Here is a 57,671-nt window from a genome sequence, read left to right as displayed (position 1 = left end):
TTTCTGTTTATTGATACTAACAATATAAAGCTATTTTTTATTCCGATTTTTTTATTTCGGTTCGGGGACCAATGCCGTTATTATTGAAGGCTTCAATCTGAAAATAATAAGTATCATCTCTATCCATTCCTGTGAAAAAATAATCGTTTTTGCCATAAACCATTATGTTTCCGTATAATTTATCCGGTGTTTTTCCGAAGTAAATTACATATCCATCGGCGGCATCGTTTTGTTCCCATTTCATCCAAGAACTGCGTCTTTCTCCAAATTTATTTTTTTCAGCGCGAAGCACAACAAAATTCTCAACCACTTTTGGTTTTTCGCCAGCACCTTTTCCAAAAACTCGAAAACCACTTAAAGCAAATTTTCCTGTTGGCATTTTTATGTTGACTAATTTCAAAAAACGAGCTTTAATAGGGGTTTTCAATTCAATATAATCGTGCGGAACATCTTTTGTGTTGCTGCTTTTATCAACGGCAACCGTCCATTTTTTTCCGTCATTCGAAGCCAAAATTTTATATTGATGAAACTTTCCTATTGTTTTGCCCATAAACTCCACATCCTGATCGGCATAGTTAATTTGGATAGCGTTTACAGTCGAAACTTCGCCCAAATCGGTTTGAAACCATTCGCCGGAATTAGCTGTTTTGGCACTCCAATAGGTTTTTAAATCTTCATCAACAGCCAAATTAGGTTGAAACCCTCCCAAAGTGGAAGAAACCTGTACCGGCTTATTGTAATTTAGCATCATCCAGCCCGTAAATAATCCTCTGACATGGTCGGCATTTTTGGTGGGCAATTGCGTTGGATAATCGCCATAAGCTGTGTTGCAATACATCACGTCGTCTTGGTCAAAACCTGCAGGCCAGATTCCTATTCGGCGTTCAAAACTATTTTTAACTCCTAAAACTATGGTTGAAACGTGCCAATAATTTTTAAAATTATCTAAATAAGTTGCACCGTGACCCGCTCCTCTGGCAAATCCACCCGGCTTATACGAAAACGGATTGTGGGCTTGATAAGCAAAACCCAACAAAGGATCAGTGCTTACAAAAACGCCGTCAGCATATCCGCTAAATTCAGTAGCCGGGGCTCCGTATTGCAAATAATATTTTCCGTTGTGCTTCGTCATCCAAGCGCCTTCCATAAACGGTTGCAGAAAAGTATTGTCGTTGTATTCTCCAAATCGTTCCCAACCGTGGTCATCAGGATGCAGCGAAATCATAGGTTTTACAAAACCTTCCGATTGCAAGGTTTTGGTGTTGATTTCGGTTCCCAAAATCGGAAATTCATTGCTTGAATTCCAGTATAAAAACAATTTGTCTTTTTCTTCATCGTATAAAAATCCAGGATCCCAAGCTCCTACTTTCAATGAATCCGTGGCGATCTCCCATTCGTCTTGGGTTGGATTTTTGCTTTTCCAAATTGGGAAAGTCGGTTCATGAGTTGAACCTATTACATACATTTCGTCTTTCATCACAAAAACGGCTGGCGCACACAATTCGTCATAAACTTTATGCTGTGGGAGTAAAAATTTTCGCGGTACAAAATTCCAATCATTCATATCATCACTCCACCAATAACCCCATTGATTGGTCGAAAAAAGAAAAAATTTGCCCTTAAAATTTACAATCACAGGATCAGCGGTGGCACGATGTTTCCCTTGCGTTACAAAATTCGGAATGGGACAATATCCGTAATCAATATTGATGGGATTACAATAGGTTTTTTGCTGGGCGTTGGCATTTATGAAAAAACACAACAATAAAGTGAAGAAAGTGTTTTTGAATGTTTTCATTTTACAATTTTATTTTAAATTTAAATAAGACCTTTGATTTGAGATATAAATTAATAGCTACATAAAATTTAAAACATCGTTCCTTTTTTAGATAGCTGATAAGGTAATTCTATGGTAAAAACACAAAATGAACCGAGCCAACGGCTCTCTCTTCAATGGTTAACTTTATAAACCGGACTAAAGTCCGGCCTTACAAAATATACCGAGCCCAAGGCTCTATTACGTTATGTAAAAATTCCTTGGGAACGAGCCATATTGTAATAAACTGGCCTTTAGTCCGGCCTTACAAAATAAACCGAGCCCAAGGCTTTATTACGTTATGTAAAAGTTCCTTGAGCCATATTGTAATAAACTGGCCTTTAGTCCGGCCTTACAAAATAAACCGAGCCCAAGGCTTTATTACGTTATGTAAAAGTTCCTTGGGAACGAGCCATATTGTTGCAACGGATTTTAATCCGTTGAATAATGTGGGATATATTTAATATCAACCAAAAAAAACGAACGATTTTTTTACGAATCTAGTCGGATTTAACGACCCATCTAACAGGTTTAAAAAACCTCATAGATATCACAAACGCTTTAATTAATTGGTTCGAAGCTTATCGCTGTTCCTCCTCCGGGTGCTAAATTCAATTTGATTTTTGATTTAGAAGTAACTTCTATTGTGCTTATTTTGTAAGCTATTGGATTGTTTTTCCAATCGGCATCTTTTGCATCTTCATAAATAATGGCTTTGTATTTTTTTCCCTTGGTCAGGAAATCTAATTTAATTTCTGATTTTCTGGCATTTTCATCTGTGATGGCGCCTAGAAACCATTTTTCAGAATTTTTAGCTTTTCGAACCACGGTCAAAAAATCTCCGGGTTCAGCTTCAAGATATTTAGAATCTTGCCAATCTAGCGCAACATCTTTGATAAACTGAAAAGCATCTGGATATTTCTCGTAGTTTTCCAGTAAATCGGCAGCCATTTGCAAAGGTGAATACATCGTGACATAAAGAGCCAATTGTTTTGCCAAAGTAGTTTGAACTTGTTCGGTTTTCGATTTGTCGTAATAACTCATTTTTATTTCGAAAATTCCAGGTGTATAATCCATTGGACCACCAAGCAGTCTTGTGAAAGGCAAAATCGTTTCGTGCATTGGAGGATTCCCAGTACTCCAAGCATTGAATTCATTGCCACGAGCTGCTTCGGCAGCGATATAATTTGGATACGTACGGCTGTAACCTGTGGGACGGGAACTTTCGTGAGAATTGATCATTAATCTATAATCGGCAAATCGTCTGGCCACAAAGTTAAAATGATTGACCATAGTTTGTCCGTCGTGAAATTCGCCACGCGGAATAATTTTGCCTACATAACCCGATTTTGCTGCTGGATAATTGTATTTTTTCATCAACTCAAGTGCGCGATCCAAATGTCTTTCATAATTGGCAACCGAACCCGAAGTTTCGTGGTGCATAATCATTTTTACATTTTTAGATTTGGCATAAGCCGTAATCACATCTAAATCAAAGTCGGGATAAGGTGTCGTGAAATCGAAAACTTCTTCTTTCCAATTGCCAAACCAATCTTCCCAACCTACATTCCATCCTTCGACCAGAACGCCATCGAAACCATTTTTGGCAGCAAAATCAATGTGTCTTTTGGTGTTTTCAGTAGTTGCTCCGTGTTTTCCAGAAGGAATTAAATCTTGGGTCAAGGAGTTTTGGGCATTTTGCGAACCGGCATAATCCCAAGTTGATTTTCCAACATGCATTTCCCACCAGATTCCAACATATTTCATAGGTTTAATGAAAGAAGTATCGTCGATTTTACAAGGTTCGTTCAAGTTCAAAATCATCTTGGAACCCACAATATCTCTGGCATCATCGCTAACCATAATGGTTCTCCAAGGAGAAACGCAAGGTGCTTGCAAATAGGCTTTGTCGCCAATGGCGTTTGGAACCAAATGTGAGGTTAATTTATTATTTTTCACAGCAGCATCAAGGTGCATCACAGGATAATTCACAACTGCGGCTTCAAAAATATTAAGATACAGGCCCGAAGGCGATTTCATCATCAGTGGAGATTGAACTGTATATTTTCCTGCAATAGATTTTACACCAATTCCGTTATTTAAATTTAATTTTGAGTTGTCAATTTCAGAAAACAAGGTTTCGTTATACACATATTCTTGACTGTCAAAATCGCCTGGAATCCAGAAAACTTTGTGATTATCGGTTAAATTGAACTGGGAAACCTCATCAGAAATGATGAAATAATTTAAGTCTTTTTGCTTTGGAAAATCATATCTAAAAGCAACTCCTTCGTCGAAAACTCTAAAAATTAGATTCATTTTTATGTGCGTTTCCTTTTGAGAGAGAGCTATTATAAGTTCATTGTAATGATTTACAATATTTTCTTGTTCTCCTAAAACGGGTTTCCAAGATTCATTGAAACTAGAATTTTTGACGCTATCTATTACAAAATTAGCATCCAAAGCGGGTTTATCCTTTAGTTTAATCCCTAAAGTACTTTCGGAAATTACGAGTTTAGAGTTGTAATTAATAGCATAAGAAGGTTGCCCAGAAGGGGTCAATTTGAAATCAACAGAAATCTTTTTGGAAGGCGATTGAATGTTTTGAGAATAAGCAGTATTTAATAAAAAAGCCATAAAAAGGAAAAGTAAATGTTTCATTTTATTTATTTTATAATTTAAGAATATTTGAAACTATTTTTTTACAATTTTAATTCTAAAAGTCTCATTGTTTATTTTTAATTCCAATATATACAAACCTGATTGTAATTGCTTTGGCAAATCAATAGTTTCGGTAAAGTTAATTATTTTGGTTGCCAATATTTGTTTCCCTAACACATCAAATATATGAATTTCTGCAATCGTTTTTTCTTTGAAAGAGATTATTATTTTGTCATCGAAAGGGTTAGGATATACCAAAATATTATCCGATTTATTCGAAAAATCATCTACCGATAGGGCTTGAAGATCCAAAGGCCAGTTATATTTTGAAAACCAATTATCACCCAAGTTTTCTGGCAAAGAGGCCAATCCAAATAACATTGTGCAGTAATCTATAGCTTGTATATAAGATGCTCTTGCTACGGTGTCATTTCGTTTGTAGCGCCACAAAACTTTTTTTGCACTGTTGCTCGGAAGACTATAAATTGAAGCACCATTGCCATTATTGTATAGACTTAATAAGTTTGATTTTGTATTAGAATATATTGGGCTAAATCCGGAGATGATATGTGGGGATACAATTTTGTTGGGATTATCGTTTATTTTGTCAGCAGAATAACCACCACCAGGAATCTCTCCTGCACCAAGTCCCCATTCAAAACTATTTGGCGTACCATTGTTTGTTGCATATAATTTATCAGCATTCAACCAATTATTAAAATAGGACATATAATTAGAATCATTTTTAAACATATTCACAAAATAATAACAAAACTGTGGAATAAAACAAGATAAATATCCTCCATCAGAAAGGGTTACATAACCAGCATAATTTGGTCGTGCTATGGGTGCAGTAGTTGGATTAGCAAAATAGGTATTCCAAAATAATTGAGATTTAGCAGAACCCGAGTTTGAAGAATTAGTGTTTTTGGCTAACCAAGCCACTAGCATATATTCGTTAAAAGGATTCGTGAACGCACTCCCATTATTTCCTGATTGATCTAATATCATGGCAATCTGTGTAGGATATATTGCTTTTGTATAGTCCATAGCACCAAGCAAAATATTTACATTCGAAACAATTGTTGCGTTGTTAGAGAAATAGTTCTTGCACATTTGTAATCCCATGGCAAAAATGGCATTGTCTATAGTACTATATTCATAAGGCCAACTGCCTTCTTGGCTCCCATTGTCCCATCTAAAATAACGAGGAAACATTCCTGCTCCATTTATTTTACCATTATTTTTAAAATCAATAAAGGTTTGCGTGGTAGCGATTACTTGATTTGCCGTGGCTTCCCAATTTATTGCATCCCCAGTTTTTACATACATAGCATCGGCAATACACAGAGACATAAGCCCAATACCATTTGCCGCAATGGCAGCTGGTTTTGCTCCCGCTCCATTTAGCGCTAATGCGTCTAGATAAACTCCATTCGACTTTCTTATATTCTTATAAAGCATATAACTGTTCTGAAAAAGTTCATCGATGAAGGTAATGGGATTTGGATTATTATTGAGAATAATATCATCAAAATAGATATTAATGTCAGCACTTAATCCAACAGGATCAATAAAATCAGGCATTAAACTAATTTTAGTGTAATTTCCAGTTAGACTACTGAAATCAAATACTAAATCTTCCCATTGATTCACTTTTGTTTGCGGATTACTACTTGTCATTTCGAGAATCCCTCCCATTCTATCTTCTACTTTGAATTTAACCGTTGTAATTCTTGTTTTATACACTTTAACGTGTATGTATTTATTTGTTGTAAAGTCAATCGTTTTGGTTGCCCAGAAACCTACTTCAGGTATTCCATCTTTATCCCGCAATAAATAACAAACCTTGTTGCTAGTATTAATTCCAGTCTTGTAAGGATTACTAATTACTGTTAAAGTACTGAGATCAGTTGAACCACCATTTAAAATAGTCATATTTATTGGAGTTCCTTCATAATTCTCTATAACTTGAGAATAGGCAGTTTGCATATAAACCATCGCCAAATAAAGGATAGAAATAGTGATACTTTTTTTTAAATGTTTCATTGTACAAAGTTTTTCTAACTTAATTATAAATAATAAAAGACACGTTTTTTGAAAACGTGTCTTTATAATAATAAAAAAGTATTTAATTAATCTTTTAACACTTTAGAAGTACTAATTACTCCATCAACATCTGTTGTTACAAAATAAACACCTTTTTTAAGTTGACTTGTTTGCAAAGTAGCTGAGTTATTTTTTGGACTAGCTTTCATAACTTCTTGACCTAAAACATTGTAAACAGACACTTTTTGAATAGTTCCGTTTGCATCAATTGTCAAAGTATTTTTTACCGGATTAGGATACATCTTTACTTTTGCAGACAAATAATTTTCTTTTAAACCCAAAGTTTCTGGAGTAGCGATATTATTAACTACAATGTCATCAAAATAAATCATTCTATCTGCTCCAGCAATTAGCGGGTCTTCAAAATCAGGCAAGAAAGCTACGATAGGATAAAGTCCTGATCTATCTGAAAAATCGAAAACCATATCTTGCCAAACTCCCGGAGTTGTATAACTATTTATACTATAAATTTCTATAGTTCCTGTTGGGCCACCTTCAATTTTAAATTTAACTGGTGAAGTATTTGATTTCATAAGTTTAACATGCACATATTTATTAGTTGTAAAGTCTGGATCTGGATCCGTAACAAAACTATAAAATCCAGCCCAAGGCATTGCATCAGTACCTGAAGTTCTGCGAGTAAATTGAATACATTTAGTACTTGTGTTTATTCCTGATCCATTTGGATTAGTTACAACTATCATATCAGCATTTGATTGTCCAGGTCCATTTGCAAATACATTCATTGTTCCTAATTTATTGGATGTTCCATCTTCAGCATTTAACAAAACTTGACTTGCAAATTCAATATCATCAATTAAATACGTTCCAGTAGCAAGTGATCCTGCATCTGGAAAAATAACAATTTGTGGAAAACTACCCAAACCTGCTCCAAAATTAGCAGTTATAGTTTGCCATCCTGAATCTGTTGTGGAAAACCAGTGTTCTACCTGACCAGCACCTTGAAATTTCAACAGGTGACTGCGTGTTCCTGTTACACCTATAGGGTTAATTCTAAAAGTAATCGTATTATGGGCATTGTCAGAAAGATTAATTGATGGATTTAGATTCAACAAAGCATTACTCCATTCACCACCAACTAAATCTTCTACTTTCATTACTTTATTTAGAGCATCTAGTGGATCTGCCACTAAAGAAGTTGTTACATTACCATCACCAGCAAATAATTCGTTAGTAGCAGTAAATCTAAGAGGTAAGGTAAGTATAGATAGTGGATTATTTGTAGCCCCCATAATATCATCAACTAAATACGTTCCGGTTTCAGTCGCTGATCCTTTATCTGTAAAAATAAGTACCTTAGAATATGCAACTAGACCTGGACCAAAATTGGCTGTTATGGTTTGCCATCCTGAATCTGTGGTGGTAAAATTGAACTCTGCAGCACCAGGACCCTCAAATTTCAATATGTGATTGCGTATTCCTGTTATCCCCATGGGGTTAATTCTAAAGGTAATCGTGTTATTAGCATTGTCTTCAAGATTAACCGATGTGGTTAGAACAAGTGAAGCTGTATCCCATTCTTTAGTAGCATCTCCAACAATTTGCATTACTTGGTTTGCACCATCTAAAGGATCAGGAACCAATGAAGTAACTGAGGCATCTGAACCAGTCATTAACTGATCTGCATTTGTAAATGTCAGAGGCAAATACGTTTGCGAAAATCCTAATGAAGATATCATTAGCGAAATCAAAATTGTAATTTTTTTCATAATAAATAATTTTTTGTTAATACTGTTTTTTGTTTTTGGAGATTGGATTGACAATCACACAAAAAATAAATCTCCATCTATATTTTCTGTGTTTATTTGGATTCATAATTGTCAATTCGAATTATTTGACAAAATATGTTTACTAACTATTTAAATTTTATAAAATGAATCTGCTGTTTTCCACTAAATGGAAATCAATACATAAGCTGCAGAATTTAATGAACCAATTCAAAATTTGCTTTTCTGTCCGTATTAGAATTTTCACCTACAAAAACTTCAAAATTGCCTGCTTCTGCTTCGTTTTTCATTTCGATAGTATAAAATTTTAAATCTTCGGATGAAATTTCGAATGAAACTGTTTTTGTTTCCCCTTTTTTTAAATTTATTTTTTCGAATCCTTTTAGTTCCTTAACTGGTCTTGTTACAGAACCCACTAAGTCTCTAATATAAAGTTGAACTATTTCTTGACCATCGTAATTCCCAGTATTTTTGACATCAACACTAACCTTTAATTTCTCGTTAAACTTGATTTTATCACTTGAAATTTTCATATTCGAATATTCGAAAGTGGTATAACTCAATCCAAATCCAAAAGGATACAAGGGACTATTACCTACATCGGTATATTGAGATTTGTATTTTTGTTCTGGATCGGTTGGTCCCAAATACGGTCTTCCTGTGTTTTTATGATTGTAATACAATGGCAATTGCCCCACTTTTCTAGGAAATGAAATAGGTAATTTTCCGTTTGGATTATTAGCTCCAAAAAGAGTTTGCGCAATCGCATCACCACCACGAGTTCCAGGCCACCAAGTTTCAAGAATGGCGTCCATATTTTCGTTTTCCCAAGTAAGAGTCAAGGGCCTTCCATTCAATACTACTAAAACTATTGGTTTGCCTAATTTTTTCAATTCGGCTAAAAACTCTTTTTGCAATCCCGGTAAATCGATAGTAGTTTGAGAAGCTGCCTCACCTGTCATATTTTCTCTTTCGCCCATAACGGCTACAATAACATCGGCATTTTTGGCGTTTTCCAACGCTTTTTGCATTAAATCTCTTTTAGTACTTTGGATTTCGACCCCTTGATCAAAGGTGACATTGGAAACATTTTTCAAATAATTTGTCACTCCTTCTTTGACACTCGTTGCAAAACCAGAACGGTCTCCAAGTGCTGCCCAAGAGCCAATAATATTAAATTCGTCGCTTACCAAAGGACCTACGAAAGCAATCTTTTGGTTGGTTTTCAATGGCAGAATATTATTATTGTTTTTTAATAAAACCAATGATTTTTTGGCTATTTCTAAACTGGCTTCTAAAAACTCTGGTTTATAAATGGTTTCTTTTTCACGTTTTTCATCAGAATAGCGATACGGATCTTCGAATAAACCTAAGTCGTATTTTACATCCAAAATTCTTTTGCAAGCATCATCGATTTGAGCTAAAGTTAGTTTGCCTTCGTCATAAGAGGACTTCATATAGTTCATAAAAGCACCGCCTACCATATCCATATCGACTCCAGCTTGTAAAGCTAGTTCTCCTGCGTTTTTATTGTCCGTAGCAAATCCGTGGGCTACCAATTCATTAATACCTGTATAATCGGACACCACAAGTCCATCAAATTTCCATTCGCCTTTTAGCACATCCCGAATCAAGAATTTACTCCCTGTTGATGGAACTCCTGCAATTTCGTTGAAAGCCACCATAAAAGTCTTTACACCAGCATCAACCGTCGCTTTGAAAGCAGGTAAATAGGTATCCCGCAATACTCTTTCGGACATATCGACCGTGTTATAATCTCTTCCGGCTTCGGCAGCGCCATAAGCGGCAAAATGTTTGGCACAAGCCAAAATTGTATTCGTCTTTGATAAATCATCACCTTGAAATCCTTTGACATTGGCAACAGCCATTTGAATTCCAAGAAAATTATCTTCTCCAGAACCCTCAGAAACTCTACTCCATCTTGCATCACGAGCAATATCCACCATGGGTGCAAATGTCCAATGTACTCCTCCAGAAGCTGCCTCGGTAGCGGCAATTCGAGCGGCTAATTCTACTGCTTGGGGATCAAATGAGGAAGCCATACCTAGATTAATAGGAAATATAGTTTTGTAACCGTGAATTACATCGTGCCCAAAAAGCAAAGGAATTTTTAACCTAGAATTTTCTAAATTGATTCGTTGTATTTCTCTAGTTTCTTTGGCACCAGTTGCATTAAGTATAGAGCCAACTTTTCCTTGCTGGATTAGTGTGATAAAATTAACACCGGATTTTGGCCCAGTAACTGTACCATCAGAAGTAAATTGTACCGTTTGATAAATTTTTTCTTCGATGGTCATTTTAGACATTAATTCATCTACAAATTCGGCTTTAGGCTTAATTTTGACGGTCTTGTTTACTGACTTTTTTTGGCTGTAGCCAAAAAGTGAAAAGCCTATAAGGAGTATTATCAGTCTTATTTTCATTTTATTATTAATTATTAAAAATTATGTTGAGTCGAAGAAAAACCTAGTTTTTTTAAACCAACCTTAACTTCTGGAGCATTCATAAATAAATTCCAGATTAATCCTGTTCTATGATTCTCTACCATTGGAGCAATTGTCCCTTGATCTATTGCCAAATATCTTGGAGTAACCCAATTATGTTGAGGAGAAAATGCATCATAAGGCCCTGCAACTCCAACTAAAGTGTTCTTTTTTTCATCGTACAAATAATGCAAAAATTTCATGCTTTCGGTTGGCGTATATGGAAATGAGGACAAAGCAGCCGTTGGAGAAATTACTCCAGTATCATTGGTGGGTTGATGCGCTGTATAGCCTGTTGTGCCATCAGAATTTCTGGTGTAGCTAGCTGTAAGTCCCCAAACTTTATCAGAGTAACCCGCCCATTTATTAGGATTAGTTATGCAATATTGATTTATAATTTTAGAATGATTTTGTGTCAATGTCCAATAATTAGCATAAGTATCTGTTAATCCACGGGGATCCAAGCCCAAATAGGAATAGTGAGACCAAAACAATGGACCTACATTTCCTGCTGCTCCATTATAGTTCAACACTACCGGAAAACCATATTGAGAACCTCCACTAACAATCCCTCCGTTTCGTGCCCATCCTTGCTGATAAACTGCGGCAGATATTGGATGTGTTGGAGAAGCAGCGCCCAAGATATAGGTAATTAAACATTCATTATATCCTTCTAATTTAAAATTCATTTGCCAGCCATAGCTTGGAGACCAATGCCAATACAAAGTATTTTCGCCTTTGGTGTACCAATCCCATTCTACGCCTTTCCAGAGTTCATCCGCCTTAGCAGCTAATGCTTGCTCGGTAGCATTTCCAGTTTTAAAATATTCTCTAACAGTTAGTAAACCTTGACAAAGGAATGCTGTTTCTACAAGATCACCTCCATTATCTTTAGTTCCAAATGGGATTACACGACCTGTTTCACCATTGATCCAATGAGGCCAAGCACCATGAAATCGATCTGCTTTTTCAAGAAAATTTAATGCAATTGTAAGTCTGGAAACCACTTCAGCTCTTGGAAGGAAACCTCTTTCTGCACCGACAATTATTGACATTAGCCCAAAACCAGAACCCCCAGTAGTTACAATATGTGCATCGTTTCCTGGGTCATCCGTGTGGTACCGTTCTCTGGCTAATCTTGAATTTGATTCTGCATATTCCCAAAAATATTTTATAGCATCCTTTTGTACTTGATCCATTGCTTGAACATCTGTAAGTGGTGTTGGCGTTGGCGTTGGTGGCGGGGTTGGTGTTGGAGTAGGATTTGGAGAATCACTACTACTGCTACAACTTATGATTGAAAACAAAAATAAAATAGCATAAAATTTAAATGTCTTCATCTCGATTTTTTAAGAATATATGCCAAAGCAATTGCATTGGCATATACTGTATTTACTTATTTTTTCTTTGTGTATAAATTATTAATTTCTGCAACAGTAAGTGCGGAAGTATACATTCTGAATTGGTCTAAATCACCCGTCCAAGAATTCATCCAACCTTCGGCAGGGTTTCCTGAACCTCCAATTCTAAAGCCTAAAACATTGGCCTCTTTTAGTTTCATATTCCCATGGTTTGTCCATTTTTTTGTAGCAAAAGCGACACCATCTTTATAAAGAGTCATACCCGATGTTAAACCATCATAGACAAAGGCTAAGTGATGCCATTGTCCATCATATATTCCAGGAACTTTCTCCGTTCCTAACCATTCGAACCACTTATCTCCTGGTTGCTCGTCAACAAAAAATTTAATGGTTGGGTTAGCAACAGATCCCTCGAATAAACAAAACATATTGGCTTTCGCCCAGTTATCAGCTAATAAGCTAAAAGCAAATTCAGTTTGTGTTGGAGCGCCGTGTTTTGACCAAAAAGCAATGGTAAAACTGGAGGAATTAGCCACAAAATCATTTGGTTTTGAATACGAAACAAACAATTTAGGTTTTCCTCCTTTGAGGGCTTTTCCAGAAATACCTTCGGTAAATTCTAATGGATTATCGGTTGGAAATTTAGCTCGAACACTATCTACCGCATTCATTAATGAATTTGTAGTTGCACCATCAAAAGCTACATAGAACTTTAAGGGACCTCCTGGAGCATTGGCATCTTTTGGATAATCACCCAATTCAGGTCTATCCATATTTTGACATCCAATAAATACCAATGAAATAAGTGCTATTCCAAAAGCTTTTTTTATAAATGATTTATTGATTTTCATTTTATTAAGTATTAAATTGAATTGCTATTAATAATTTGGGTTTTGAACTAGAATTCCTCCAGATTGGTCAATGGCTGTTTGAGGAATTGGATAATACCTATGTTTTGCTTGGTATCCTTTTCCACTTAAAACTGTAGCAGCATCTCCCCATCGCACTAAATCATAAAATCGTTCGCCTTCCATGGCAAATTCGATTCTTCTTTCTTGTTTAATGGCTGTTCTTAAAGTAGCTTGTCCACCTGAAACTATTGGTAAAATACTATTATTTGCTCCTCTAGCTCTTTTACGAACTTCTTCTAGATATGTTGCTGCCAGACCTGAATTTCCGTCTTCGTTAGCCGCTTCTGCAGCTATTAACAAAACATCGGCATATCGCATGATTTTTATATTTTCCCAGTGATTTTTATTTTCCCCCAATGCAGTTCTCTCAGAAGGAAGTGTGTAGGCTTTCTTGTTCCAATACAATTGGTCTAAAGGAGGACTTGCAGGAAGAGTGTTTCCAAAACCGTCACTTTGCCCTGAAGTTAGAATTGTTACGGCTTTTCTTGGATCATTAGCTTCATAAGCACCAATTAAATTGGTTGTAGGCACATTGAATCCCCAACCTAAATCCCAAGTACCTGCTCCACGTACTCCTTGTGACTCAAAATAATTATTTGAATAATACGTTCTTCCTACTACCAAAAATTGCACTTCAAAAACAGTTTCTCTTGAATTGTTACCCGCTTTAGTAAATAATGTTTCATAAGAGGACATCAAATTATATTGTCCAGACTTGATTACTTCTTCACTTTTCGCCAGTGCTTTTTTCCAATCTCCTTGGTAGAGATACAATTTTGCCAAAAGGCTGTTCGCGAATCCTTTTGTAGCTCTACCAGGATATGCTGGCCAGCTTAAGGGTAAATGCAGCGCGGCAAATTCTAAATCATTAATGATTTGTGCATCTACTTCGGCAACTGTGTTTTTTGCTTTAATACCATCGGTTGGTGTCACTATTTTATTCAATATAATGGGAACTTCTCCATAATCACGTCGCAAATCAAAATAAGCAAACGCTCTAATGGCTTTGGCCTCGGCTTCATTTACAATACTTCCCTGATCTGTTGCTCCGGAGTTTTTTACAGCAACTACTAAATCGTTGCAGGCATAAATCAAGCTATAATGACCGTCCCAGTTACCTGAAAATTCAGTTGGTGAATATTGAAAATTGTCCATTACATTACCCAATGTGGCGGCGTCTGTAGGGCTACTGCCTTTTGCGGCATCATCGGATCGAATACTTTGAAACCAATAGCGATTCCAGTCCGTAACGCCAAATTGTGTACGGATTTTTCCATATAATCCAAAAGTACTTTCTTCAAAACCACCAGCTGCTAAATCTCCCTCAGTTGCAACTCCTAAAGGCTTCATATCAAGAAAATCAGCATCACTACAGGAATTTATAGTAGGCAAAGCCAATGTGGCTATAAGTGCTATTTTAATGATAAATCTATAATTTTTCATATTTCTCATTTCTATTTATTATTAAAAAGTAACATTTAAACCTAGTGTCGCAATTGCTGGAAGAGGATAACCTCCAAAATCTCTACCAAACGAGATAGGAGATCCACCAGCCTCAGGTGTAAATCCAGAATTGTTATTCCATGTTACAGGATTTTGAGCATTAATAAACAATTTCAATCCTTGGATATAAAATTTATTCAACAATTTAGAATCAAAATTATAGGCCAATTGTACGTTTCTCAATCGAACATAACTTCCATCTTCAATCATGTAGGATGAATTTTGTTTGTTATATCCTGATCCATCGTTAAGTCTTGGCTCCCAATTGGAAGTACCTGCGCCATTCCATCTATCCAATCTTTCAGTTCTGTAATTAAATTGTGCAAAAGTAGAACCACTGCCCCAATCTCTCCATACTTCATTACCATAAACACCTTGTAAATCAGCAGATAGCGTAAAGTTTTTATAAGTAGCACTCACGGACATTCCGTACATAATATCAGGGGTTGGGTTTCCAATAATCGTTCTATCGTCAGGAGTGATTTTTCCATCACCATTAACATCTTTGTATTTCAAATCACCAGGTCCATAATCCCCTAAAGAACTTGGAGTCGAGCTCAATACATCGGAATAGGATTGATAAATCCCTTCAACAATGTAACCGTAAAATGATCCAATTGGAGAACCTGCTGTTAAAATAGAAGGGCCGTCAGCCACTTGAAAACCTTCTTCATATACCGATTTCACTTCATTCTTTAAAGTGGTTAAATTACCGCTAATGGAATATTCAAAATCATCATTTACACTATCATTCCACGAAGCAGAAAATTCAAATCCAGTATTTGAAATCTCTCCAGCATTAGTGTAAAAACTTTCAGCTCCTAAATTGACAAACGTCAACAAGTCATTTGTCGTTTTATTAAAATAGGTGGCTTCGAGTTTTAGTCTATTATCTAAAGTTCCTACTTCTATGCCTCCTTCGTATGAAGTTACCGTTTCCCATTTTAAATTTGGGTTACTTCGGTAAGCCAAAATATAAGCTGGAACTAATGTTTCACCAAAAACTGCAGATGCACCAGTGGTATAATTAGGATACGAAGGGTATTGAATAGACGTATATTGATTTCCTAATTCGCCATAAGATCCTTTTAATTTAAGTGTATTAAAAATTTTTTGATCTTGCATAAAATCTTCTTTTGATACATCCCAAGCCCCACCAAGTGACCAAAAATTTTGAAATCTGTTGTCACCTATAAATGCCGAAGAACCATCTCTACGAAAAGAAGCGTTCAATATGTATTTGCTATCATAGTTATACAATGCCCTAGCTAAATAGGAAACAGTACCATTTTCATATTGGCCTGAACTTGATCGGCTAGAGGATGGATCCCCATATGGATATACATTTAAATACCACCATCTTCTATCATTTGGAATTGGTTCTCCTCCTATATATTGCGAAACAGAACCATTAATGGATTCATATCCAAAATAATATCGGGTGTAACCCGCTAAAGCTGTCAAGCTATGATTTCCAAAAGTCTTGTTATAGGTAAATAAATAATCTTGTTGTGTTTTTTCATACGTATTACTGTACTGATTTATTGATGTTTGAGAACTTCCACCGGCAAGAGTAAGTTGGTCTGTTTCGGCAGTATAAACGTTAAATACTGGATTGTAAGCTGTGCCCTTATTGTATCCCAAATCAGCATAATAGGCTGCCCTGAATTTTAAATCTTTAAACAATTTGAATTCAGCAAATACATTACCTACAAATCTCGTTTCACGATTCAATTGTGTTCCTTGCGTTCCTTCCACATACAATAATGGATTGCCTATTTGTGCGCCTCCAATTTGTGTTGGCAATTGATTGTAAACCCCTTTTTCTGAATTATACGGTTCAACTATTGGCGTTGCGTTTAATGCTGAACTAAAAGAATGTAATTGTGCTGGTCTGGCATCGACACCACTAAATCCGACACCAACTTTTATGGCATCTGATATTTGTAGTTCATTATTTAAATTGAAAGTGAATTTTTTATAATTCTCATAATCAATCAAACCTTCATCTTGAACTAATCCAACTCCCAAATAAAATTTGTTTTTATCAGTACCATTAGTAACACTTAAGTTATGATTGATAATAGTAGCATTATCATTAGAAATGGAATTAATCCAGTCCGTATCACCCGTAAATTTGTCATAATAAGCATAAGGTGCAGCTCCTTCATTCAATCGCTGTTCATTATATAGGGTTTTAAATTGGGATGCATTAGCAAGCGATGGTTTACTTACAATAGATTTAACCCCTAATATGGTGTTATAATTAATAGTTGTTTTTCCTTCCTTAGCTTTTTTAGTTGAAATAATAATAACTCCATTGGCACCGCGAACCCCAAAAATTGCTAATGAAGAGGGGTCTTTTAGTATTTCCATTGACTCAATGTCATTGGCATTGATAAAATTGATATTGTCTGTAAAAATACCATCTACGACGTACAATGGTTTTGTATTGTATCTACTTACTGTACCTCTAATTCTAACATCTGGTTCTGCACCAGGTTGCCCAGAATTTACAATAGACAAACCAGAAACTCTCCCCTGCAATGACGCCACTGGATTAGTATTTGGTTTATCGGCAATCATTTTTCCTTCGACCTTAACTATAGATCCTGTTAAATCTCGCTTTTTGGCTGTTCCATATCCAATTACAACAACTTCTTTTAACTCGGTGTCCTTGGATTCATTCATGGTTATAGCCATGGTTTCAGATGTGACTTTAACAGAAATGGCATCGAAACCTACCATACTTACTTTTAACACCTCTCCTACTTTCGCATTAATATTAAAATTTCCATCAAAATCAGTATCAGTGTTAGTTTTGGAATCAACTGCTATAACAATAGCTCCAGGAATTCCAACATCATTCTTATCTGATACTTTTCCTTTAATTACTTGACCAGACATATAGGCTGGGAGCAGAATGAGTGCTAAAAAAATAAAAACAAAATTTCTCATAAATTAATTTGTAAAAGTTAGTTAAGCTAAATTAAGCTATTACAACGTTATAGTAAGCTAAATGGAGTTACTACACAAATACATCAATTTCTTGAGATCAGAAAATAATTCAATGTTTATTAGCGGTTAAGAATGATTAAACTACAGCGCAATACATCACATGATGTAGTGATGATGTGTTGTAATTATGCAAATAATTCAATGTATAATAATAATATCCTTAAAAAATAAACCTATTTTATATGGATAATAAAAATTTTGATAGGTTTTCGTCTTGAGTAAGTCTCAATTTTTTTCTTAATCGATAGCGATGTAATTCGACACCTCTGAAAGAAATATTCATCATTGGCGCAATTTCTTTTGAAGAAAGGTTCATTTTTAAATAAACACAAAGTTTGATATCCTTAGAAGTAAGGATAGGGTATTTTTTGGAAAGGTTAATTATAAATTGGTCGTGAATTTGATTCAGGTTTGATTCAAATGTTTGCCATTCAAGTTTGTTGATTGCATTTGATTTAATCACTTTTTTGATTTCACTTTTAAGTTTATTAACATCTATTTCGGAATCTAAAATACCTTGAATGTTTTCTATCATTTCGCTTTGTTTAGCTATTGAAAGTGATTTGCCTGTCACTTCGGATGATTTTGTTTGCAATTCCAATTCCAGAATATGCTTTTCATATTCTTGCATATTCAACTCGTTTTCCGCTTTCAATTCCATCTCTAGAATTTTCTTTTGATACTTCAATTCTTCCTCTTGCAAAACTAATTTTTGAGTGTAACGCATTTTATTCCACTTATAATAAAAGTACAAAATCGTACCTAAAACTGCTAGGTACAATAAAATCATCCAAAAAGAAAAATACCAAGGTTGCCCAACGATAAACTCATAACGGGAAACTTTATTATATTGCGATCCATCAAAGTGATAAATTGCAATGTTATGGGAGCCACTGTTCAAATTATTCAAAACAATAATTCCTTCTTTTATAAGAATATAATCTTTTGAATCATTTATTTTATAAAACAAGCTTGGCTTGGTAATTCCATAAATTCCAGATATTACTCCAATTTTTAGTTCAGAATTATACTTGATTTTTGACTTATTTTCAACCAACTCTCTATTATTAAATGCTTCAATCTTTATAGTAGGACTTTGTTTGGTTTCATATTTTAATTGAAGTGAAATAAATCCATCATCGAGATTTAATAAATAGTTGTTTCTATTTTTGAAAATTTTTATATTATCGTTAATTATTTTTCCTCTATAATATTTTTCTTGTATACTGTTCCAAACAAACTTGTTTTGATTCACATAGATATGATATAAAAGTCCCTCTTGAAGCACTACAAAGTTGTTTTCGTCGATAGCAACTATGTCTGAAATATTTTTAAAATTAGCATTAAACAATTCATTCTTTACCAATTGATTGGATATAGAATTGTAGGTGTACCAAGAATTTTGGATTAAAAAGAGAGTTTCGTTTCGAAATTCAAATAGTCGCACGCCAAAATCATTTGTAATTTTACTCTTTTGTGTTATGTTTTCGACCTTAATGGTTTCAAAAGCATCGTTATACAAAATTCTATATAAACCCCTATAATTATCGGCTGCCCAAATTTCATTTTTTCGGTTTTGTGCTACATATTTTATGGGTTTAAAAAGCCCATTAATGATATGTTTTTGGGATAAATCATTAGGGTTATCATAAATCCAAACTCCACTGTAGGAAGCTTGTAAATAGGTGTTATTGATGTTGCTTTTGGTTAAATTCCAGCCGCCACTTATAGTATTTAATTTAGAAAACCGACCCTTTTCATAAACAAGTGTTCCCTGAAAATATCCAATAAGATATTTGTCATTCATTTTGCCTATGTTCCAAGCTTGTCCTTGTGTATTTGGAACTAAAGAAAACTGGTTGTCTTCATATTTAAAAACACCGTGATTAGATGCCATTAAATACCCATTTTCAGTAGTGGCAACAGAATATACTGACCCCAAAACGCCTGAATTATCATAAAAAATAGAAATGGGAGAATCGACTTCTATATGAGCAATTCCGTTGTCTAAACCTAGCCATAAATTATTTTCTTTGTCTTGACCAATACTCAAAATAGAATTGTTCATCAAGACATTATTTTTATTAATGTTTATAAAAGAGTTATTAAACAAATCAAAAACAAAAACACCTTTACTTGCTGTTCCAATTATCAATTTATTAGTATTGATAAACTTTGCTACGTTGATATAAGCCGTTTTCAAAATTTCATTCAATGGGTTTTTCCAAGAATTCAAAGCTCCGTTTTCTAAAATATAAACTCCGTTTTTTTGAGTAAATATGTAGGTTCGATTTTGATGTTTTTCGATGGCGTGAATTACATTATTTTCCAAAATTTCCCAGCCTTTTACTTTTGACATCTTATAATTATACATCTTATAAACTCCGCTGCCAACCGAGGCAATTAGGAGTTGATTGTCTATAACAAAGCAATAAGAAATAAGAAATGGAAGTTTTGTTTTATTAATTTTCTTACCGTCATACATGAAAATCTCATTGAACGATTGAAAATAAATTTGGTTGTTAAATTTAAATATTTTCCATATTTCTTCGTTCTCGCTGTCATCAAAAACTTTTTTGCCACTAGATATTGAAACGTAAATCATCTTTCCGTCATTTCGATGCCAATAGCCAAATTCTTTATAAGAACCTGAATATATTTTATCGCCATCGACCAGTATAGAACGAATTATCGTTTTATTTGGAAGCATATTTTTCTCCCACTTCACACCATCATAACGCAATAAATAATGATTATTAGCAAAATACATGGCCTTATCATTACCTTGTGATACATTCCAAGTTTGATTATCTCCCTGATAGTTTGATTTGTTATAATTTTCGACAAAAGGAAGCATCTCTTGACAATACAGTTGAAATGATAGTAAACTGAAAACAAATATTTTTATAGTAATCGATTTCAAAATTGAAAGTTTTATCTTCAAATATAATCACATTTTTAATATAACGCATAAAAAGCCTCCAAAAAATGGAAGCTTTTATTGGTATAAATTTTGACTTTTGCTAATTATTTTTCATCCACATAATCCTGTAAATAGCTGAATCGTGGAGTGAGTTTTCCTTTTTCGGTCATTTTTGCCCGTTTCAAAATTCCATCTTTATCACCATCAAAAAAAGTGGGAATTAAGTGTTCTATAAAAATTTCTCCAAAATCTTCGCTAGCTTCTTTTGATAGTTCATCAATTTTAATGAACATTTATTTTTTTACCGAATTAATGTCTAAACGATTTTTAGTGATTTTTTATAAAACATTTTTTGCTATAAAAAAAGTTGCTAAAAATCCACAAAAAAATACTGGACTATATTTTTGACTCAAAAAAACATTTTAATTCCAAATTTTTTTTACAAAATAATCTTTCGTATTTTTATAAAAGAGGAACTTTATATTCACTAAATCGCATATAAGTAAGTCGAAAGTTTAAAAGTCATAAAGTCAAAAGAACCAATAGAATTGATAGAAGTTTAAAATTAATCTCTTACAGTATTTTTTTTAATTTTAAAACTTGGCATTACAAAATGGTTATTACTTATTTACTTGAAATTAAGTATATTTAGTGCTGTTTAGTGCTTTTCAAACGGATGCTCAAAAAATTATGAATCAAAAGTCTTACAAAAAAGCACTGGAAATGTCGACATTCTTGATTTTTTCATACATTTGTTCAAAACCAAGCTAATTAACATTATTCTAACGGGGGAAAGTATTTTCTCGATTGACCATAATCCCCTTTCAATGCACCTACACAAGAAATATTCATTATACCTTTTCTCTATTAAAAAAGCACTTAACGTAATGCCTAGACATTTAGTTATTTTACTTTTTTTAACTATATCGATACTATCGAACCTTCAAAAAGGGTATTCGCAAGAAACGGTTAAGTTTAACAGGAAGACATCCAGAGATGGCCTTTCACAAAGTTTTATAAAAAATATAATCAAAGATCATAATGGTTTTATATGGATCGGCACGGCAGACGGCCTTAATAAATATGACGGTTATACTTTTAAAATCTACAGGAGCCATTCTAAAACAAAAGGAAGTTTAAGTAGTAGCAATATTATGACTACTTATGTAGATAAAAGTGGCGTTTTATATGTTGGTACGGACGATGGCGCCTTAAATGTATACGATGACAAACAGGATACGTTTACAATATATAAATATAATACCAGTGTAAGTACTAACCGCGTTACTTGCTTGTTTGAAGATCACAATGGCATTTTTTATGTTGGTACTGAAGGAGGCGGGCTATACGCTTTCGACCGTAAAAACAAAAAGTTTAAGCTTTTATATTTTGATAATATCGTAAAAAACCGAATTATTAGTCCCTTTATAAGAGCCATTAACGAAGACAAGGAAGGAAATTTATGGATAGGTACAGAACTCGGCATCACAGTCATCAGTAAAGACCGAAAAATATTTACTGATTATACGCAGACCCAAGATCCTAATAGTTTAAGTATAAATGCTATTAGAACAATTTTTATTGATTCTGAAGGTAAGGTATGGATAGGCACTGCGTTTGGAGGTCTAAATCTTTTTGACAAAAAAACTAAAAAATTTATCCATTTTAAAAACAAATCTACTGATTTGAACAGTCTTCTAGGCGATTTTGTGCCGCAGATGTGCGAATCAAAAGATGGCAAAATATGGGTTGCCACCAATTTTGGTATCAGCGTTTTAGACAAAAAAAACTATACTTTTACCAACTATACAAATGATGGTTTTGACAACAATTCACTTCTTGATAATGGTCTTAATGCCATTTTTGCTGATGAAAAAGATAATATATGGGTAGGCAGTATAGCGGGGCTTTCCATTAAGGAAGCTGCAACTTCAAAATTTCCTGTTTTTTCATACAATCCTGGCAAACCTGAAGGCTTAGGAAGCAAAGAAGTATTTAGCATTTATCAGGACTCAAAAAACCGTATTTGGCTGGGTTTAAGAAACGGCGTCGATTTGTTTAATCGAGAATCAGTAACTTTTAAACATTATAATACACAGCCCAATGGGCTTCGCGTAGGCACTGTTACTTCTATGCTTGAAGATAGGAACAAAAAAATTTGGCTGGGTACTTTTGAACAGGGTTTGCTCTCTTTTAATGTAGATAAAAATACGTATGAAGTATACGAGGGGATTGACCCGGTAACAAATATAAAAGCGCCGATTCGGGATATCTGGTTTATAAGAGAGGATGTAAAAGGAGAATTATATATTGCTTCCTTTAGTAGCGGGATATATAAGTATAACAGAGATGATAATCAGTTTTATCGCTTACATTGGGAAGGAAAAAACATCCCTTTTCTAGGTATAAACTGCTTTTATATAGATAGCAAAAACAATTTATGGCTCGGTTCAATCCAAGACGGGTTGATAAAAATCAACAAAGAAAAGGGAATATATAAAATATTTAAAAACGACCCAAAAAACAGTAAAAGCATAAGTGATTATTTAATATCAACTATTTACGAAGACAGGAAAGGTAATTTGTGGATTGGTACCCAAGCTGGCTTAAATAGGCTTAACGCCGACAATACATTCACACACTATTCCGAAAAAAATGGACTAGCCAATAATTTTATTAATGGTATTTTAGAGGATGATAAAGGGGCATTGTGGTTGAGCACCAATAGTGGAATTTCAGAATTTAATATTGATTCCAAAACCTTCAAAAACTTCAACATCAATGATGGGTTTGATGATAATGAACTTTTACCAAGAGCTGCATTCAAGCTTAAAAGCGGGGAAATGATTTTTGGTGGTCTTAATGGATTTAATATATTCCACCCTCAAAAACTAATTTTCGATAAACAGACTCCTATTGTTTTAATAACAAACTTTAAATTATTTAATAAATCCGTAATTCCTGGCGAAAAAAATTCTCCCCTAAATGAGGAAATTAATAAAGTCAAGGAAATTACCCTTTCGTATAAACAATCTGACTTTTCTTTTAGTTTTGCCGCTTTAAATTTTTCCAGAACCAAAGAAAATCAATATGCCTATAAACTGGAGGGATTTGATGAGGATTGGGTTTATGTTGGAAAAAACAGGTATGCTTACTACACCAATATTCCTCCCGGCGAATATACATTCAGGGTAAAAGCTTCGAATAATGATGGGGTATGGAATAAAGAAGGTACATCAATAAAAATCATCGTCGTCCCTCCTTACTGGATGACGTGGTGGTTCAGAATACTTTCTGTACTAACTATTATTGGGTGTATTGTAGGTATATATTATTACCGCGTAGGCAAAATTAGGGCTCGAGGAACGCAATTGGAAAAACAAGTGCTTGAACGCACCGTAGAAGTTGTAAATCAGTCCAAAGAATTAAAAACTCAAACTAGACAACTAAAGAATATAAATATTGCGCTGGAGAAAGAAAGAGAGAGAGCCGAGAAAGCCAGTCAGGAAAAAAGTATTTTCCTTGCAACTATGAGCCACGAAATCAGAACTCCAATGAATGGTGTTATCGGTATGACTTCCCTACTCGAAGAAACTCCACTCAACCATGAACAGCAAGAATATGTTAACACTATTCGAGACAGCGGAGATGCTCTTCTTACGGTTATAAACGATATTTTGGATTTTTCCAAGATTGAATCTGGCAATCTGGAACTTGAAAGCCTAGATTTTGACCTTCGTCAATGCATTGAGCAGGTAATGGATCTGCTCGCTGGCAAAGCTGCCATGCGGGAACTGGATCTAGTTTACCAGATTGATTACACAGTTCCGTCTCAAATTATTGGCGACAATATGCGTTTAAGACAAATACTGATTAACTTATTGAACAATGCACTGAAGTTTACACATAAAGGGGAAGTATTTGTTAAAGTGAGTCTTGCAAACGAAGATAACAAGAATATTGAATTACTTTTTGAGGTTATAGATTCGGGTATAGGAATTCCTGAAGATAAACTTCCAAATTTATTTCTTGCATATTCACAGGTTGATTCTTCCACAACACGCGAATATGGCGGAACAGGTTTAGGCCTCGCTATCAATCAAAGACTTATTAAGCTTATGGGAGGAGAAATCTACGTAAGCAGTACTGTGGGTGAAGGCTCAACTTTCAGCTTCACTATTAAAAGTAAACTTGGCAAATCTCACAGACAGCATGTAAGTTTTAACACTAGCGAAAATGAAGGAAAAAAAGTATTGGTGGTAGACGATAATATCACCAATCTGACTATTCTTAAATCTCAGTTGGAGATGTGGAAACTAACTCCTGTTCTTGCCTCCTCAGGCAAAGAGGCATTAGAAATTATCGCCACGGGAGTCGAGTTCCAGCTAATCATTACTGATATGAAGATGCCGGAAATGGATGGTGCTGAATTAGCCGAAGCAATGAGAAAAAAGATTCCGCAAGTGCCAATTATCCTGCTAAGTTCTGTAGGAGATGAAACTCGAACCAAAAATTCACACCTATTCAACTCGATATTAACTAAACCTGTTAAACAACAACAATTGTTTAACTTAATACAAACCGAGCTGAAACATCAAAGCCAGCCCGGAAAACAGGAAGACAAAAAACCATCTTTATTCCCTGAAGGTTTTGCAGAAACCTATCCTTTAGACATTCTTTTGGTCGAAGACAATCTGATTAACCAAAAACTGTTGATGAAGGTATTAACCAAGCTTGGCTATCAGCCGGAACTAGCTAATAATGGAAGAGAAGCTGTGGATATGCTTACAGAAAAACCATATCAGCTTGTTTTGATGGATGTACAAATGCCGATAATGGATGGACTCGAAGCAACACGCTATATTAGAAAAAATCTTAAATATCAACCTACAATAGTAGCCATGACAGCCAGCGCATTATCCGAAGACCGTGATGCTTGTATAAAAGCGGGAATGAACGATTATATTACCAAACCCGTGAATCTGGAAATTCTTATTAATGTACTGCGGCTTATTGTAGAAAAATAAAGGTTTAAGATAGTATTCAGTATAAAAAAACTCTTTAGTCATATTTTTTTATAAATTTTATTATGTTTATTGACATACCCGGCTTCAATATTTGGAATGGCTATGCCTATTTATACTGATAACTTACAATCTCCCGATACAATCTCCTGTAATTATCTGCCGAATATATCTCATTTTTTCAATTTTGTGCAACATATTTAGTAATAACCATTGTATAATGTCGTGTTTTAAAATTAGGCAAAATGATGTAACGGATTGATTTTAAACCAATATCCATACTATTGATTCTTTTGACTTTAGGACTTTTAAACTTTCGACTTCCTAAAACCTCATTAAAAAAATGATTTTGTTTGAAATCTATCAATCGAATGTATTGAGTTTTTCCCTAAAATTTTACATCCTTCCACTATTTAGATTTGAGAATTAATCAGTTAAAAAAATCCTTGATCTACTTTCCAAGTTTGATTATCTCCCTGATAGTTTGATTTGTTATACTTTTCGACAAAAGAAAGCATCTCTTGACAATACAATTGAAATGATAGTAAACTGAAAACAAATATTTTTATAGTAATCGATTTCAAAATTGAAAGTTTTATCTTCAAATATAATCCCATTTTTAATATAATGCATAAAAAGCCTCCAAAAAATGGAAGCTTTTATTAGTATAAATTTTGAATTTTGCTAATTACTTTTCATCCACATAATCCTGTAAATAGCTGAATCGTGGAGTTAGTTTTCCTTTTTTAGTGATTTTTGCCCGTTTCAAAATTCCTTCTTTATCACCGTTGAAAAAAGCGGGAATCACGTGTTCCATAAACATTTCTCCAAAACCTTCGCTAGCTGCTTTTGGCAATTCGCAAGGCAAATTATCAACTGCCATTACCACAATTGCGGCAGGATGAAACACATCGACTTCTTTGTTTTCAGTAGGTAAATAACCATACAAAGGTTCCTCAATCGTTGATGATCTTAGCGTACAAGCTATAGAACTATCAACATCACATGAAATATCGGCAACCACTTTTATTTTACAATCTTTAGATTTTAGCATTTCACGTGTGAGAATATCCGGAGCTTCATTGGAGTGAAAATGTCCTGTAATATAGATGTCTGAAACTTTGGTAAATCGTTCAAAATTGGAAACATAATCTTGAGGATTCTGAAAAAAATCATTAAAATCTAAAACTTGACCATCTTTTCGAACATTATAGTCCAAAACATCAATCTGTACATAAACGGGTTGCGTGTAGTTTTTTGTCAAATAATTTTCAACTGAAACTTCTTTGATTTTGATGGCGTCGAGAATTTCTTTAACACCACTACCAACTTTTCCAGTTCCAGTATTTACAATTTTTATCGGAGGCAAAACCAATCGTTTCAAATGGCTAATCATATCTTGCTTTCCTGAAAGTGCTGCTGCTTTTGGAAGTTTGAACAATTCGAATTTTAATCCAAAAGCTCTAAAACTATTGTAAGCACCAACAAATCCTGCGTATTTCCCAAAACCAATCAATCGGATATTATGTTCATTGACAATGGTTTCGTGATCATAAAAATCAATATTTTTGGCTAATAAAGCTTGTAACAACTTTCTGTTGTGCGGTTGTTTTTTGATAGTGTGCGAAAAAAAGAAATACGATTTATTGGGAATTAAATTCTCTACAGGAACTTCTTTTACACCAAAAAACACCTCACAATCACTGATGTCATTGGTCACTTCGATACCCATATTTCTATATTCCTCATCAGAAAAAGCTCTCATATCCGAACTTTCAACCTTTACAACTATACCTCGGTGAAGTTGTTTTAGTCTTGCCAATTCATCGGGTGTGAATACCACTCTTCTGTCGGGTGTGCTTTTTCTCTCTTTTATAATTCCGAATTTCATGGGTTTTGATTACTAATTAATATAACTTTATAGAGCTTATTTGTTACAAAAATAACATTTTATATCCATTCTGCTGTCTTTTAAAAAAATGTTTTAGAAAATATAAACACTATTAATTGATTTTTAGGATAATGTCTAAAAAAAACAAAATAGGGTTTAAAATAGTGTTAACTTTTTCAAAAAAGGAACAAAACAAAAGAATAGGATTCTATATATTTGCCTTTCTAGCTAAATACATATGAATTTTATCAAACGCGCAAATATACTACAATTTATCCTCTTACTTTTGGTTTTAAGTTCTTGTATGAAAGAGAAAAAAATAGAGCTTAAAGATGCTGAACTTCCAAAAGATGCATTGCCAAAAATGAAACCTTTAGTTAATGAAACTCCAAAACTAACGGCAGAATACTTGAATGAGACGAAAGATAAAATAGAAGCATTTTACAGAAAAAATTGGCCTAACAACAGCATGAACGGTGGATTTCTTGTGGCTAAAAACGGCCAAATTATCTATGAAAAATACGAAGGTTTTGCCAATATTAGAGATAAAACACCAATAACAAGCACAACTCCAATTCATATTGCATCGGTTAGTAAAGTCCTTACTGCTACAGCAATTTTAAAATTGGTCAATGCTAAAAGAATTGGATTAGACGATAAAGTGACAGTCTATTTAGCAGCGTTTCCGTATCCGGAAGCAACCGTAAGAATGTTGTTGAGTCACCGAAGTGGGATGCGCAGTTATGCCTATTTTACGGATCGAGACAAAAACGTTTGGGACCGACATAATACATTGACCAATCAGGATATTTTAACCATAATGGGGACTAAAAACATTGGGTTGGAACAAAAAACAGGTACTCGTTTTGCGTATTGCAATACCAATTATGCAATGTTGGCCTTGATTATTGAAAAGGTTACCCAACTTTCTTATAGAGAAGCATTGAGCCAAATGATTTTCAAACCACTCGGAATGACCAATACTTTTGTTTTGGATTTTGACAAAGACAAAAAGAAAGTAGCTCCGTCGTATAAAGGTAATAGAGTAGAAATTGGCATCGATTATCTTGATAAAGTGTATGGAGATAAAAATATTTACTCTACACCAAGAGATTTATTGAAATTTGACCGTGCTCGTTATTCGCCTTCTTTTTTAGAACCAGCCCTTTTGAAACAAGTTTATGTGGGTTACAGCAATGAGCATCCCGGTCGAAAAAATTACGGTTTAGGAATTCGAATGATCAATTGGGAAACTGGTAAAAGTTTTTATTTTCATAATGGTTGGTGGCATGGTTTCACCTCCTCTTACATTACTTTAAAAGATGAAAATGTCACTATAATTGCACTCTCTAATAAGTTTACAAAAACAACCTATGCCGTTCGGAAATTAGCACCTTTATTTGGAGACTATCCGTTTAAAGTGGAAGACGAATAAATTGTAGATTGTAGATTCTTGCATAACCGTTGAAATTATTGTATTTTTGGAAAATATTTTAGATGAAATCTGAAATAAAAATGGGGTCGACTGGTTTTGACAGCAAGTCGAATTGAAAAGTAAGCACGTCGAGAACTGGGACAATTCTCGTAAATAAAAGGTTTCAAAACACATACACGGCGAAGGAAACTACGCTCTTGCTGCATAATCTGAATTATAGTAAGATTAGCCTCGTCCTACCAGGTAGGAAAGCAGGATTTACCTCGAAAGCTCTGGTTTATGGCGGTCGATAAAGGTAAATCGTAAATTTAAACCTAGATTTCCACAAGCTTCGGGTGGATTTCGAAACTAAAGAAGCTAAGCAAAGAGCGGTTGTTCCTGACCTAACTCCGAGTCGAAAACTCAATCAGGAAATAAGCGTGTAGAAAGTTTTTTAGTTGCTTGTTTGGACGGGAGTTCGACTCTCCCCGACTCCACAATTCTATTCTCAAATAGAACTAAATGCCCGTAAATCTTAGGATTTACGGGCATTTTTGTTTTCTATACTTTCCAAAACCAGTATTAAATCATAATAGTATCGTGCAAAGTATACATACATTTATTAGAAATTATTTTTTTTTTAAAATATAATCAAAAGAATTAAAATCATAATAAAATAAGTCCAAAACAGAAACTCTAATTACGGTAACTCTTTTAATTTTATATTTTTGAAAAACACTTCATTTCCGTGATCTTGTATTAAAATATTTCCTTCGGCAGCGTTTCCAAAGTTAGACCAAACACTATATTTACTGTAGTTTACCAATGCATTCCACATTTGTGTACCACGTTCGTATTCTACTGTTATCTTGTCATTGAGATAATGGGTCACTTTATTTCCCCTAACTACAATTCGAGCCGTATTAAAATCTGATTTGCGGAAAAACTTGTCGGTGGGCGCAGGAATTAAATCATATAATGAACCTAACATTCGGTTTCCTTTTACCCCTAATTTAGCATCGGGATGAAGTTTGTCGTCCAAAATTTGAAACTCACAACCAATAGAAGAACCTTCGCCTTTGTTCAATTCGGTGTCCACAAAATACTTGATACCACTATTGGCACCATCGGTAATTTTAAAATCGACCGTCAATTCGAAATTTTTATATTTTTTTATGGTAACAATATCACCTCCATTTGTTGACTCGGCACCATTCGAATTTAACACTCTCAAAACTCCATTTTCCATAGCCCAACCTCCAGCAGGAAAAGTAGTCAATTTTGCACCTCTCCAACCGTCAGCTGTTTTTCCGTCCCACAACAATTTCCATCCTTCTTTTTGTTCGAAAGATGAAATGGTATTGTCGTTGCAGTTGGCTTGATAAACTTGTCGATTTTCTGGAGTTCTGTATTTTTCAAGATTCGTAGTACAAATTTTTATATTTTTCCATTGCACGGTTTTTCCCTCGTCTTCTGGTTTGTATATTTCGTGTACTTGCAATGCGATAAAACCACTGGCAGCCTCTGGTAAATCGTCCAAAATACTGGCGCAAAGAACCCCATTCAACCATGTCCTTACGGTAGAACCAAGAGCTTCAATGCGAATATGATTCCATTCTGATGCTTTGTATGCGGACTTTGCAGTAGGATTTTTTTCCATAGTATAAAGCCATCCACGCCGTCCTTCGTCATAAATTCCGCCACTCCACGCTCTCGCTGAAGGGTCAAACTCAAACTGATAGCCATTCACTCGACCATTTTTATATTCTTTTTTAGATTGGCTTCGAAATTGAACTCCCGAATTTAATCCCTCTTCTATTTTATAATCCAATTCCAGAATAAAGTCACCGTAATTTTTATTGGTTGCCAAAAAACTATTGGGCGTTGCAGCCTTGGATGTGCCAATAATCACTCCATCTTTTACTACATAATCGGCTTTTCCAGCAATCTTGGACCAACCTTTAAAATCTTTTCCATTAAATAGCATTTCCCATTTTTCTTGTGAAAAAACTGGAGAAAATACAATGAACAGTAACAGCATAGTAAACATTTTTTTCTTGGTATTCATTTTTGTTTTTATTAAAAGTTAATCATAAGGTTAAAAAAATTAGTACAACTTGATTCTATAATTATTCGGTTAGCCCAAACTTGAGGCGTTGATCGTTTATGGTTACATAAAAATCGCCACTTTCTAGGCGCATCATTCCATTTGTATCGGGGAAAAAAAGGGCACGTTCTGGGTCTATTTCAAATTTAAATATATTTTTTTCTCCCGATTTCAATTCTAATTTTCCGAAATATTTAAACTCTTAAATAGGTCTAGTAATAGAGGCTACAAGGTCCGAAATGTATCAAAAGCAGTTTGTTTTCCAGTTCGTGTTCCAGAATTAGTAACTTCGAATTCTGCCACTAATTTAGATTTCTTGTAGATTGTATTTGAAGACAATTTCACCGTTCTATAAGAGAAATTCATATAGCTCCAACCGTGACCAAACCAATATTTTGGCTCATTAGAAACATCTTTATATCCTCCAATTTTAGGTCTTTCGGGTTGATGCATACTGCAATAAATAGGAATTTGTCCTGTCACTAAAGGAAAAGTAATAGCCCGTTTTTTAGAAAAATTTAAACGACCAGAAACTAAGCCTTCAAGTGGCGTTCCACCAGCAATTCTGGGTTGGCATATTTCTAAAATAGCATCCGAAAGTGATTCTATATCTCCCAATTCTACAGATCTTCCATTAGATAAAACAAAAATGATCTTTTCTTGGGTAGCCAATTTGGAAAGGATGTCATCCAATCTTTTTTCCAATGGGATAATGCTTTCAAAAGACTGAGCAAATGAGCCAAAACAGGGCAACATCAGCCAAGTTAAAACGAATGCTTTTAAATAAAAAGAACAAAATATTTTTTTCATGTTGATTGGAAAAATTTAATTTTTGAGTAGGTTAGGTTTGATTACTTTTAAAGTGATTTTCTAGTATTTAAGTTTATTTTAAATCTCTCTATAGACAACGCAGCCAGCCACAATTTTGACATTTTAGAATTTCAGAAACGAACTAACCAAATAAGTTCCTTGTCGGTCAAGTCCAATAAAAGCAATCTTAATTACTTTATCTTGATTTTAAGCACAAACGAAGGCAATACCATCATTCCCGCAACTCCAATGGCTGACATTCGAAGAAATTCTCTTCTTGAATTGGTGTTCTATTTTTGATTTTCCATTATAGTAAAACTAATTTTAATAACATTTTGTAAAATAGTCCGTCAAAGCAGTATTTGTAATAAATGTGATTTTTTTGCTATCCGGAGACCAACTTGGAACATTGATTGTTCCTTGTCCACCATATAAATGCGCCAATATTTTTACTTCACTAGTTTCAAGATCCATTAATCGAAGCGAAACATGTTTGTAGAAAGGATGGTCACCAGGCAAAACATCGTCTCCAAAAGTAATGTAAACAATCATTTTTCCGTTTGGAGATACATGAGGAAACCAGTTATTCGATTCATCATTGGTGATTCTTTCTGGATTGCTTCCGTCAGGATTCATACGCCAAATTTGCATTTTACCGGAACGAACTGAATTGAAATAAATATACTTTCCATCAGGAGAATATTCGGAACCATCATCCAAACCTAGAGAATTAGTTAAACGTGTTTCAACTTTGGTTTTAATGTTGATAGAATATATTTCGAAATTGTCTTGTCCGTCTCTACCACCTGTAAATAGCATGTTTTTTCCATCTATTGAAAAGCCATGAAAATACGAAGGTGCTTTTTCAGTGATCAACTTTGGAGTTCCCCCTTTAGAAGGCATAATGAATACCTGTGATTGATCGTCTTTGTTTTCACTTGAATTACTAATTCCAAGCATCTTCCCATCAAAAGAAAGTGCATGGTCATTGTTGTTTTTGATTGCAAATTTTGAATCAAGTTCTGATGGTTGTCTGGTTTTTAAATCAAAATTATATAGTTTTCCTTCACTATTGTATATTAAAGTCTTGCCGTCATTTGTCCAGTTTGGCGCTTGAATAGAATTGGGTGCCGTGAAAATTATTTTACGATCTCCGGTAGCAATATCCATTATTTCAAGATTGCTACCTATATAATCTTTGTATGGTCTATAATCAGCTTTTGCTGGAATTGTGATTCGAACGTTTTTGATTACGGCAGTTTGCAAATCAGAATTATCGTGTGAACAAATAAACATTCCTACTAAGGCATTGTCGTTTATAACATTATCGCTATCCACCCATTCAATTGTTTTGAATTCTTCCCCTTTAATAGCTGCCGAAAAGACATATCGGTTTCCGCGTCGCTCTAATTGAATGACAGTATTATTTTCTAAATTTTTCATTTTCAATTCCAATGTATTAGCACCTTTTGTCAATCGGTATTGAATAGATGTCAATCCATCATTATGAACAGTTCCGTTTATATGTGGTGAATTCAGTGAGGTATCATTTCGCACCATCCAGCCTACTTTGCGATGGGCAATCTTAACGGGAGATGTAAATTTGAATTCAAATTGTAAGATAAAATCACCCTTCATTTCTTTGTACAAATACTGAAAAGCATCTTTTCCAAACCACATATTATCTCCAGAACCTGACATAGTATATTCTTGTATTTCTGGGTTGTAAACAGAGGAGCCTTTTATTAGACAAGTTCCAATATCCTCACTTTTGTCGAAAATTCCTAAATTTGAATTTTGCGAAAACGTTTTGTTGGTAATACATAAAATTATAAGCATTGATAAGAGCTGATAAACCGATTTTTGAGTTAACATTTTTTTCATTTTATTGTTTTAAAATTGATATAATTCTGAGATTATTTATTATTTAACTTAACACATATTTACTTTACAATTAATCTTTTGGTTCTTTGTCCGTTGCTATTATTTACCGAGATAAAATATATTGATTGAAGTGATCCATTGATTGTCAATTGCAGTTTTATATCTTTTGTAGATTTAAAAAACACTATTTTTCCGTTGGTATCCTAATACTAATTTCATAATTAGCATTGGGAATATCAATATTAACAACTCCGTTCGAATTTGTTGGATTTGGATAAATATTTAAATTATTGGCATTAATCATATCTGTCACTAATAAGTTATCGTCTACTTTAAATTGCAGTGCGTAAGCTTTTGTATTTAAACCATCTGCCGAAGTAGTTGTAATTGTTGCTATTCTGTCTGAATCCTAGGCTGACAAAACATTCACTGGATTTGTAATTAAAACTTGCATCGCAGCGTTAGGCTTAACAAAGAGAATTGAAGGATTTGCTATTGTTGATAAAGGTAATGAAATATTATATAATAAAATGTCTGGATGAAATGCTGTTACTCTTTTATCTTGCACAATTAACTCCAATAATTTATCTAAATCTGCTGCACCATCGGGAGCAATTTGGAGATTTCAATTCTTGGTCGTAAACTTACCGTGGTATTTTCTCTTGAAGCGTATTCCAATTGTGAAATAATTTTAGGCACCAATAAAACAATGGAAAGACTAATCATTGCTGGAGTTAATCATCAATGGAATGAATTATAGGTGCCTTAACGGACAAGCGTATAAATTTATAAACTTCTCAACAAGGGATAAACGCGTTTGAATTTTTCAAAACTTTGCTGATATACCAACTTATGATTTGGATTTGGCAAGAAGTTTTTTTCTGTTGTATTTGTAACGGGAATTTCAATTCCAATTGCTTTAAAACCTATGAGTACTGCGCCCCAAGTTCCACTTTCTATAGTTGAAGAAACTGCTAATTTCATTTGGAAAATGTCAGCTGCCATTTGTAACCAAAGTTCACTTTTACCAAATCCTCCACTGGCCATAACCGTAGTTTCTTGACGCTTTTGCAAATCCGGTATCAAGATTTCAACGACACTAAACAATCCAAATAAAATGCCTTCTAAAGTGGCCCGAATTAAATGTGCTTTGCTATGATTGATGCTAATTCCTAAAAGTGTTCCCTGAGCCGATGCATTCCAGATTGGAGCTCTTTCTCCGAGTAAATAAGGAACAAAAAGCAAGCCTTCTGATCCGGCTGGAGTTTTTTCGGCTAGATCAAATAAATCTTCAAACGATTCATCAGTTTTTAAAATAGATTCTTTTAACCATTGCAAAACAATCGCGCCATTATTGACAGCACCTAATTTAAGGTATTGATTTTCCATTAAATGATAACACTGCGTTCGCATTTGGGAATCAATAAAAGGTTCATCTACAGGAATCCGTACCGCGCCACTAGTTCCAATTGACAAAGCCATTTTTCCTTTTTCCATCGCTCCTGATCCTAAATTTGCCAATGGACCGTCTCCCCCACCAATAATGTATCGAAAATCATCTGAAATTCCCTTGCTTTGGTGCATTGGACTAACAATATCCGAAAGTTTACTGGGATGTATTTGCAAATATTTTAAAATTGCAGTATCCCAATCCAGCGAATGTATATTCAGGATTCCCGTTCCCGAAGCCATCGAAGAATCAATGACATATTCTCCGGTGAGTTGGTGCCAAACGTATTCTTTTATACTGATAAATTTGAAGGCTCGAGAAAAGATTTCGGCATCGTTTTTTCTTAACCAATCAATTTTTGCCATTGGTGAAAACGGATGAATCGGAATGCCTGTTTTTTGATAAAAAAGAGTTCCTTGGTTGGAGTTTTGGAGTTCCTCGGATTCTAAATGAGCCCTATTATCTGCCCAAAGCATCGCATCACTAATGGGAATTCCAGTTTCATCAATAACCATAATACTCTGCATTGCTGAACTAAAACTGATAAACTCAGGGGTAGAATCTTTCGTAATTTCCTGGATACATTCTAAAACTGCGGTGAGGATTTCGGCAGGTTTTTGTATGCTCCAATTGAATTCCGGATGGTATATCGAATATTCTTTCGAAAATTGACGGATGATATTACCCATTTTGTCAAAACAAACTGCCTTTGTCGCCGTAGTACCAATGTCAATTCCAATATACGATTGCTCCATTTTTTTATAGCTGATAAATTATCCAACAAATTGATTTAATACTAAAACGCCAATTAAACCCATAATTCCAATAATGGTTTCCATAAGAGTCCAAGTTTTAAAAGTGTCTTTCAGGCTAATGCCAAAATATTCTTTAAACATCCAAAATCCGGTATCATTCACGTGAGAACACATCAAACTTCCTGCACCAATAGACAGTACCATCAACTCAGAACTTATCCCGGAACTGGCCACAAGCGGTTGTACAATTCCTGCCGCAGTTAATCCCGCAACTGTAGCCGAACCTAATGCAATGCGAATTATGGTTGCGATTAGCCAACCCAAAACAAGCGGAGAAAGTGTTGAGGCTTCGAAAAAAACGGACATATCAGTGCCAATTCCGCTATCTATTAAAACTTGTTTGAATGCGCCTCCGGCAGCAATAATCATAATTATCATTGTGGCAGAACTCATAGCAGAACTGGATTTATTCATAAGATCTTCCATTTTTCTACCTCGCATAATGCCCAAGAAAACAATGGCAAACAGCACCGCAAACAGCATAGCCGTTGTAGGGTTTCCAAAGAATCCCAGCAAATGACGTATTGAAGATTCCTCAGTCAATATTAATTCACTTACCGTTGCCAATGCCATTAGGATTACAGGAATCAAGGCCGTGAGAAAACTGATACCAAAAGAAGGCATTTCGGCATCCGAAAATGTTTTACTTTCAAATAATCCTTTGGGTGGATTAGCTACTATTTTTTTTATAAATTCCGGAAAAATAATTCCCGCAACCAGTAATGCTGGAATGGATACAACAAATCCATAAAGCAAGGTTTTGCCAATGTCAGCATTAAAAATTACCGCAATGGCAGTTGGTCCTGGATGCGGAGGCAAAAAACCATGAGTTATTGAAAGTGCCGAAGCGGTGGCAATTCCCAAATAAATAATGGGTTGTTTGGTACTTTGGGCAACAGCAAAAACCATTGGAATTAATATCACGAAACCCGCGTTATAAAACATCGAAATTCCTACGGCAAAACCAGTTAGCAACATCGCCCATTTGATGTATTTAACACCAAAAAACCGAATCATTACCCAACTTATTCTTTGTGCCGCTCCACTATCTGAAAGGATATTTCCTAGTAAAACACCAAAAGCAATAATCAAGACCAATGAGCCCAACGTACTCCCAATTCCAGTCTGAATGGAATTGATAATGTCAGGAAAAAGCATTCCTTTAAAAATCCCTACAAACAAAGATGCAATTATCAACGCAATAAAAGCATTTAGTTTTAATACTGCTATCAAAAAAAGCAATAAAAGTATACCCGCAACCAGTATTAATAGTGACATTTTTTTGGATTTGGAATATTAATAACTGTTTAATTTTCAGATTTTAACTTTTTATTCAATAAAAAAATCAATCGTTTTTCTCAACCGCATGACCACCAAATTCATTCCTAAGAGCTGCTACCACTTTTCCTGAAAAAGTATCTTGCATTTGGGAACGATAGCGCATCATAATCGACATTGCAATTACGGGAGTTGGAACACCAAGGTCCAACGCGGTTTCCAATGTCCATTTTCCTTCGCCAGAGGAGTGCATAATTCCTTTGATGCTCCCCAATTTTGGGTCTTTAGAAAAGGCACTTTGGGTTAATTCCATCAGCCAACCTCGAACTACGGAGCCATGGTTAAATAGTTTGGCCGTTTTTTCAAAATCAATATCGTATTCAGAATGTTCGAAAACTTCAAATCCTTCTGCTATAGATTGCATCATTCCATATTCTATTCCGTTGTGTACCATTTTTGTAAAATGTCCACTTCCGGATTCTCCTGTATAAAGGCAACCATTTTCGACAGAAATATTTTTAAAGACTTGGGCAACATACTCAAAAACGGCTGCGTCACCACCAATCATGGTGCAGGCTCCATCGAGTGCTCCTGATGTTCCTCCTGAAGTTCCGCAATCTAAAAAATCAAAACCAAGTTCTTTCAATTGAGAATAACGGCGTTTAGAATCTTTGTAATTAGAATTGCCTCCATCAATGACAATATCATTTTTTTGCAAAAAAGGAAGCAAATCCGTGATTACCGAATCTACTATTTTGCCAGCTGGAACCATCAACCAAATAACTTTTCTATCGGTTAATTTTTGACATAATTCGGAGATTGAATCTGCTGTTTGTATTCCTTCGTGACCTATTTTTGAAACAAAATCAGCATTCACATCATTGGCTATAACTTCGTAGCCGTTGCGTTTTAAATTTAAGGCAAGATTAAAGCCCATTTTTCCTAGTCCAATAATTCCTATTTGCATTTTTTATGTATTAAGTCAATTAATATTATATGACCTTCAAATTTAAGAAATTAGGATAAAGTAGTTTCTATTTGATTACTGTCATGATTAAATATCGATACAATATAACTACTTCACCATTATAATTTAAGCTAATTCTAAGTTGGTATTTACCAATGTTTCTAGGCAATTCTATAGTTGTGTTTTCGGCTTTACCGGTATTGTTTTGAACTTGTGATGACGTATTTCATTCCTTATTAACAACCCCTTTTCGTTAGCCAAATCATACCAAAAATCAGGCACTAGCCCTAGATGAAAGCGAAATAAATTCCAATTCATAGATTTGAATTGTATAAATAATTTCTGTGTCTTTCTTCAAAAAATATTTTATATACATTCGAATAGAAGAAAATCCAATGTTTTGAACGCCCACTTTTTTAACATTCACAAATACATGAGCACCATATTTTACTTTACGTAATTCTAGGGCAACACGTTCTGCATTTTTATGGGCGACAGTAAACTCTTTTCGGCACCAAAAATAACGAGATTTATCTTTAGGATAGTTTGACTTTGAAAATACTGGTTTAGCCAAATCTATAAAAGAGGGAACTTAAATTGTACTAGAAAATGATTTTGGAATTTCATCACCAGATTCATTTTCAGTTATTTGCCATTAACCATTTAAAAATTGATTTTGTTGTACAATTTTTTTTGGGGTTGAACATCCACACAAAAAGAGTAACAACATAATACGTAATAAAATTAGTTTGCTTTTCATTCGATTGATTATTAATCTCTTATTTTTGACTTTTTAGGATCAATAGCATTCCAAAATGAAGTTCCTGCATTTTTACCACAATTAGCATCTTTAGGCTATTCGATGTGAAATTCAAAAATTAAATTTTATCAATTAATAACGGCTTTAACTTCATCAATTGTTACCATTTTCTTTTGCTTGTTAGACCAGGAATTCATAACAAAATTCATAACATCAGCTACTTCCTGATTTGAAAGTCCTAATGGTGGCATTATGTTGTTAAACTTTTTGCCCTTAACAATGACTTCACCCGTTTGCCCATACTTTACTGCGTGTATGCTTTGTTTTCGCTTTTTGACAAGCCAATCTGAGCCGTCAAGTGGAGGGAAATTAACTAAATCTCCTTTCCCTGTTGCTAAATGACATTGCATACAGAAATCGGCATAAACCTCTTTGCCCCTAGCGATACTTTTTTGCAAATCTGTTTTATTCTGAGATTGTTCAAGGACCAAATATTCACTTTGTATGCTTCGGTTTGAAACCGACTCTGAAAAACCGATGAACAAAAAACCGAGAAAAATTGGGCTAAACCAAAAATATATTTTATTTAAAATCATGCGTTAATTGGGTATAATTCTATAGATTCCTTTTTGTTCCACTGCAAAATAAATGTAACCATCTTGACCTTGAATCACGTTTCTTATACGTCCAATATCAGTTGCTATTTTTTGTCTGCTAATTACTTTATTGTCTTTCAATTTTAGTAATTCCAAGTATTTAAATTTCATAGCTCCTACAAGCAAATGTCCTTTCCATTCTGGATAACGGTCACCTGTAACGAAAACCATTCCTCCAGGAGCAATTGATGGAAGCCAATAATGTAAAGGTTGTTCCATCCCTTCTTTTTCTGTGATATCACTTATAATTTTACCATCATAATCAATCCCATAAGTGATTACAGGCCAGCCATAATTAGCCCCTTTCTTAACAATGTTGATTTCATCACCTCCTTGTGGGCCGTGTTCGTGAGCCCACATCTGACCGGTTACAGGATGTTTAGCCAATCCCTGAGGATTGCGATGCCCATAGGAAAAAATAGCTTCTTTTACTCCAGCTTTCCCTACAAATGGATTATCTAATGGTGTTTTACCATCATCAAATAAACGGTATATTTTACCGCCATCGCGAGTTATGTCTTGAGGATTTTGGAATTTTTTATCTCTCTCTCCAATGCTAAAATATAAATAGCCATCGTTATCGAAAGCGATTCGGCATCCAAAATGATTGGGACCAGTCGTATTTGGTGTCGCTTTGTATAATTCTTGAATTTCGGTCAAACCTTCGTCAACTAATTTTGCTCTTATTAGTTTAGTATTTCCACCTTCTCCTTCAACATCTTCTGAAGAAAAGGCCATATAAATCCAACCATTTTTTTGGTAATTTGGATGCAAAGCAATATCCAGCAATCCTCCTTGCCCTCTATTGTACACTTTAGGCACATTTTTTACTTGGGTATTTACACCGTTTTTAACATGGTAAAGAATACCACTTTTTTCTGTGACAAGCAAAGTTTCATCTGGTAACATTACCATACCCCAAGGAATAATAATTCCAGTAGCAACAGGTTCGAATGTGTAATTTACAACCTCATCCGCTATTGGAAGTGCGCTGGGTTTATCTTGTGCTTTACAATTTATAATAAAAAACAAAACAAAAAAAGGACATATTTTTAACATAACTATATAATTTTTATAATTTACAATATTAGTTTATTTAAAGGAATTAATCTATTTAACACAAAATTTTAAAAGTATTTAACAAATCTTTGAGTTGTGTTTGCTATTTGTTTGTATTGTTTTAAGGCACAATGGTAATAACTTCTTTCAACTTAATATCTTCAGAAGACGCTCCTATTTTGATTTCAAAATCGCCGGGTTCTACTGTCCATTTCATATTTTTATCCAACAACATCAAATCCGATGGATGTAAGGTAAAATGAATAGTTTTGGTTTCTCCTGGTTGAAGTGTCACTCTTTCGAATCCTCTCAATACAGAATCATAAGTTACAACACTAGCGATCTTATCGCTAATGTACAATTGCACTACCTCATCACCAGCGCGTTTTCCTGTGTTAGTAACATTTACTGAAACATTAATTTCAGCCTGTGAATTTAATTTAGTAGGCGTTATTGTTAAATCAGAATAGCCAAAAGTAGTATAACTCAATCCGAATCCAAATGGATACAATGCTCCATTTACACTTGTTTTTCCAAAACCATTAGGCCCTTCATTTCCTTGTGTGTTATGAGAACCTAGTTTGTATGGGAAGTTTAATTCAATTTGCCCCATCGATTTTGGAAAAGTAACTGTCAATTTTCCTCCCGGATTATAATCTCCAAATAGAGTTTCAGCGATGGCTTTACCTCCTAAATGACTTGGAAACCAAGCTTCCAAGATTGAAGGAACGAATTTTTGCGCCCAATTAATGGTTAACGGCTGTCCGTTTATTAATACCAAAACAACTGGTTTTCCGGTTGCATACAAAGCTTCTAATAATTGTTGTTGACGACCTGGCAATCCTAAACCTGTTCTAGATTTGCTTTCCCCAGTTGTTTTCTCATCTTCACCAAGTGCAACAATAATGATATCATTTTGTTTGGCTAATAATACAGCTTGATCAATATCACTTTGTTCTTTGGCTGCCAAAGGGAAATTAATCAGTTCGCTTTCAGGAAAATTAGCATCAACGGCATCACAGCCTTTGGCATAATCTACGGCAACATCCTTACCCAAATATTCTTTGATACCATCAAGCACGGTAGTGTTTTTGAGTTCTTGAGGTCCGTAGCGACTTACCATATAATTTTCTTCGGCAGCAAGCGGTCCTGTAACTAAAACTTTTTTAATTTTAGTTTTATCCAATGGCAATAAATTCCCTTCGTTTTTAAGCAAAACCAGAGATTGTTTTTGGATATCCAAAACAAAGTCTTTGTTTTTATCGGCGCCAACTATTGCATCGGCAGCTTTTGGATTTTCCACATAAGGAGTATCGAAAAGTCCCAATCTGAATTTTACTCTCAAGACTTCGGCAACTCTTTCATCTATAAGCTTGATAGATAATTTTCCTTCATTGACAAGATTTCGCAAAGGAAGAATATAATCTTTTGGCGGTGTAAAATGGGTTCTAACATTCAAACCTGCTTCTACAACTTGTCTTACTCCATCTTGATACGTTGGAGCAATTTGGTGTTTGGTATAAATGAATTCCACTGCTTCACTATCACTTACCACATAGCCTTTGAAACCATATTCCCATCGCAATAATTGGGTCAAGAAATAATGACTGGCTGTTACAGGCTCCCCATTCCAATCGTTATAGCTACTCATTACGCCCATTGGTTGTGCATCTTGTATTACTTTTTTGAATGGGTATAGATGTATTTCATGCAATTCTCGAGGATTAATATGCGGATCGGTTCTAGCATTTCCGTCACGACCACCTTTTGGCATACTGTAAATAGCATAATGTTTCAATGTTGAAGCGACACCTTGACTTTGAATTCCTTTGACCATTTGTGTACCCAAAGCACCTACCAGAAAAGGATCCTCTCCGTAGGTTTCTAAAACACGACCCCATCTTGGATCTCTAGACAAATCCAAAATTGGCGCATAAACATTAGTATAACCCAAAGCTTTTGCTTCACGACCCGCAATTTGACCCGCTTTCAAAACCAAATCCTTATTCCATGTGGAACCAATGCCAATTGGTGCGGGAAGTGGTGTTGCTTTGGTATGATTCAAACCGTGAATACCTTCGTTTGTGAAATCTACTGGGATTCCCAATCGCGTCTCTTCGATAAACCAACGTTGTGTTTTGTTGATAGCTAAGGCGTGGTTGCTGAAAGGATAAATTAGGTTTTTGGACACAACAGCGTTTCTTCCATTGGATGCTAAAAGTCCAACACCATTCAATTGTTCGTCGATATTGGCAATTCCGTCTTTCCAGATTTCATTTTTCCAGTTTGGTGTTGGCAACGAATCTTTTAAAACCCTTTTATATCCATATAAAGTTGCCATTTGACAGGTCTTTTCGTCTACGTTCATTTGGGAAATCAAATTTTGGACTCTTTTTTCTAATGGAGCTTTCGGATTTTCATAGACATCCATAGTCCCATTTTTATTGAAATCTATCCAGCCTTTTTTGTAAATATTATCTTTTTGTTGTGCATTAGACAATTGGCTCGTTAAAGCAATTACCAATGCGATATATTTTATTTTTTTTTGTTCCATTTTAAACTTGTTAATTGCAAAAAATCATGAAAAATTATTTTAAAAATTTGACTATTTATATTCTGTTTCTTTTTTTTCATACCAATCTTTCATGACATAAAAAGCTTTCTTTTTTATTCCCGCACTTGAAATTAATCCTTTGCGATTAAAGAAATCCTGAATCCCAGGCAACTGGCGTCTTGGCGATCTAAAATCTACCAAAATCCAAGGAGAAACTCCAGCCAAACCCTCTATTCGATCTAACATTTGCGTATTTTGGATGTATAATTCTTCCTGATATTCTTCGTTCCAACGCTCGGTTTTATCGCCGTGTAAACCTTGTAAAGCCTCGCCTCCAAATTCACTAACAATAACTGGTTTGTTATAAGGAATAATCCATTGCATCAATTTGCAAGATTCATTTGTTCCTCTATACCAGCCCATGTATTGGTTGAAACTGATAATATCAACATATTCATTCATATTATCATGCAGTGTGTTAACGTTATTGGCACTTTTGGTTACCTCCATAGCCATGCTAATCAGACGTGTATTGTCCTTTTGGCGTGCGTATTTTGCTAATTTAGTTAGGAAAATATCCCGATCATCACCATGAGGCGTTTCATTTGCAATAGACCAAATTACTACCGCACAACGATTTTTATCCCTATAAATCATGTCGTGTAATTGATGTTCCGCATTGTTATAAGTATCGGCATTTGTCCAAGAAATAGTCCAATATACCGGAACTTCTGACCAAACCATCAATCCCATTCTTTCGGCTTCGCGCACCATTGTTTCATTGTGGGGATAATGTGCCAAACGGACATAATTACATCCTAATTCTTTGGCCCAAGTAAGTAAGGTAACAGCATCTTCTTTGGACCAAGCTCTACCTTGGCGGAAAGGTGCCTCTTCGTGGATACTAATTCCTCTCAGGAAGACTTTTTTCCCGTTTAGCAAAATTTCTTTTCCTCTAGTTTCTATGGTTCTAAAGCCAATAGTATCTGCAATATTCTCATCCGATTTACTTACAGTAACATTGTATAATTTTGGTGATTCTGGTGTCCATAAAACAGGCTTTGCTTTCACTTCAAAATGGGCCATACCATTAGCATCCGTAACGACTTGTTTCTTGATTTTGAGTTCAGCGATTGAAATGGTTACCGATTGGTTTGCAACTGCCTCGCTCAGTTTTACCCATCCTGAAATTACGCCTTCCTTAGTTTTGTCCAATTGAACCAAGTAGTCTTCGATATAGGTATTGGGCACTTGAGAAAGAACTACATCACGGGTAATTCCGCCGTAATTCCACCAATCCATATTTACGGTAGGTACATTGTCTTTGTGGCGTTTGTTATCAACTTTGACAACTACAAAATTGTTTCCATCTACCAAAACATTGGTAACATCAAAATTAAATGGTGTGTACCCACCCACATGAGAGCCAACTAATTTGCCGTTTACATAAACCTTGGCATCGTAATTAACCGCTCCAAAATAAAGAATACCTTTTGTTCCAGGAGATTTTTTATATTCAAAATCCTTCTTGAACCAAACGGTACCTTCATAAAAAAATAGTCTGTCATCTTTGGTATTCCAGTCCGAAGGGATATCCATCGTAGCAGAAGTATTCAAATTATATTCTTGCAACTCTGCCGTTTTGAATGTTTTATTTTCAAAAAAACCATTCGTTTGAAAAGGCATCAATCTGTAATCGTAATACCCATTTTCTAATGGATCAACTACATAATTCCATTTTCCGTTGAGGTTGATGTTGTTCCGTGCAAAAACATTAGTGACTAATGGAACTTCTTGTGCCATAATGGTTCCTGCCATAATTAAGGCAAAACATAAAATAATCTTTTTCATTTTTAATTTTTTATTGACGAACTATAAATTCTTTTGTTACTACTTCATTGCTATTTCCACCAACCATCAAGTTAAACTTGCCTGGTTCCACTATTTTCTTGTTGTCTATATTCCAAAAAGCAAGTCGCTCCATTGGAAGTTTAAAGGTCACTTTTTGAGTTTCACCCGGTTTTAGATTGATGCGTTTAAAATCTTTGAGTTCTTTAATAGGTCTCGCAATTGAACCCGCTAAATCGGCCGTGTATAATTGTAGAATCTCAGTAGCTTGATATTTTCCGGTATTTTTTAAATCTACCGTTACCGTCAAAACATCTGATGAAGACAAGGAATCTGCTGATAAAACTAAATTTGAATATTCAAAAGTGGTGTAAGACAATCCATATCCAAAATCAAAAAGTGCATCAAAACCAGCATCAAGATAATAAGAGGAAGCGCCCAAAGAAGATTGTTTGGCTTCCAGTGGAATATCCTTTATCAATGTTTCTTTTTTGTGTGCAGGTCTTCCCACTCTATCATGATTGTAATATACTGGTATTTGTCCAACATATTTTGGGAAAGTCACGGGTAATTTTCCGCTAGGTACTGATTTTCCAAATAAAATATCAGCAACGGCAGGACCTCCCATTGTACCAGGATGCCATAAATACAAGACCGCATCAGATAATTTTATTTCTTTGTCAATAGTCAATGGTCTTCCAGCCATTACCAAAGTGACCATAGGTGTTCCGGTTTTACTCAATGCTTCTAATAATTCCGATTGTGCTCCTTTTAAATTTATTTCGGCCAAACAATGGGCTTCACCAGATAAAATAGCTTCTTCGCCTACAAAAAGCAGAACCACATCGGCTTGTTTTGCAGCATCAATAGCTTTAGAAAAATTAACTTTAAGAGTGTCTCTACTAAAGGCAAGTCCTTGCTCGTAAATAAATTTAACCTCTTTACCGTATTGTTTTCTCAAAGCTTGCAATGGAGTTTGTGTCATCGCTTTTTCTCCGTCAAAAGTCCAAGTTCCCATTTGGTCGTGGGGTGCATCTGCCATTGGACCAATAATAGCCACAGTTTTTATTTTATTGGATAAAGGCAATGTGTTGTTTTTATTCTTCAACAAAACAAAGGATTCCTCGGCAGCTTGTTTCGCAGCTTGCAAATGTTCTGGAGAATAAATAGATGATTTGGCTTTAATATCAGTGTATGGATTGTCAAACAAACCCAATTTAAATTTTAATCTCAGGACGTTTCTTACGGCATCATCTATGGTTTTTTGTTGCAATTTACCTTCAGCAATCAAAGTTTCAATATAGGCAAGGTAGGTTCCTGAAGTCATTTCGACATCCACTCCACCGTTTACTCCTTTTAGAGCTGCTTCTTTATCGTCTTCGCAAAAACCCATTTGCACCATTTCTTTTATCGATCCCCAATCTGAAACGACAATACCATCAAAACCCCATTCTTTTCGCAATACATTCTTCAAAAGAAATTCATTTCCACTAGCTGGTATTCCATTGTTGGCATTGAACGAAGTCATTACTGTGGCACAATTAGCCTCTCTTATGGCTTTTTCGAAAGGAGGTAAATAAACGTTTCTTAATTGTCGTTCCGGCACATATGTCGAATTATAATCGCGACCGCCTTCGGCTGCACCATAAGCAACAAAATGTTTGGCGCAAGCAGCAATCGATGACGGGTTCGACAAATCTTTTCCTTGAAAACCTTTGACCATGGCGACTGCCATTATTTCTGCCAAATAGGTATCTTCGCCAAAACTCTCTGCAATTCTGCCCCAACGCGCATCTCTAGAAATATCCATCATGGGAGCAAAAGTCCAACGAATGCCTTTTTCAGAAGCTTCTTTTGCAGCGATTCGGGCACCAAGTTCTACCATTTCTGGATTGAAAGAAGCCGCTTGCCCTAGTGGAATAGGGAACATTGTTTTGAATCCGTGAATTACATCTCTGGCAATTAGTAACGGAATTCCGAGTCTGGATTCTTCTTTTGCATTTTTTTGCAATGAATTTACCAATTCTGGACTTCCAATATTAAGCATCGAACCTATTTCTCCTGACCGAATTTGTCCTGGTAATTTATCCGTCGGATTGCGACCATTGACTTGATTCATTTGTCCAATCTTTTCAAAAAGCGTCATTTTAGCAAGTAACTCTTCTATGCTACTTTCTACATCCATTTTTTGGGCATTACTTTTTTCTATAGTCAAGAAACTAATTACAATAAGCAAAATTACTTTTAAGTTATTCATAAAGGAGTCGTTTTTATTAAATTAGCCAATCAGATTAAGGCTTTATCAATTTATTATTTTAATCGCTTTTATCAAGAGCAAATTAGGTAAAAAATATTGTATTACCATTTTTACATTATAATATTTACAAATAAGAATTAATGTTTCAAATTAGATACAAATTTTAAATAATACAACTCCACAACGGATTCTTATAATTTTTCTTTAGGGGTTTATATGTACTTTTTAAGTCAAATTGCAAAAAAAAAATTAAAACAATTGCTGTTTTTATTCTGAATTGGGTTTCAACTGCAAATTATTGAGAATAGATTCTGTGTTTTCTTTAATTCGTTATAAACTACTTTCGACTCACAATCCAAATTAATTGTTTATGATTTTATTGATTGTTTTAATCTTGACAATTCTCTGAAAAATTAGTTAAAAATTAAAATTAAGTCTGTTTAAAATACAAAACGAATACAAAATACGTCTTCAATTATACAGCAAACGTCCTTATTTACAATTAACCCTTTATGATTATAAAAAACCGGTAAATTTGTATTAAAGTTTAAAATTATTAGAATTTTAATTTTAAGAATCCTATTTAATTAGTCACCAATAAAAATTAATTGAGGTGTTTTGCTAATTACTTATAATTTTATGTATATTTATAGTAAGTAAAAATTTACAATAGAAAGTATTTTAAAATTCACCGATAAGTTCAAAACGGATTTAGATTGTTTAGAATATTTGGCAGAAATAAAGTGGAAAGAAGGTTTTAAATGTGTGAAATGCAATCACACAAAATTCACTATCCGTAAAAAGAATTTTGCAAGGGATTGTAACGCTTGCCATCATATTGAAAGCCCGATTGAAGATACTATTTTTCACAGAGTCGATTTGGTTTGAGAAAAGCATTTACAATTGTTTTTGAAATGAGTGCAACCACAAAAGGTTTCTCTACAAAACAAATAGCAAAACGATTAAAAATCAGTAGAACTACGGCAACTAATTTTAATAAAAAAGTTAGAATTAGTATAGCAAGTAGTGCTTCAAAGCCAATAATTGGCCAAATTCTTGTTGATGAATTTGTTTTTTGAGGTAAAGAAGATCTCAAGCAAGGAAGGAGCAATAATTCAAAAAAAAGTTGATAATCGCCGTTGAAACAAATGATACTAGCGGAATCAAAAGAGTATATTTTGAACAACTTGAAGATTATTCGGGTAAAGAAATACGTAAAATATTTGATAAACATATTTCTAAATCTGCATCAATAAAAACAGACAAATTGACTGATTATAATCCATTGAAAAAAGAGTTTGATTTGATACAAATCAAAAGTGACAAAGGCAAATCTTCAAAAGAATTACATACCATTATTCATTAAGTAAAATCTTGGTTGAGAAGTATTTTTTCTTGGGTTCATAAAGAGCCTATTCAGAAGTATTTAGACGAGTTTAGTTACCGAATTAATAGGTCAATTTACAAGGAAAACAATTTGACCTATTATAAACAAAATGAAGAATACTCAAAAAAGTTCTATATCAAGGTATTAAAATAAATAAATAAGTACACACCACAATAAATTTAAATATAAATGGAAAACAAAGAAATGCAGTTAATCATTAATAATGTATTCAGCGCAATCGAAAAACTAATCCCGTCCTATATGGAAAATCCCGAAGATAAAAACATTTCAAACGGAAATTTGGCGGTCTGTATTATCGATGAAAATGAAAATGTTTACGGAAAAATGTTTGGAACAAATAAACCAAGTTTAAGAAATTTGTACAGAATTGCTTGGACAAAAGCCAGTCAAGTTTGGCTTACTGGAGTTAAAACAGGTGAATATGAGAGAATGGTTTTTACAAAAGAGGTAGATGAAAATGCAAATGGCATTCTAGCGCCAGATCTTATTGGATGGGAAGGTGGACAACCTCTGGTTACGAAAAACGGAAAAAAACTTTCTGTTGGTTTTAGCGGTTTCAGGGGAACTACTGATCTTGAAATAATGGTCAAAGCGCTTGCTTTGGCGGACCAGGATTAATACATTTACACGTAAACTCATTTAATTTTATAAACAAAAAAAATTATGCTATACACAGCAAATCCAGATCGATATCAAAAAATGGAATATCGTAGATGTGGAAACAGTGGATTAAAATTGCCCGCCATTTCGCTTGGATTATGGCACAACTTTGGCCAAATTGACTCTTATGAAAATGCACGAAATATTCTACAAGTTGCTTTCGATAATGGGATTACCCATTTTGACTTAGCAAATAATTACGGCCCACCAGCCGGTACTGCCGAGGAAAACTTCGGAAAAATATTCAAACAAGACTTTGTTCCTTACCGAGATGAATTGGTTATTTCAACCAAAGCTGGTTGGGGAATGTGGGATGGTCCTTATGGTGATTGGGGTTCCAAAAAATACTTGGTAGCTAGTCTTGACCAAAGTCTAAAAAGAATGGGACTGGATTATGTCGATATTTTTTATCACCATCGCCCCGATCCAGAAACTCCTCTTGAAGAAACAATGAGTACACTCGATTTAATGGTACGCCAGGGAAAAGCATTATATATTGGTATTTCTAGTTATGAGCCAGAAGAAGCGGCCAAAGCATTCAAAATATTAAAACAATTAGGCACGCCTTGTCTAATTCACCAACCTAGATATTCAATGCTTGATCGTTGGGTAGAAGATGGATTACTAGATTTATTACAAGAGGAAAAGGTAGGTTGCATCTCGTTTTCGCCGCTTGCACAAGGAATGTTGACTAACAAATATTTAAAAGGCATTCCAGAAGGTTCGAGAGCTGCTAGTCACCGTGGCAATGGAGCTATAGATGAAGATCAAATATCCGATGAAAAAATAAAAAAAGTGCTTCAATTAAACGAAATTGCACTTGAACGTGGACAAAACTTGGCACAAATGGCTTTGGCTTGGATATTGAAAGACCAACGAATTACTTCTGTTCTTATAGGCGTAAGCAAATCAGAACAACTTTTAGACTCCATACGTTGCATTGAAAATTATTCGTTTACCAATGAAGAACTCAGCAGAATTAATAACATATTAAAATAACAAATCAAAAATGAGTACAAACAGAAGAGATTTTCTTAAAAAAGCAGCTATAGGTTCAGTTGGATTGGCGTTTACTGGCGGAATAACAAGTGTTTCTGCAAAAAGCTACAATAGGATTATGGGATCGAATGACAGATTACAAATCGCCATTCAAGGTCTTGGCAGAAGATATGGTGCTTTTTTGCCTGCAATAGCTGCAAAAGAAAATAATGTTGAGCTACTGTACTTATGTGATGTTATGAAAAGCCAGCGAGACAAAGCAGCTTTAGCCGTTTCAAAACTTATCAATCACAAAGCTATTTTAGAAAATGATATCAGGAAAGTAATAGATAACAAAAATGTTGATGCTATTTTTATGGCAACTCCAGATCATTGGCACGCTCCCGGAGCTTGTATGGCGATGCAAGCGGGGAAACATGTTTATCTAGAAAAACCCTGTAGTCATAATCCAAAAGAGGGAGAACTATTGGTAGCCTATCAAAAAAAGTACAATAAGGTCGTACAAATGGGAAATCAGCAACGTTCCTCTCCACAAACCATCGAGATTATCAACGAAATTCATGCTGGTGTCATTGGCGACGTTTATAAAGCCGTTGCTTTTTATGTAAACTCAAGAGAAGCTGTTCCTATAGCTGTAAAGGCAAATCCACCCGAAGGTTTGGACTGGGAACTTTTTCAAGGACCCGCTCCCAGAAAAGAATATACCCACGATACTTGGAATTACAATTGGCATTGGTACGGATGGGATTATGGAACGGCAGAATCTGGGAATAATGGCACACACGAATTAGACATTGCACGTTGGGCTTTGGACGTAAAATATCCAGAACGAGTAGATGTTTATTCGGGGAAATTTCAACACAAAGAAGATGGTTGGAACGTATATGATACGATGGAAGCTACTTTTCGTTTTTCTGGCAATAAAACCATTCAATGGGATAGTCAAAGTAGAAATGGATATAAAAAATATGGAAGAGCTGATAGAGGAACAGTAATTTATGGTTCCAAAGGTTCGGTGTTTGTGGACAGGGACGGTTATAAATTATATGATTTAAAAGGAACGCTAGTTCGCGAAAATAATTCAAAAGTTCAGGAAAGCGGGATTGCATTAGGTGGCGAAGGCTTTCTTTCTACGCTTCATACGGTTAATTTTTTTGATGCTATTAGAGGAAAAGACACTTTAAAATCCCCAATTGAAGAAGGTGCAATTAGCCAAATGTTAACTCATTATGCCAATATTTCCTCCAGAATTAATAGCTCTTTTGAAGTAGATGAAAATACTGGCATCATATTCAATAGAGAAGCAATGAAATTATGGTCTAGAACCTATGAGCCCGGATGGGATATTAAACCCGTTTAATTCTTTATGTTTTTTGTAAAAAAAGCTGCTATCTGTGTTTTAATACAGTAGCAGCTTTTACTTTTTGCCGCTACTTGGAGTATGTTTGAAAACGATGGAAACAGAAAAGGAACTGATTTTAGTTCAATTGATGGTGCAAACATGACTCCTAGACCAACTTATCGACACAGGCAAATGATTGCTAAAAACTTTAAAGGGATTTATGTCGAAGGGAAATCATCACTTTCTGACATCATTACTTTTGGCTCTGCCGATAGAAATAAAATTAGTGTAATGATCATAAACAGGGCAAATAAACCAGCCTCTTTTACATTATATTTAAACAAAATCGTAGTTTCTGACAATACTGAAACAACATTAAATATAGATGCAAACAGCTCTATCGTTCATACAGGGACAATTGAAGCTTTAGCCACCCACACCTATGTTTTCAAAAATAATGAAATAGTAAGAACGGTTTATATCAATCAACATTTCATTAATGAAAAAGCTCCAGAGGAAAGTAAATTGAAATATTTGTAAATAACAAACTTCAAAATTTTTAAAAACTGTTTTTAAATGATATGAACTAACGTGTCACTTCCTCAATCAAATAAAAAATAGATTTAAAATCAATCCCGCTTATATTTTCCAATCCTATTTCGCAAGTTCTGCTGGTGGAATAACCTTCGTTGCAATTATTTGGAATTTGCTCTTTTAGTTCTCTTAATCCGTGTTCGTTGAGTTCTGGAATCAAGAAACCTCTGTCTCCTGCAAAACCACAACAGTTGCTGTCAATCATCGTAACATTATTGGCGCAAAGTTGAGACAATGCGAGAAGTTGATCCATTTTTCCAATTTTTTTCACCGAACAAACTGGGAAAACGGAAACTATATCTTTTTTGGTTTTTACAGTCAAATGCGGCATCACGTAATCCAACATAAATTCGATGGGATCGACAATTTTTAAGGCTTTCGAAAACTCTTCTTTCGAATGATAAAAACACGGACTCATATCATACAAAACAGGATATTTTCCGTTTTCCGATGCTTTCAAAAGTGCGTCTTCCAAGGCGCTGGATTGGGCGTGATTGGCTTCGGCAAAACCTTTACTCGAAAAAGGCATTCCGCAACAGTGCGTGTCCATTTCTTCGGGATAAATAATCGTAAAACCAGCACGAACCAATAATTGATGCGTGAGTTGAGTCAATTGAAGATCGTCTTCGGCTTGAAAACTATTTTTGCCTATACTTCTGTTGATGCAGGAAGGGAAGTACACTACTTTTAAATCAGAGATTGTATTCATTATTTTTTATTAAAAGTTTAACCGCAGATTTTTTTTTTAATTTCAGTTAAGGATTTAAAAAATTCTTAATTAAAAAACAGTGAATCTGTGGCTGTCATTTTGTGTTTATTTTGTTGGCTCCTTTGGGCATTTCGGGAATCCATTTTGGGACTTTTCCAAACGTGATAAAATGGAAACCATTCGATAAAGCGGTCATAATATTTGTTCCAAGAATAGAATGAAAAAAGGAAACCATTTTCAAACCCACTCTCAATATTGCCGTTGTTCCAGCCATATGCGAGCCAATATATGCGGCTACTTTTTTATTTCCAGAATTCAATTCATTGGCGCGCCATTCTTTTACAAATTTCCCGGTATCGATATAAACAGGGCAAGCCAAGGCGCAAAGTCCATCGGTAGCACAGGTTTCGTCTAGTTGGTAGGTAACGTCTTTTCGAATTGCCGCCAATCTTTCAGGATCTTCTTTCGATTCTTCTAATCGACTAATTTCTCTGGCAATTACGATTCGTTGTCGAGGAGACAATGTCAAACCTTCGGAAACGCAATGCGGTTCACAAAATCCACATTCCATACATTTGTCAACAATGGCGTGGGTTTCTGGCATTGGTTTTAAATTCTTGAGATGCGCTTTGGGGTCGGGATTGATTAAAACATCGGGGTTGATTTTGTTATTCGGATCAAAAATATTTTTGATGCGTTTCATAATTTCGTAAGCTGCAGTTCCCCATTCTTTTTCGACAAAAGGAGCCATATTTCGACCTGTTCCGTGTTCCGCTTTCAAAGAACCATTGAATCGATTTACCACTAAATCGGCCAATTCTGCCATCAGTTTTTCGTATCTATCGACTTCATTTTGGTTTGAAAAATCTTGGGAAAACACAAAATGCAAATTGCCTTCCAAGGCGTGACCAAATAAAACGGCATCCTGATATTCGTATTTTTTGAATAAATCTTTCAACGCTAAACAAGCTTCGGCGAGATGAGGTAGAGGAAAAGCAACGTCTTCAATAATAACCGAAGTTCCGTTTTTTCGCAGTCCACCAACGGTTGGCAACAATCCTTTTCGAGCTTTCCAATTGAAATAATATTGTTTTGGATTGGATGTGAATTCATATTCCGAATAAGTTGGGATGGATTCAATTTCCAAACGAACTTTAAGCTGTTTTAAAAGCATATTATCCAAATCATTGTCACGGCATTCGACCAACAAAGCGCAAGCCGATTCAGGTAAGGTTCTGAAATATTCGGGTGCATCTGGATCGAATTCTACCGAGCGAATGGATTCCCTGTCCAATAATTCGACCGCAGCAACTGGTGCTGATTTCAATAAAATGGTGGCGTTACAAGCGTCCTGAATCGTATTGAAAATAAGCAAAGAACAAGATTTAAATTTTTCGTCAATAACGGTTTTGAAAGTCACATTCGAAATAAAAGCCAAAGTTCCTTCCGATCCTACCATCAAATGTTTGATGATGTCAATCGGATCTTGATAATCGACCAAGGCATTAATACTGTAACCTGTGGTGTTTTTTATTTTAAATTTATTTTTGATGAAATGATAGAGCGTTTCATCATTTTTTATGGTATCTCTAAGGCTTTCAATTTCTTGAATCAAAGCCGTTTTGTGTTTTTTAAAATCTGCAACAGATTCAGCATCGGCGGTGTCGAGAATGGTTCCGTCATTCAATACAATTCGGATATCGGCAATGGTTTGATACGAGTTTTGAGCCGTCCCGCAACACATTCCGCTAGCGTTATTGGCAACAATTCCACCAATCATCGCTGCTCCGATAGAAGCTGGGTCGGGTCCAATTTTCAATCCGTGTGGTGCCAAGAAAGTATTGGCTCGAGCGCCTATAATTCCGGGTTCTAATTTTATTTTTTGGTTGTTTTCTAAAAGTTCGAAACTTTTCCAACCGTGTGTAGCCACCACCAAAACCGAATCGGAAATGGCCTGACCAGATAAACTCGTTCCTGCAGCACGAAAAGTCAAAGCGATATCTAGTTTTTTTGCTTCTTTGATAATTTCGATTACTTCGAATTCGTTGTGTGCTAGAATAACAATTTTGGGAATCAGCCTATAAAAACTGGCATCGGTTCCATAGGCTAAAGTCAGTAATGGATTGATTAAAATACGTTTGGGATCAATCGATTCCGATAAAATGTCTTTTAACTTTTGATAGGATGGAGCTAACATAGCGGATGTTGTATTTTATAAACAAGGGGTTTACTTAAAAAAGTAAACCACGAATGGCACAAATTTACACGAAAAATAATGGGTTTTAATTATACAAATTTCTAAAATAGATAAAATTCGTGGCAAAAACTTTAAATTCAGCTGTTTTTCATTTTTCTAAAATAAAAAAGAAAATCCTTTACCTGTTTTTTTTGAAGTTTGTTTTTTGGTCAATTCTTCTATTTGTTCTGTTAGAAATTTTTCAGTTTGAGTAAACATAAATTTTCTAAAGATGATAATGTCTTCCTTTTTTCTAGTTTCTTGCAAAGCATTAAAATAGTCCTGTTTGTCTTCTTTATAAACAACACTCAACGGCAATTTGTGATATTGTTGAATGTAGTTCATTAGCAATCTAGAGATTCTTCCGTTTCCGTCTGCAAAAGGATGTATAGAAACCAATTGAAAATGAACGTCAAAAGCTAGATTATTAATTTCTATAAAATCTTCCGATTTAGCAATGGTTTTATTGATGTAATCTACCAATTCACTAACTCTTTCGGGAACTTTTTTATAATCCATAAAAGTAGTAGTTCCTGCGCGAACTGTAACTTTTCTAAAATCTCCTTTGGACGAATCGAAATTTCCTGCCATTGACGAAATTTCAGAGCCTGTTGTTTTCATAACCAAAGCTGAAAGTTCTTTTATTATTTCAATTGTTAAAGGCGTTTTTTCTTCGGCTAATGTGACCACAAATTTCAAAGCTGCTAGATGATCAACAGCCATCAAAGTATGTTCTAAAGGTTTGTTTTTTGGTGTCAAATGTTCTTCTAACAAAAGGTAAGTTTCCTCTTTTGTCAAAGTGGAACCCTCAATCGAATTAGAGTGATGTACGATTGCAAACTGATTAAATTTAGGATAATCGAAATCATCAGCCTCAATAAGGCTAAAATATTTTTCTTTGATTTTTAATAGTTTCATCTTAAATACATTTTGTCAAATCAATACAAAATTAAGCTTTATTTAATCAAGTAAAAACATTGGTTTAAATAAAAGTAAAGTATTGTAATTAGACTAAAGTTTAGAGCAAAAAAAACGAAGCCATAAGCTTCGTTTCTATCTTAAAATCATTAGGATTCTCTAGTTTTTCAAATCTTTAATTACTTTGAAAGCCACATCTACTTCATCTTCGCTTACCAAAATAGTGAATTCGTTAGAAGTTGAATCGTTTTATCTTTTGAAATATTGGAGAATTGAAATTTTAGAACTTCCATTTTTTTGGTAAAAACCAAAACATTATAACTGTAAATTGCTGCAATAATTATTAATACGATGGGAAAAATGGCTTTTAATGTTCCGTAAATCATTGACAAACCAATAGATTCAATCGAAAAATCAAACCCAAAGCTAGCAATTAAAATTGTAACAATAAGGGTTATAAAAGCACTCTTATCTCCAGAAACTTTAAGGAATCCAAGTAATACAATCAATAAAACTACTGGAGTGACTGCAAGAATAATGTTTAGACCATTCATATATCAGCGACTTAAAATTCAGATTTATTTTAACTTTTTGTCAGAGATAAGTTCGCATCTCCCCTATTCTATTTTGAAATTATGATTTCTGAGAACCTCAAAAAAATATTAAAAGCTGAAATAAAAAAATCAAAACTATTATACGCTTATTACAATTTGATTTTAAATGAAATTAATTTAATATAAAATAGGCACAAAATTAATAGTACTAGAAATGTAAATGCATCTGCAAATATTCCTTTTTAAATTAAAAATAGTTCATAATAAAATTGGATTTACACTTAATAGTATGTAAACCCAATTCTATTTTAATACGAATGACGTAGTATAAACTATTATTTCAATACATCATTATTTTTGCACGCAATCCGATATATTAAATTTATATTTTACGTTTTCAAAATCTATAGATTCTCCTTTAGCAAAATAAGAGGCTCCCAAATAAGTTACTATTTTTCCATTTCCTAAAATAAAATCATTTCCACTTTTTAAAAAAGCCATTGGATTTTTGAATACCACTTTATCATTTGTGCCTTGAATAAAAGAATAATCTGCAAAAAGTGTATCACCACGGAACTCTCCAGAAATTTTACCCACTTTTATAGGCATATTTAATAATTTCATCTCCATATTGCCAGATATTTTATTATTTTTCAGAGTATTAATTTTTAAATCAATCGTATCTGTTTCATAGATTGCAGTATAACACTGAACACTGACTGGCTTTTCTGTCAAGTTTTGGTCTTCAATACTCTTTTGACTTTGCTTTTTATTACAACTTACGAATGTAATACAAGTCAAAAACATACAAAAAAGGGTGGTTTTTTTCATTTTAGTTTAAATTTATTTTGATTGTCCGTTTTTAGTCATAACCCTGTAATGCTTGCTATTACTAGCCTATCGAATAATTTTTCTTCAAAATA

35 protein-coding genes, 1 other RNA gene and 6 pseudogenes (1 of these 42 running past the window's edge) are annotated in these 57,671 nt (G+C 34.5%); 9 read left to right on the top strand and 33 right to left on the bottom strand.

The window, feature by feature from the left end; all coding sequences use genetic code 11:
* Positions 1-14 carry the end of a YfcC family protein gene (locus FNW17_RS11500; protein ID WP_143391127.1) on the top strand. It extends 1,480 nt beyond the left edge of the window, so the window shows 14 of its 1,494 coding nt (coding positions 1,481-1,494); the start codon falls outside the window, past its left edge; its stop codon occupies positions 12-14.
* A 23-nt stretch (positions 15-37) separates the two neighbouring features.
* Here the strand turns inward: FNW17_RS11500 and FNW17_RS11495 are convergent, their stop codons facing one another.
* The 11 genes and pseudogenes from FNW17_RS11495 to FNW17_RS11445 form a co-directional block, all read right to left on the bottom strand.
* Complete coding sequence (locus tag FNW17_RS11495; protein ID WP_144071705.1) at positions 38-1,798, bottom strand: discoidin domain-containing protein; 1,761 nt, start codon at positions 1,796-1,798, stop codon at positions 38-40.
* Positions 1,799-2,377: 579 nt separating this feature from the next.
* Complete coding sequence (locus FNW17_RS11490) at positions 2,378-4,477, bottom strand: glycoside hydrolase family 97 protein (protein WP_144071704.1); 2,100 nt, start codon at positions 4,475-4,477, stop codon at positions 2,378-2,380.
* Between the two features lie 33 nt (positions 4,478-4,510).
* Positions 4,511-6,526 carry a T9SS type A sorting domain-containing protein gene (locus FNW17_RS11485; RefSeq protein WP_144071703.1) on the bottom strand — a complete coding sequence of 672 codons (2,016 nt, stop codon included), beginning with the start codon at positions 6,524-6,526 and terminating at the stop codon, positions 4,511-4,513.
* An 86-nt stretch (positions 6,527-6,612) separates the two neighbouring features.
* Positions 6,613-8,316: a T9SS type A sorting domain-containing protein gene (locus tag FNW17_RS11480; protein WP_144071702.1), complete on the bottom strand. Its 1,704-nt coding sequence runs from the start codon at positions 8,314-8,316 to the stop codon at positions 6,613-6,615.
* Between the two features lie 215 nt (positions 8,317-8,531).
* Positions 8,532-10,778, bottom strand: a complete 2,247-nt coding sequence (bglX, locus tag FNW17_RS11475; RefSeq protein ID WP_144071701.1) for a beta-glucosidase BglX — start codon at positions 10,776-10,778, stop codon at positions 8,532-8,534.
* Between the two features lie 14 nt (positions 10,779-10,792).
* Entirely contained in the window at positions 10,793-12,178 is a 1,386-nt protein-coding gene (locus FNW17_RS11470; protein ID WP_143391134.1) for a glucoamylase family protein, read from the bottom strand.
* Positions 12,179-12,234: 56 nt separating this feature from the next.
* Positions 12,235-13,050 carry a LamG domain-containing protein gene (locus FNW17_RS11465; protein WP_143391136.1) on the bottom strand — a complete coding sequence of 272 codons (816 nt, stop codon included), beginning with the start codon at positions 13,048-13,050 and terminating at the stop codon, positions 12,235-12,237.
* Between the two features lie 27 nt (positions 13,051-13,077).
* Complete coding sequence (locus FNW17_RS11460) at positions 13,078-14,553, bottom strand: RagB/SusD family nutrient uptake outer membrane protein (RefSeq protein ID WP_143391137.1); 1,476 nt, start codon at positions 14,551-14,553, stop codon at positions 13,078-13,080.
* A 21-nt stretch (positions 14,554-14,574) separates the two neighbouring features.
* A complete protein-coding gene (locus tag FNW17_RS11455; RefSeq protein WP_144071700.1) occupies positions 14,575-17,571 on the bottom strand; it encodes a SusC/RagA family TonB-linked outer membrane protein in 2,997 nt (998 codons plus the stop codon).
* Positions 17,572-17,809: 238 nt separating this feature from the next.
* Positions 17,810-20,554, bottom strand: coding sequence for a ligand-binding sensor domain-containing protein (locus tag FNW17_RS11450; protein WP_235893274.1), 2,745 nt, complete (start codon positions 20,552-20,554; stop codon positions 17,810-17,812).
* 104 nt (positions 20,555-20,658) lie between these two features.
* Positions 20,659-20,829: pseudogene (locus FNW17_RS11445) on the bottom strand (alanine dehydrogenase); the annotation flags it as partial.
* Between the two features lie 612 nt (positions 20,830-21,441).
* Here FNW17_RS11445 and FNW17_RS11440 point away from each other — a divergent pair.
* Positions 21,442-25,581, top strand: coding sequence for a hybrid sensor histidine kinase/response regulator (locus FNW17_RS11440; protein WP_185965299.1), 4,140 nt, complete (start codon positions 21,442-21,444; stop codon positions 25,579-25,581).
* Positions 25,582-26,266: 685 nt separating this feature from the next.
* Here FNW17_RS11440 and FNW17_RS11435 read toward each other — a convergent pair.
* On the bottom strand, positions 26,267-27,469 hold the full coding sequence (locus tag FNW17_RS11435; RefSeq protein ID WP_144071697.1) for an NAD(P)-dependent oxidoreductase: 1,203 nt from the start codon (positions 27,467-27,469) through the stop codon (positions 26,267-26,269).
* Positions 27,470-27,707: 238 nt separating this feature from the next.
* Here FNW17_RS11435 and FNW17_RS11430 point away from each other — a divergent pair, with 238 nt between their 5' ends.
* Together FNW17_RS11430 and ssrA are read left to right on the top strand one after the other, a co-directional pair.
* Positions 27,708-28,904 (top strand): serine hydrolase domain-containing protein, encoded by a 1,197-nt coding sequence (locus FNW17_RS11430; RefSeq protein ID WP_185965298.1) that lies wholly within the window; start codon positions 27,708-27,710, stop codon positions 28,902-28,904.
* Positions 28,905-28,986: 82 nt separating this feature from the next.
* Positions 28,987-29,383: a transfer-messenger RNA gene (ssrA, locus tag FNW17_RS11425) on the top strand.
* A 200-nt stretch (positions 29,384-29,583) separates the two neighbouring features.
* Here the strand turns inward: ssrA and FNW17_RS11420 are convergent.
* The 15 genes and pseudogenes from FNW17_RS11420 to bglX (FNW17_RS11350) form a co-directional block, all read right to left on the bottom strand.
* Positions 29,584-30,951: a 3-keto-disaccharide hydrolase gene (locus FNW17_RS11420; protein WP_144071695.1), complete on the bottom strand. Its 1,368-nt coding sequence runs from the start codon at positions 30,949-30,951 to the stop codon at positions 29,584-29,586.
* 61 nt (positions 30,952-31,012) lie between these two features.
* Positions 31,013-31,174: pseudogene (locus tag FNW17_RS11415) on the bottom strand (hypothetical protein); the annotation flags it as partial.
* A gap of 41 nt (positions 31,175-31,215) precedes the next feature.
* A complete protein-coding gene (locus FNW17_RS11410) occupies positions 31,216-31,800 on the bottom strand; it encodes a glycoside hydrolase family 3 C-terminal domain-containing protein (protein ID WP_144071693.1) in 585 nt (194 codons plus the stop codon).
* Between the two features lie 191 nt (positions 31,801-31,991).
* A pseudogene (locus FNW17_RS16790) lies at positions 31,992-32,081 on the bottom strand (twin-arginine translocation signal domain-containing protein); the annotation flags it as partial.
* Between the two features lie 43 nt (positions 32,082-32,124).
* Positions 32,125-33,684: a TolB family protein gene (locus tag FNW17_RS11400; RefSeq protein WP_144071692.1), complete on the bottom strand. Its 1,560-nt coding sequence runs from the start codon at positions 33,682-33,684 to the stop codon at positions 32,125-32,127.
* Between the two features lie 59 nt (positions 33,685-33,743).
* A pseudogene (locus FNW17_RS16785) lies at positions 33,744-33,875 on the bottom strand (hypothetical protein); the annotation flags it as partial.
* A 595-nt stretch (positions 33,876-34,470) separates the two neighbouring features.
* Positions 34,471-35,889, bottom strand: coding sequence for a gluconokinase (locus FNW17_RS11390; RefSeq protein WP_144071691.1), 1,419 nt, complete (start codon positions 35,887-35,889; stop codon positions 34,471-34,473).
* 18 nt (positions 35,890-35,907) lie between these two features.
* Positions 35,908-37,227: a gluconate:H+ symporter gene (locus FNW17_RS11385; protein WP_144071690.1), complete on the bottom strand. Its 1,320-nt coding sequence runs from the start codon at positions 37,225-37,227 to the stop codon at positions 35,908-35,910.
* 67 nt (positions 37,228-37,294) lie between these two features.
* The gene (gene gnd, locus FNW17_RS11380) at positions 37,295-38,194 is read right to left on the bottom strand and encodes a phosphogluconate dehydrogenase (NAD(+)-dependent, decarboxylating) (RefSeq protein WP_143391150.1); all 900 of its coding nucleotides are present in this window, start codon (positions 38,192-38,194) and stop codon (positions 37,295-37,297) included.
* A 274-nt stretch (positions 38,195-38,468) separates the two neighbouring features.
* Positions 38,469-38,768: a hypothetical protein gene (locus tag FNW17_RS11375; RefSeq protein ID WP_143391152.1), complete on the bottom strand. Its 300-nt coding sequence runs from the start codon at positions 38,766-38,768 to the stop codon at positions 38,469-38,471.
* Positions 38,769-39,082: 314 nt separating this feature from the next.
* The gene (locus tag FNW17_RS11370; protein ID WP_144071689.1) at positions 39,083-39,550 is read right to left on the bottom strand and encodes a cytochrome c; all 468 of its coding nucleotides are present in this window, start codon (positions 39,548-39,550) and stop codon (positions 39,083-39,085) included.
* A 3-nt stretch (positions 39,551-39,553) separates the two neighbouring features.
* The gene (locus FNW17_RS11365; RefSeq protein ID WP_143391155.1) at positions 39,554-40,669 is read right to left on the bottom strand and encodes a PQQ-dependent sugar dehydrogenase; all 1,116 of its coding nucleotides are present in this window, start codon (positions 40,667-40,669) and stop codon (positions 39,554-39,556) included.
* 121 nt (positions 40,670-40,790) lie between these two features.
* Positions 40,791-43,223 (bottom strand): glycoside hydrolase family 3 N-terminal domain-containing protein, encoded by a 2,433-nt coding sequence (locus tag FNW17_RS11360; RefSeq protein WP_144071688.1) that lies wholly within the window; start codon positions 43,221-43,223, stop codon positions 40,791-40,793.
* Between the two features lie 51 nt (positions 43,224-43,274).
* Complete coding sequence (locus FNW17_RS11355; RefSeq protein ID WP_144071687.1) at positions 43,275-45,074, bottom strand: glycoside hydrolase family 2 protein; 1,800 nt, start codon at positions 45,072-45,074, stop codon at positions 43,275-43,277.
* A 10-nt stretch (positions 45,075-45,084) separates the two neighbouring features.
* Entirely contained in the window at positions 45,085-47,328 is a 2,244-nt protein-coding gene (gene bglX, locus FNW17_RS11350) for a beta-glucosidase BglX (RefSeq protein ID WP_144071686.1), read from the bottom strand.
* A 669-nt stretch (positions 47,329-47,997) separates the two neighbouring features.
* Here bglX (FNW17_RS11350) and FNW17_RS11345 point away from each other — a divergent pair.
* The 5 genes and pseudogenes from FNW17_RS11345 to FNW17_RS11325 all read left to right on the top strand — a co-directional run bounded on the left by FNW17_RS11345 (position 47,998) and on the right by FNW17_RS11325 (position 52,277).
* Positions 47,998-48,868, top strand: a pseudogene (locus FNW17_RS11345) (IS1595 family transposase).
* A gap of 36 nt (positions 48,869-48,904) precedes the next feature.
* Positions 48,905-49,354, top strand: coding sequence for a hypothetical protein (locus FNW17_RS11340; protein WP_143391161.1), 450 nt, complete (start codon positions 48,905-48,907; stop codon positions 49,352-49,354).
* Positions 49,355-49,399: 45 nt separating this feature from the next.
* Positions 49,400-50,395: an L-glyceraldehyde 3-phosphate reductase gene (mgrA, locus tag FNW17_RS11335; RefSeq protein ID WP_144071685.1), complete on the top strand. Its 996-nt coding sequence runs from the start codon at positions 49,400-49,402 to the stop codon at positions 50,393-50,395.
* Positions 50,396-50,405: 10 nt separating this feature from the next.
* A complete protein-coding gene (locus FNW17_RS11330; RefSeq protein ID WP_144071684.1) occupies positions 50,406-51,755 on the top strand; it encodes a Gfo/Idh/MocA family protein in 1,350 nt (449 codons plus the stop codon).
* A gap of 81 nt (positions 51,756-51,836) precedes the next feature.
* Positions 51,837-52,277: a hypothetical protein gene (locus FNW17_RS11325; protein ID WP_144071683.1), complete on the top strand. Its 441-nt coding sequence runs from the start codon at positions 51,837-51,839 to the stop codon at positions 52,275-52,277.
* 46 nt (positions 52,278-52,323) lie between these two features.
* On the opposite strand, the gene FNW17_RS11320 is transcribed toward FNW17_RS11325, so the two are convergent.
* The 6 genes and pseudogenes from FNW17_RS11320 to FNW17_RS11295 all read right to left on the bottom strand — a co-directional run bounded on the left by FNW17_RS11320 (position 52,324) and on the right by FNW17_RS11295 (position 57,579).
* On the bottom strand, positions 52,324-53,040 hold the full coding sequence (locus tag FNW17_RS11320; protein ID WP_143391168.1) for a (Fe-S)-binding protein: 717 nt from the start codon (positions 53,038-53,040) through the stop codon (positions 52,324-52,326).
* 94 nt (positions 53,041-53,134) lie between these two features.
* Positions 53,135-55,237 (bottom strand): FAD-binding and (Fe-S)-binding domain-containing protein, encoded by a 2,103-nt coding sequence (locus tag FNW17_RS11315; protein ID WP_143391026.1) that lies wholly within the window; start codon positions 55,235-55,237, stop codon positions 53,135-53,137.
* Positions 55,238-55,393: 156 nt separating this feature from the next.
* Positions 55,394-56,194 carry a Fic family protein gene (locus tag FNW17_RS11310; protein WP_143391025.1) on the bottom strand — a complete coding sequence of 267 codons (801 nt, stop codon included), beginning with the start codon at positions 56,192-56,194 and terminating at the stop codon, positions 55,394-55,396.
* A 159-nt stretch (positions 56,195-56,353) separates the two neighbouring features.
* Positions 56,354-56,437 (bottom strand): annotated as a pseudogene (locus tag FNW17_RS16560) (aspartate kinase); the annotation flags it as partial.
* Complete coding sequence (locus FNW17_RS11300) at positions 56,407-56,748, bottom strand: L-lactate permease (RefSeq protein ID WP_143391024.1); 342 nt, start codon at positions 56,746-56,748, stop codon at positions 56,407-56,409. The pseudogene FNW17_RS16560 and the gene FNW17_RS11300, both read right to left, overlap by 31 nt.
* Before the next feature lie 351 nt (positions 56,749-57,099).
* Positions 57,100-57,579 carry a hypothetical protein gene (locus tag FNW17_RS11295; RefSeq protein WP_143391023.1) on the bottom strand — a complete coding sequence of 160 codons (480 nt, stop codon included), beginning with the start codon at positions 57,577-57,579 and terminating at the stop codon, positions 57,100-57,102.
* Positions 57,580-57,671 lie beyond the last annotated feature (92 nt).

Origin of the sequence: Flavobacterium franklandianum, assembly GCF_007097365.1 — a bacterium.
Lineage (GTDB): Bacteria > Bacteroidota > Bacteroidia > Flavobacteriales > Flavobacteriaceae > Flavobacterium > Flavobacterium franklandianum.
Note: the sequence above shows the minus strand (reverse complement) of the source record. Positions and strands in the feature narration are given on the sequence as shown.

Excerpts from the sequence above, each read along its gene's own strand:
- FNW17_RS11495 (WP_144071705.1), bottom strand. The coding sequence starts at position 1,798 with ATGAAAACATTCAAAAACACTTTCTTCACTTTATTGTTGTGTTTTTTC.
- FNW17_RS11490 (WP_144071704.1), bottom strand. The coding sequence starts at position 4,477 with ATGAAACATTTACTTTTCCTTTTTATGGCTTTTTTATTAAATACTGCT.
- FNW17_RS11485 (WP_144071703.1), bottom strand. The coding sequence starts at position 6,526 with ATGAAACATTTAAAAAAAAGTATCACTATTTCTATCCTTTATTTGGCG.
- FNW17_RS11480 (WP_144071702.1), bottom strand. The coding sequence starts at position 8,316 with ATGAAAAAAATTACAATTTTGATTTCGCTAATGATATCTTCATTAGGA.
- bglX (WP_144071701.1), bottom strand. The coding sequence starts at position 10,778 with ATGAAAATAAGACTGATAATACTCCTTATAGGCTTTTCACTTTTTGGC.
- FNW17_RS11470 (WP_143391134.1), bottom strand. The coding sequence starts at position 12,178 with ATGAAGACATTTAAATTTTATGCTATTTTATTTTTGTTTTCAATCATA.
- FNW17_RS11465 (WP_143391136.1), bottom strand. The coding sequence starts at position 13,050 with ATGAAAATCAATAAATCATTTATAAAAAAAGCTTTTGGAATAGCACTT.
- FNW17_RS11460 (WP_143391137.1), bottom strand. The coding sequence starts at position 14,553 with ATGAAAAATTATAGATTTATCATTAAAATAGCACTTATAGCCACATTG.
- FNW17_RS11455 (WP_144071700.1), bottom strand. The coding sequence starts at position 17,571 with ATGAGAAATTTTGTTTTTATTTTTTTAGCACTCATTCTGCTCCCAGCC.
- FNW17_RS11440 (WP_185965299.1), top strand. The coding sequence starts at position 21,442 with ATGCCTAGACATTTAGTTATTTTACTTTTTTTAACTATATCGATACTA.
- FNW17_RS11435 (WP_144071697.1), bottom strand. The coding sequence starts at position 27,469 with ATGAAATTCGGAATTATAAAAGAGAGAAAAAGCACACCCGACAGAAGA.
- FNW17_RS11430 (WP_185965298.1), top strand. The coding sequence starts at position 27,708 with ATGAATTTTATCAAACGCGCAAATATACTACAATTTATCCTCTTACTT.
- FNW17_RS11420 (WP_144071695.1), bottom strand. The coding sequence starts at position 30,951 with ATGAATACCAAGAAAAAAATGTTTACTATGCTGTTACTGTTCATTGTA.
- FNW17_RS11410 (WP_144071693.1), bottom strand. The coding sequence starts at position 31,800 with ATGAAAAAAATATTTTGTTCTTTTTATTTAAAAGCATTCGTTTTAACT.
- FNW17_RS11400 (WP_144071692.1), bottom strand. The coding sequence starts at position 33,684 with ATGAAAAAAATGTTAACTCAAAAATCGGTTTATCAGCTCTTATCAATG.
- FNW17_RS11390 (WP_144071691.1), bottom strand. The coding sequence starts at position 35,889 with ATGGAGCAATCGTATATTGGAATTGACATTGGTACTACGGCGACAAAG.
- FNW17_RS11385 (WP_144071690.1), bottom strand. The coding sequence starts at position 37,227 with ATGTCACTATTAATACTGGTTGCGGGTATACTTTTATTGCTTTTTTTG.
- gnd (WP_143391150.1), bottom strand. The coding sequence starts at position 38,194 with ATGCAAATAGGAATTATTGGACTAGGAAAAATGGGCTTTAATCTTGCC.
- FNW17_RS11370 (WP_144071689.1), bottom strand. The coding sequence starts at position 39,550 with ATGATTTTAAATAAAATATATTTTTGGTTTAGCCCAATTTTTCTCGGT.
- FNW17_RS11365 (WP_143391155.1), bottom strand. The coding sequence starts at position 40,669 with ATGTTAAAAATATGTCCTTTTTTTGTTTTGTTTTTTATTATAAATTGT.
- FNW17_RS11360 (WP_144071688.1), bottom strand. The coding sequence starts at position 43,223 with ATGGAACAAAAAAAAATAAAATATATCGCATTGGTAATTGCTTTAACG.
- FNW17_RS11355 (WP_144071687.1), bottom strand. The coding sequence starts at position 45,074 with ATGAAAAAGATTATTTTATGTTTTGCCTTAATTATGGCAGGAACCATT.
- bglX (WP_144071686.1), bottom strand. The coding sequence starts at position 47,328 with ATGAATAACTTAAAAGTAATTTTGCTTATTGTAATTAGTTTCTTGACT.
- FNW17_RS11340 (WP_143391161.1), top strand. The coding sequence starts at position 48,905 with ATGGAAAACAAAGAAATGCAGTTAATCATTAATAATGTATTCAGCGCA.
- mgrA (WP_144071685.1), top strand. The coding sequence starts at position 49,400 with ATGCTATACACAGCAAATCCAGATCGATATCAAAAAATGGAATATCGT.
- FNW17_RS11330 (WP_144071684.1), top strand. The coding sequence starts at position 50,406 with ATGAGTACAAACAGAAGAGATTTTCTTAAAAAAGCAGCTATAGGTTCA.
- FNW17_RS11325 (WP_144071683.1), top strand. The coding sequence starts at position 51,837 with ATGTTTGAAAACGATGGAAACAGAAAAGGAACTGATTTTAGTTCAATT.
- FNW17_RS11320 (WP_143391168.1), bottom strand. The coding sequence starts at position 53,040 with ATGAATACAATCTCTGATTTAAAAGTAGTGTACTTCCCTTCCTGCATC.
- FNW17_RS11315 (WP_143391026.1), bottom strand. The coding sequence starts at position 55,237 with ATGTTAGCTCCATCCTATCAAAAGTTAAAAGACATTTTATCGGAATCG.
- FNW17_RS11310 (WP_143391025.1), bottom strand. The coding sequence starts at position 56,194 with ATGAAACTATTAAAAATCAAAGAAAAATATTTTAGCCTTATTGAGGCT.
- FNW17_RS11300 (WP_143391024.1), bottom strand. The coding sequence starts at position 56,748 with ATGAATGGTCTAAACATTATTCTTGCAGTCACTCCAGTAGTTTTATTG.
- FNW17_RS11295 (WP_143391023.1), bottom strand. The coding sequence starts at position 57,579 with ATGAAAAAAACCACCCTTTTTTGTATGTTTTTGACTTGTATTACATTC.